Origin of the sequence: Ruminiclostridium cellobioparum DSM 1351 = ATCC 15832 (genome assembly GCF_000621505.1) — a bacterium.
Lineage (GTDB): Bacteria > Bacillota > Clostridia > Acetivibrionales > DSM-1351 > Ruminiclostridium > Ruminiclostridium cellobioparum.
On record NZ_KK211294.1, the window covers coordinates 134,475 to 192,145 of the forward strand.

Annotated in this window: 49 protein-coding genes and 2 tRNA genes (2 of these 51 cut by a window edge); 46 read left to right on the forward strand and 5 right to left on the reverse strand. The window is 42.4% G+C overall.

The features are described from left to right. The 7 genes from T344_RS0125120 to T344_RS0125150 form a co-directional block, all read left to right on the forward strand. Window positions 1-125 carry the 3' portion of an HAD family hydrolase gene (locus tag T344_RS0125120; protein WP_027630993.1) on the forward strand. Its footprint begins 532 nt before the window's first position, so the window shows 125 of its 657 coding nt (coding positions 533-657); the start codon falls outside the window, past its left edge; the stop codon is at window positions 123-125. A gap of 19 nt (window positions 126-144) precedes the next feature. Then, window positions 145-1,113: a KpsF/GutQ family sugar-phosphate isomerase gene (locus tag T344_RS0125125; protein ID WP_027630994.1), complete on the forward strand. Its 969-nt coding sequence runs from the start codon at window positions 145-147 to the stop codon at window positions 1,111-1,113. A gap of 48 nt (window positions 1,114-1,161) precedes the next feature. Further along, the gene (locus T344_RS0125130) at window positions 1,162-2,175 is read left to right on the forward strand and encodes a glycosyltransferase family 2 protein (RefSeq protein WP_027630995.1); all 1,014 of its coding nucleotides are present in this window, start codon (window positions 1,162-1,164) and stop codon (window positions 2,173-2,175) included. A 58-nt stretch (window positions 2,176-2,233) separates the two neighbouring features. Continuing rightward, window positions 2,234-2,935, forward strand: coding sequence for a deoxyribose-phosphate aldolase (gene deoC, locus T344_RS0125135; RefSeq protein WP_207641875.1), 702 nt, complete (start codon window positions 2,234-2,236; stop codon window positions 2,933-2,935). A 71-nt stretch (window positions 2,936-3,006) separates the two neighbouring features. Then, entirely contained in the window at window positions 3,007-4,164 is a 1,158-nt protein-coding gene (locus T344_RS0125140; protein ID WP_027630997.1) for a Gfo/Idh/MocA family protein, read from the forward strand. A gap of 24 nt (window positions 4,165-4,188) precedes the next feature. Further along, entirely contained in the window at window positions 4,189-5,433 is a 1,245-nt protein-coding gene (locus T344_RS0125145; RefSeq protein ID WP_027630998.1) for an MFS transporter, read from the forward strand. A 27-nt stretch (window positions 5,434-5,460) separates the two neighbouring features. Then, window positions 5,461-6,480 (forward strand): Gfo/Idh/MocA family protein, encoded by a 1,020-nt coding sequence (locus T344_RS0125150; RefSeq protein ID WP_027630999.1) that lies wholly within the window; start codon window positions 5,461-5,463, stop codon window positions 6,478-6,480. A 10-nt stretch (window positions 6,481-6,490) separates the two neighbouring features. On the opposite strand, the gene T344_RS0125155 is transcribed toward T344_RS0125150, so the two are convergent. Then, window positions 6,491-8,311 carry a sensor histidine kinase gene (locus tag T344_RS0125155; RefSeq protein ID WP_027631000.1) on the reverse strand — a complete coding sequence of 607 codons (1,821 nt, stop codon included), beginning with the start codon at window positions 8,309-8,311 and terminating at the stop codon, window positions 6,491-6,493. Next, window positions 8,308-9,891, reverse strand: a complete 1,584-nt coding sequence (locus T344_RS0125160; protein WP_027631001.1) for a response regulator — start codon at window positions 9,889-9,891, stop codon at window positions 8,308-8,310. The genes T344_RS0125155 and T344_RS0125160 overlap by 4 nt, the downstream gene beginning before the upstream one ends. A 270-nt stretch (window positions 9,892-10,161) precedes the next feature. Here T344_RS0125160 and T344_RS0125165 point away from each other — a divergent pair, with 270 nt between their 5' ends. The 16 genes from T344_RS0125165 to T344_RS0125240 all read left to right on the forward strand — a co-directional run bounded on the left by T344_RS0125165 (window position 10,162) and on the right by T344_RS0125240 (window position 28,854). Continuing rightward, window positions 10,162-11,085 (forward strand): ABC transporter permease, encoded by a 924-nt coding sequence (locus T344_RS0125165; RefSeq protein WP_051572263.1) that lies wholly within the window; start codon window positions 10,162-10,164, stop codon window positions 11,083-11,085. 49 nt (window positions 11,086-11,134) lie between these two features. Beyond that, on the forward strand, window positions 11,135-12,022 hold the full coding sequence (locus T344_RS0125170; RefSeq protein WP_004630486.1) for a carbohydrate ABC transporter permease: 888 nt from the start codon (window positions 11,135-11,137) through the stop codon (window positions 12,020-12,022). A gap of 135 nt (window positions 12,023-12,157) precedes the next feature. Beyond that, entirely contained in the window at window positions 12,158-13,732 is a 1,575-nt protein-coding gene (locus T344_RS0125175; RefSeq protein ID WP_027631003.1) for an ABC transporter substrate-binding protein, read from the forward strand. Window positions 13,733-14,010: 278 nt separating this feature from the next. Further along, window positions 14,011-14,730, forward strand: a complete 720-nt coding sequence (locus T344_RS0125180) for an urea amidolyase associated protein UAAP1 (protein WP_027631004.1) — start codon at window positions 14,011-14,013, stop codon at window positions 14,728-14,730. Between the two features lie 18 nt (window positions 14,731-14,748). Further along, window positions 14,749-15,399 (forward strand): DUF1989 domain-containing protein, encoded by a 651-nt coding sequence (locus tag T344_RS0125185; RefSeq protein ID WP_027631005.1) that lies wholly within the window; start codon window positions 14,749-14,751, stop codon window positions 15,397-15,399. Between the two features lie 304 nt (window positions 15,400-15,703). Continuing rightward, entirely contained in the window at window positions 15,704-17,344 is a 1,641-nt protein-coding gene (locus tag T344_RS30105) for a PucR family transcriptional regulator (RefSeq protein WP_051572265.1), read from the forward strand. Window positions 17,345-17,386: 42 nt separating this feature from the next. Continuing rightward, the gene (locus T344_RS0125195; protein WP_004630347.1) at window positions 17,387-17,713 is read left to right on the forward strand and encodes a P-II family nitrogen regulator; all 327 of its coding nucleotides are present in this window, start codon (window positions 17,387-17,389) and stop codon (window positions 17,711-17,713) included. 16 nt (window positions 17,714-17,729) lie between these two features. Continuing rightward, window positions 17,730-18,083, forward strand: a complete 354-nt coding sequence (locus T344_RS0125200) for a P-II family nitrogen regulator (RefSeq protein WP_027631006.1) — start codon at window positions 17,730-17,732, stop codon at window positions 18,081-18,083. Between the two features lie 39 nt (window positions 18,084-18,122). Then, the gene (locus T344_RS0125205) at window positions 18,123-19,217 is read left to right on the forward strand and encodes an ABC transporter substrate-binding protein (protein ID WP_027631007.1); all 1,095 of its coding nucleotides are present in this window, start codon (window positions 18,123-18,125) and stop codon (window positions 19,215-19,217) included. A gap of 28 nt (window positions 19,218-19,245) precedes the next feature. Next, a complete protein-coding gene (locus T344_RS0125210; RefSeq protein ID WP_027631008.1) occupies window positions 19,246-20,040 on the forward strand; it encodes an ABC transporter permease in 795 nt (264 codons plus the stop codon). Continuing rightward, the gene (locus T344_RS0125215; protein ID WP_027631009.1) at window positions 20,037-20,885 is read left to right on the forward strand and encodes an ABC transporter ATP-binding protein; all 849 of its coding nucleotides are present in this window, start codon (window positions 20,037-20,039) and stop codon (window positions 20,883-20,885) included. Before T344_RS0125210 ends, T344_RS0125215 begins: the two co-directional genes overlap by 4 nt. Before the next feature lie 29 nt (window positions 20,886-20,914). Continuing rightward, window positions 20,915-24,508: an urea carboxylase gene (uca, locus tag T344_RS0125220; RefSeq protein ID WP_027631010.1), complete on the forward strand. Its 3,594-nt coding sequence runs from the start codon at window positions 20,915-20,917 to the stop codon at window positions 24,506-24,508. A 10-nt stretch (window positions 24,509-24,518) separates the two neighbouring features. Next, on the forward strand, window positions 24,519-26,264 hold the full coding sequence (atzF, locus tag T344_RS0125225) for an allophanate hydrolase (RefSeq protein ID WP_027631011.1): 1,746 nt from the start codon (window positions 24,519-24,521) through the stop codon (window positions 26,262-26,264). A 13-nt stretch (window positions 26,265-26,277) separates the two neighbouring features. Then, on the forward strand, window positions 26,278-26,997 hold the full coding sequence (locus T344_RS0125230; RefSeq protein WP_027631012.1) for an urea amidolyase associated protein UAAP1: 720 nt from the start codon (window positions 26,278-26,280) through the stop codon (window positions 26,995-26,997). A gap of 27 nt (window positions 26,998-27,024) precedes the next feature. Beyond that, window positions 27,025-27,672 carry an urea amidolyase associated protein UAAP2 gene (locus T344_RS0125235; protein WP_027631013.1) on the forward strand — a complete coding sequence of 216 codons (648 nt, stop codon included), beginning with the start codon at window positions 27,025-27,027 and terminating at the stop codon, window positions 27,670-27,672. Window positions 27,673-28,146: 474 nt separating this feature from the next. Next, window positions 28,147-28,854: a single-stranded DNA-binding protein gene (locus T344_RS0125240; RefSeq protein ID WP_027631014.1), complete on the forward strand. Its 708-nt coding sequence runs from the start codon at window positions 28,147-28,149 to the stop codon at window positions 28,852-28,854. Between the two features lie 66 nt (window positions 28,855-28,920). Here the strand turns inward: T344_RS0125240 and T344_RS0125245 are convergent, their stop codons facing one another. Next, window positions 28,921-30,675, reverse strand: a complete 1,755-nt coding sequence (locus T344_RS0125245) for an NAD(P)/FAD-dependent oxidoreductase (RefSeq protein WP_027631015.1) — start codon at window positions 30,673-30,675, stop codon at window positions 28,921-28,923. Window positions 30,676-30,881: 206 nt separating this feature from the next. Here T344_RS0125245 and T344_RS0125250 point away from each other — a divergent pair, with 206 nt between their 5' ends. The 23 genes from T344_RS0125250 (at window position 30,882) to T344_RS0125370 (ending at window position 55,544) form a co-directional block, all read left to right on the forward strand. Further along, window positions 30,882-31,295 (forward strand): NusG domain II-containing protein, encoded by a 414-nt coding sequence (locus T344_RS0125250; protein WP_027631016.1) that lies wholly within the window; start codon window positions 30,882-30,884, stop codon window positions 31,293-31,295. Between the two features lie 2 nt (window positions 31,296-31,297). Beyond that, entirely contained in the window at window positions 31,298-31,828 is a 531-nt protein-coding gene (locus tag T344_RS0125255) for a Gx transporter family protein (protein ID WP_242842143.1), read from the forward strand. Between the two features lie 89 nt (window positions 31,829-31,917). Further along, the gene (gene priA, locus T344_RS0125260) at window positions 31,918-34,389 is read left to right on the forward strand and encodes a primosomal protein N' (RefSeq protein ID WP_027631018.1); all 2,472 of its coding nucleotides are present in this window, start codon (window positions 31,918-31,920) and stop codon (window positions 34,387-34,389) included. A gap of 142 nt (window positions 34,390-34,531) precedes the next feature. Continuing rightward, on the forward strand, window positions 34,532-35,008 hold the full coding sequence (def, locus tag T344_RS0125265; RefSeq protein ID WP_027631019.1) for a peptide deformylase: 477 nt from the start codon (window positions 34,532-34,534) through the stop codon (window positions 35,006-35,008). A 15-nt stretch (window positions 35,009-35,023) separates the two neighbouring features. Next, on the forward strand, window positions 35,024-35,962 hold the full coding sequence (fmt, locus tag T344_RS0125270; RefSeq protein WP_027631020.1) for a methionyl-tRNA formyltransferase: 939 nt from the start codon (window positions 35,024-35,026) through the stop codon (window positions 35,960-35,962). Continuing rightward, window positions 35,943-36,695, forward strand: a complete 753-nt coding sequence (locus tag T344_RS0125275; RefSeq protein ID WP_242842147.1) for a DUF116 domain-containing protein — start codon at window positions 35,943-35,945, stop codon at window positions 36,693-36,695. Before fmt ends, T344_RS0125275 begins: the two co-directional genes overlap by 20 nt. A 62-nt stretch (window positions 36,696-36,757) precedes the next feature. Beyond that, window positions 36,758-37,456, forward strand: coding sequence for a zinc metallopeptidase (locus T344_RS0125280; protein WP_027631022.1), 699 nt, complete (start codon window positions 36,758-36,760; stop codon window positions 37,454-37,456). A gap of 51 nt (window positions 37,457-37,507) precedes the next feature. Next, window positions 37,508-38,860, forward strand: coding sequence for a 16S rRNA (cytosine(967)-C(5))-methyltransferase RsmB (gene rsmB, locus T344_RS0125285; protein WP_027631023.1), 1,353 nt, complete (start codon window positions 37,508-37,510; stop codon window positions 38,858-38,860). Between the two features lie 196 nt (window positions 38,861-39,056). Next, window positions 39,057-40,091, forward strand: a complete 1,035-nt coding sequence (gene rlmN / locus T344_RS0125290) for a dual-specificity RNA methyltransferase RlmN (RefSeq protein ID WP_027631024.1) — start codon at window positions 39,057-39,059, stop codon at window positions 40,089-40,091. 30 nt (window positions 40,092-40,121) lie between these two features. Beyond that, window positions 40,122-40,856: a Stp1/IreP family PP2C-type Ser/Thr phosphatase gene (locus T344_RS0125295; RefSeq protein WP_242842144.1), complete on the forward strand. Its 735-nt coding sequence runs from the start codon at window positions 40,122-40,124 to the stop codon at window positions 40,854-40,856. A gap of 13 nt (window positions 40,857-40,869) precedes the next feature. Continuing rightward, window positions 40,870-42,678, forward strand: coding sequence for a Stk1 family PASTA domain-containing Ser/Thr kinase (pknB, locus tag T344_RS0125300; protein ID WP_027631026.1), 1,809 nt, complete (start codon window positions 40,870-40,872; stop codon window positions 42,676-42,678). Between the two features lie 81 nt (window positions 42,679-42,759). Next, window positions 42,760-43,677, forward strand: coding sequence for a ribosome small subunit-dependent GTPase A (gene rsgA, locus T344_RS0125305; RefSeq protein ID WP_027631027.1), 918 nt, complete (start codon window positions 42,760-42,762; stop codon window positions 43,675-43,677). Next, complete coding sequence (gene rpe / locus T344_RS0125310; protein ID WP_027631028.1) at window positions 43,674-44,342, forward strand: ribulose-phosphate 3-epimerase; 669 nt, start codon at window positions 43,674-43,676, stop codon at window positions 44,340-44,342. The genes rsgA and rpe overlap by 4 nt, the downstream gene beginning before the upstream one ends. Before the next feature lie 53 nt (window positions 44,343-44,395). Beyond that, the gene (locus T344_RS0125315; RefSeq protein ID WP_242842145.1) at window positions 44,396-45,034 is read left to right on the forward strand and encodes a thiamine diphosphokinase; all 639 of its coding nucleotides are present in this window, start codon (window positions 44,396-44,398) and stop codon (window positions 45,032-45,034) included. A gap of 33 nt (window positions 45,035-45,067) precedes the next feature. Further along, window positions 45,068-45,619: a prolyl-tRNA synthetase associated domain-containing protein gene (locus T344_RS0125320; protein WP_027631030.1), complete on the forward strand. Its 552-nt coding sequence runs from the start codon at window positions 45,068-45,070 to the stop codon at window positions 45,617-45,619. Window positions 45,620-45,836: 217 nt separating this feature from the next. Beyond that, window positions 45,837-45,912: transfer RNA gene (locus T344_RS0125325), tRNA-Ala, on the forward strand. A gap of 585 nt (window positions 45,913-46,497) precedes the next feature. Further along, window positions 46,498-47,586 (forward strand): Wadjet anti-phage system protein JetD domain-containing protein, encoded by a 1,089-nt coding sequence (locus T344_RS0125335; protein WP_027631031.1) that lies wholly within the window; start codon window positions 46,498-46,500, stop codon window positions 47,584-47,586. Beyond that, a complete protein-coding gene (locus T344_RS0125340) occupies window positions 47,579-49,192 on the forward strand; it encodes a hypothetical protein (protein ID WP_027631032.1) in 1,614 nt (537 codons plus the stop codon). Before T344_RS0125335 ends, T344_RS0125340 begins: the two co-directional genes overlap by 8 nt. Before the next feature lie 72 nt (window positions 49,193-49,264). Next, window positions 49,265-49,978, forward strand: a complete 714-nt coding sequence (locus T344_RS0125345) for a DUF6063 family protein (RefSeq protein WP_027631033.1) — start codon at window positions 49,265-49,267, stop codon at window positions 49,976-49,978. After that, window positions 49,978-54,366 (forward strand): coiled-coil domain-containing protein, encoded by a 4,389-nt coding sequence (locus T344_RS0125350; protein WP_027631034.1) that lies wholly within the window; start codon window positions 49,978-49,980, stop codon window positions 54,364-54,366. The genes T344_RS0125345 and T344_RS0125350 overlap by 1 nt, the downstream gene beginning before the upstream one ends. Window positions 54,367-54,498: 132 nt before the next feature. Continuing rightward, window positions 54,499-54,783: a type II toxin-antitoxin system Phd/YefM family antitoxin gene (locus T344_RS0125355; RefSeq protein ID WP_027631035.1), complete on the forward strand. Its 285-nt coding sequence runs from the start codon at window positions 54,499-54,501 to the stop codon at window positions 54,781-54,783. Further along, the gene (locus T344_RS0125360; RefSeq protein WP_027631036.1) at window positions 54,767-55,084 is read left to right on the forward strand and encodes a type II toxin-antitoxin system RelE/ParE family toxin; all 318 of its coding nucleotides are present in this window, start codon (window positions 54,767-54,769) and stop codon (window positions 55,082-55,084) included. The genes T344_RS0125355 and T344_RS0125360 overlap by 17 nt, the downstream gene beginning before the upstream one ends. Before the next feature lie 384 nt (window positions 55,085-55,468). Then, window positions 55,469-55,544, forward strand: a tRNA-Ala gene (locus T344_RS0125370). A 200-nt stretch (window positions 55,545-55,744) separates the two neighbouring features. Here the strand turns inward: T344_RS0125370 and T344_RS0125375 are convergent. Together T344_RS0125375 and T344_RS0125380 are read right to left on the reverse strand one after the other, a co-directional pair. Further along, the gene (locus tag T344_RS0125375; protein WP_027631037.1) at window positions 55,745-57,550 is read right to left on the reverse strand and encodes a vWA domain-containing protein; all 1,806 of its coding nucleotides are present in this window, start codon (window positions 57,548-57,550) and stop codon (window positions 55,745-55,747) included. 3 nt (window positions 57,551-57,553) lie between these two features. Beyond that, window positions 57,554-57,671 carry the 3' end of an AAA family ATPase gene (locus tag T344_RS0125380; protein WP_027631038.1) on the reverse strand. 944 nt of this gene lie beyond the right edge of the window, so only the last 118 of its 1,062 coding nucleotides appear in the window; its start codon lies beyond the right edge, outside the window; it ends in the stop codon at window positions 57,554-57,556.

Genomic DNA, 57,671 nt, shown 5'->3' on the forward strand with positions numbered 1-57,671 from the left:
TGGGGTGGGGAGATACCTCGGAGGAGGTTTTAAAACAGCAAAGGCCTGATTTTTTTGTCAGATCCCCGGAGGAATTGTACGAGTGTATCAAAGGAAGAGAGCTTCTATTGAGTGTTAACTATTAAGGGGGGTGTCACATCACATATGGATATAATTAGAGAAGCAAAAAAGGTTTTTGATATTGAAATTGAGACACTGGAAAGTGTGAAGAACAATTTGGGAACGGAATTTGAAAAGGTTGTTCGAAGCATAGCCGATTGTGAAGGAAGAGTTATTTTTATCGGAATGGGAAAATCCGCGCATATAGCAGGTAAGATTTCAGCTACCATGTCAAGTTTGGGCGTTCCGTCATTTTTTCTGAATGCGGGGGAATGTGCCCACGGCGATCTGGGATTGATACAGGAAAAGGATGTAGTTGTGCTGATAAGCAACAGCGGTGAAACTGAAGAAATAATTCAAATAATACCGTCTTTAAAAAAAATCCAGGCTAAAATCATCAGCATAACCGGGAATAGAAAATCAACACTGGAAAGGAATTCCGGTATCACTTTGAAGCTGAACATCATTCAGGAGGCATGTTCCTTAAATCTTGCCCCCACCTCCAGCACCACGGCTGTTCTGGTACTGGGTGATGCTCTTGCGGTTGTACTGTCCCGGTTAATTAACTTTACATCGGACAGGTTTGCCGTGTACCATCCCAAAGGTGCTTTGGGCAAAAGGCTGCTGACATATGTCAGGGACCTGATGTACTCGGGAGCCGAGAATCCCGTCATACATGAAGAGGCGGCAATAAAAGACGTTATAATTCAGATGAACAGGGAACAAATGGGAATTGTCAATGTTGTTGATGAGAATAACAAATTAACAGGGATAATTACAAATAAGGAATTGCTTGACTGTGTGGACAAAAACGGTTTGCATACCGAGCTTAAAGCTTCTGCAATAATGAACCGTTCTCCAAAGGTTGTTAAACCCGACATGAAAGCATCTGAAATAATGGAAATGGTAAATTCAGATTCTGAAATATGGTTTTTGACAGTTATAAATGATTGCTTTGAGCCTATTGGTGTTGTTAAAGTTAAAGATTTTATCAGGATGGGGCTTTCGGCATAAAAAGACAGGATATAAAAACTATAAAACAGAGAGGAGTGGCAACATTAAATGTTAAATGAAACAGCGGCATTCATTATGCCACACTATGCCTCTGACCGGGACCACAGGAATATATTATTCCTGAAAGCTGCCATAGACGGAGTTTTCGGCCAGACCGATGAAAACTGGCATTTGATTATTGTAGATGACGCTTCTGCCAGCATTGCTGCAAAGGATTTTTTAAAAGACCTTTGCCAAAAGCATCCCCGGAGGATAAGTGTAATATTTGAAGATAAAAACAGGGGGCAGGGGGCTTGCAGAAATATTGGAATAGTTTACGCTTATAAAAATAATTTTCCTATAATTCTATTTAATGATGCGGATGATATCTCACATGAAAAAAGGCTGGAAACAGTAAGAAAAATATTTGCGGAGGACGGGGAGGCAGATGTGGTCTATACTACGTTCGAGGTTATTGACGAGCACAATAGGCCTGTGGCAGCTGAAAAAATTGCACCTTCAATACAGGAAATTATTACATCTCACAAAACAAATCCTCCCCAGGGCCATGACTGCTGGATCAGGATAGGAACCGATACGGGATACGTCAATCTGACTTCTGCGACAGCTGTTAGAACCTGCCTTGCATATAAATGTCCGTTCCCTGAAGAAAGAGTGTCTGAGGATGCGGTAACCTGGATGAAATATTCGGCTTTGGGCGGGAAGTTCGTATATACCGGTGAAATCCCATCCCTGTATAGAAATCCACAGAATACTGAAGGTTCTTCATCCCGTACCAGGGAAGGTGGAAGGGAAAAGTTCTTTGAAAAAGTTGTGAAGGTCAATACCGAGGGATTTTTAGAATGTATTGATATGGGCCTGAAAAACGGCAGCCTGCAAAACGAACAAATAAAAGAGCTCATGGTGAAGTTTTACATAAAGCAGGCCAAAACCGTCTATTATGAAAAAATATATGATCTGGCCTATAAGGAGATATCAAAAGCATTAAATCTGTCAATAGACCTGGCTTTTAAAAATTTATCCCAACAAGGTCTTGAGGATGTCCTGGAAAAATGCCTGTAAATACCTGTAAGAGTGACAGGAGGCATTTATATAAATTGTATTCAGGAGGAAGTATATGGTGACTGTAAAGGAAATTGCAAAAATGATCGACCATTCCCTGTTGAGGCCTGAATTGACCGAAGCACAGGTGAGAGAGGGGTGCAGACTGGCAAGGGAGTATGATACCGCTTCAGTTTGCGTAAAGCCCTGTGATGTAAAAATTGCAAAAGAAGAACTTCAAGGCAGCGATGTACTGGTAACCACTGTAATCGGTTTTCCCCACGGCTCAAATAAAACATCCGTCAAAGTGGCCGAAGCTGTGGAGGCCATTGACGAAGGGGCAGCGGAGCTTGACATGGTGCTGAATATCGGAAGGCTGCTTTCAAGGCAGTTTGACTATGTCGAAGCCGATATAAAAGCTGTTGTGGATGCGGCCCACAGCCAGGGTGTGCTTGTAAAGGTGATTCTGGAAAACTGCTATTTAACAGATGAACTGAAGGAAATTGCCTGCAGGATCTGTGAAAAGGTCAATGCGGATTTTGTAAAAACCTCAACAGGCTTTGGCACGGGAGGAGCTACGCTTAAGGACCTTGAACTCATGCGCAGAACATGCAGCGAAAAAGTAAGGGTTAAAGCGGCAGGCGGTGTCAGAACACTGGATGGAGCCCTGGAAGTCAGAAGCAAAGGAGCGGTCAGGTTTGGCGCCACCGCTACCAAAGCTATCATTGATGAGGCTGAACAGAGGGAGCAGTCAGGAACATTACGCGAAGCAGAAATATAAAAAGCTGCTGGTTAATCAGCGGTTAAGGAATAGCAAAAGTATGAAAAAACACAACTTAGGAGGGAAGAACAATGAAGATAGGAATTATCGGATGCGGGTATATTGCAAACTATTATGCAACAACAATGCCAAACCATCCTGAACTGGAGCTGGCGGGAGTAACGGACATAAATGCCGACCGTGCGGGAAAATTCTCGGAATATTATGGTGTAAAGCATTTTAATACTCTGGAGGACCTGCTGGGAGACAGGGAAATATCCATTGTACTAATCTGCACATATCCTCATACCCATTATGAGCTTGCAAAAGCTATTTTACTTGCAAATAAGCATGTTTATACCGAAAAGCCCATGGGAATGAATTTTGAAGAGGCATCGGAATTGGTTGAACTGGCCAAATCCAGAAAGCTGTACATAGCATCCTCACCTAATATTCTTCTGGGAGAATACGCCCAGGGCATTATGAAAGCCCTGAGAGACAACGAAATCGGCCGGCCGCTCCTGGCATATGCCCACCTTGACGACGGTGCGGTACATCACATGCGCTACTGGACCTGGCACAGCAGAACGGGAACCGAGTGGCCCTACAAAAACGAGTTTGCGGTGGGAAGCCTTCTGGAGCATGCGGGTTACTGCATCTCCTTATTAACCGCGTTTTTCGGGCCGGCCAGGGAAGTGCAGGCCTATACCCGCTGCCTGATACCCGACAAACTGTGCAGGAATGTCAATGACACTACCGGCCCTGACTACAGTGAAATAGTTATTGAATTCAGGTCAGGTATGGTGGGACGGATAACCATCGGTACGGTGGCACCCCGCAATCATTCCCTTATGATAGTGGGGGAGGAGGGAGTTCTTTCCACCGACGCTCTATACTGGGATGTACAACAGAAGGTGTATATCCAGAGGAGGAAGGATTTAAGATCCACCGATCAGGGGGATGCCAAAGCATATTTAACGGATAAGGAAGAATATACATTCAAAAGACCTACAGATTTTGAATTCAGGAGCGGTGACGAAGTAAATGTGGATTGGGCCAAGGGTGTGGCAGAGCTGGCCGAAGCAATATCTCAAAAAAGAAGATGCCGTCTGGACATGGATCATGCACTTCATATTATGGAGATTATTGATGCGGTAAATACCGACAGGAGCTTCAGCGGACCCCAAAAAATAAGAACAAGCTTTGAACCGGTACAGCCTGTGGATTGGATAAGGGAAAGTATTGCATGAGCCGTATGGCTGAGAAGGACTGCTATGGAAAAGAATTCATTCATTAAACTCAGGCTTTCGGTATTGATGTTCCTGCAATTTTTCTGCTCGGGTATAATCGGCCCTATTATGAGCTTATACCTTATGAAATACCTGAACTTTTCAGGTGACGGGGCGGGAATTATACTGTCAATGGCCGGAATTACCGCAATCCTGTCCTCCATTATGGGTGTGCTGGTTTCGGGGAAGCTCATGACAGTGAACAGGCTGCTGGGTATTTGCCACCTGCTGGCTGCAGCATTTATTATTATGCTGACCTTTCAAAAGCATTTTGGAAGTGTATTATTTTTGTATCTGATGTATACGCTTTGCTTCGGGTGCACAAACGGGTGTGTATCAGCCATAGTTTTCCAGAATCAAAAGGATGCCGGGAAGAATTATGGCGGCATACAGATGTGGGGTTCCATAGGCTGGATATCGGCAGGCTGGCTGTTTAGTTTTTTCTGGCTGAGAAATCTTGACGGAGCCGAAGCAATGAGCAGGCTGGTGGATTCTCTGAAAATTTCGGGAGGAATATCGCTGTTGCTGTTTGTATACACATTTTTTCTGCCTCAAAAAAAATTGGAGTCATATACGCGAAAGTCCTTACTGCCCAGGGAGGCCATAGCTGTTTTTGAAAAACCCCGGAATCTTTTTCTTGCAGCTGTTATATTCATTACATTTTGTTCATTTCAATACTACCTTTTTTCCATATCACCTTTTCTGCTGCAAAGCCGTTATGATGAAGCGGCTATTATGCCGTTGTCAGGCGTGGCCCAGATATCCGAGGCCATTTCTCTTGGAATATTAGGGTACTTCATCACCCGGAAGGGATATAAAAAGGTATTGTGCTTTGGGCTTGCATGCAATGTGCTGCGGTATGCAGCGTTGCTGGCAAGCACCGCACTCCCCTTTGTTTCAGGGGCATTGGTCTGCCATGGACTGGCTTCGGCTTTCTTCTTTACGGCTGCCTGCATATATCTGGACAGCCAGTGCCGGGACAGTTCTGTACGTGCAAGCGTCCAGCAGATAGTAAGTATATTGGCCTATGGATTTGGTGTATCCTTTGGGAATTTATTTGCGGGCAGGGCCTCAACGCTGTTCGGGACAGAGGCGGCGGGGTTTGTCAATTATACTGCGTTCTGGGGTATCCCTTTGGCCGTTAGTCTGGTTATACTGATTTTATTCCTGTTTTTTTTCAAAGCTCATCCTCAAAAGCAGGGTACCGGAGCAGTGGGCTTTGATATTTGATGAATTTTGTACAAAGGAGGCAGCTTTATGATTGGAATTGGAATTATTGGATGCGGGGCCATCACAATATACCGCCATGCCCCTGAATTTTCAAGCAATCCGCATTCGAAAATTACCGGTTATTATAATCCCGACCGCCAAAAAGCTGAAATACTCGCAGCCAGGTATGGAGGTAAGGTGTACGCCTGCTGTCAGGAAATGCTGGAAGATCCGCTGGTGGATGCCGTTTGTATATGTACACCCAATAAATACCATGCCGCCCTGAGTATTGCTGCTATGGAGGGGGGAAAGCATGTTCTGTGTGAAAAGCCCATTGCAACGACCATAGAAGAAGGAAACAGTATGATTGAAGCTTCGGAACGGACAGGAAAAATACTCATGATTGCCCACGATCTGAAGTTTGAATATGCCCATAAAAAAGCGAAGGAAATCCTTTTAAGCGGTGAAATGGGCAGAATTCTCAGTTTTCGTACAGCCTTCGGCCACGGCGGTCCTGAAAATTGGAGCACTGATAAAAGTATGAATTCCTGGTTTTTCAAAAAAGAAAATACCGGTTCGGGGGTTATGGGAGACCTTGGTATACATAAGACTCATTTAATTGAGTGGCTCATTGATGATACTGTCGAAGAGGTAAAAGCTTTTTCTTCCTCCAGGGATAAGAAGCTGGAAAACGGAGATTTTGTTGAAGCCTATGATAACAGCATATGCCTGCTTCGGACCAAATCCGGAATCATCGGGACTTTGACGGCAAGCTGGACCTATTATGGCGGGTTGGACAAGAGCACGGTGATATATTGTTCCAATGGCACCGTCGAAATCTATAATCATCCCGAAATCCCATTAATCGTAACTAAAAATACAAAGGAAAGAAGCTGCTATAGCTTTGATATACAGAGCAGATCGGGCATAGCAGACTCTTTTATTAACAGTATAATTAATGGCACTCCTCCCGATATACCCGGAGAAGAGGGGCTGAGGGCCCTTAAAGTGGTTATAGCCTGTACCAGGGCATATGAGGAGAATAAAACGGCAGAGGTGGGCGGCTGATTCGGGCCAATCACTGGGTTTGCACCGGAATACCGGCCGGAATGCGGATTATAACCGTCGTACCCTTTCCTGGAACACTATTGTATTCCAGACCATACTGTTCTCCGTAAAACAATTTGATCCGTTCATTTATATTTCTGATACCATATCCATGTGTGCCGTTGGTATTGGACTTATGTGTCAAAATAGTCTTGAGCTTTTCAGGTTTTATACCGATGCCGTTATCCTGGACTTTAAGTGTTATGACACCCTCGGAGACATGACCGGTTATGAGTATGAGCCCGCTCCTGTCGTCCTTCTGCAGGATGCCGTGCAGCACCGAGTTCTCTACAATGGGCTGCAGTATTATTTTAATGGTTGTATATTGATAAACTTCTTCATCAATATGTACCTGGAAGTCAAAAATGTTTTCAAACCGCATGTTTTGTATTTCCATGTACATCTTCACATGCTCGATTTCATTTCTGATGGGAATTATATTGCTGCCCTTGCTCAGGCTCAGCTTGTAAAACCTGGACAGCGTCTGAACCGTGTCCGATATTTCAGGTACATTGTTATTTATGGCCGACCAGTTGATCATGTCCAGCGTATTGTATAAAAAATGGGGATTGATCTGTGCCTGGAGGGCCAGCAGTTCGGCATTCTTTGCCTCCAGTCCGATCCTGTACTGTTCATCTACCAGGAATTTAAGCCTGGCCGACATGCTGTTGAAGTTTTCAATAAGTTCCCCTATTTCATCGTTGCTCTTGGTGGTGATTTCTATATTAAAATCACCTTTTTTCAGGAGCCTTATATTTTTAAGCAAAAGGGAGATGTTTTTTGTAATTGAGGAAGAGATCACATATGCCAGGATATATGCTGCCGTACTGATGAGTAAAAACATCAGCAGCATCTGGTTTTGCAGCTCTTTTCCCACGGCGGTGATTTCACTGAACGGTGTGATGGAAACCAGAGTCCAGTCGGAGTTGGGAAGCTTCTGACAGGCAAGGATCACATGTTCCTTCCCCAAATCCCGGGTCCCGTAATACATTCCGTTTTTACTATAGTTCTCAAGATCACTGCTGTCTAATATCCAGTTGTTGTTGATCTTTTCGGAGGAAGAGGATATTATTTCATTTTTGGAGTTTTGTATATAGGTGACCGAGTTCTTGGTAGAGGATGCTTTCTTCAGTATGTCGCTCAAATTCTTTTCCAGTATATCTATTCTGACGAAGCCTAAAAAATTGAGATAATTGGATTTGTCCAATATGGCACTGACGGCTGACACACGTTTTATTTCCGAGTCGTCGGGTTTTGTTGTGTAGTCCTGCTCGGTTGTTTTCACCCAGATAACCTTTTTATGGTATTTTACAAAATCCTCATACCAGTCTGAATTTTTTGCATCCTGAAAACTCAGAAAGTTTACCTTTTCCGAGGAATACAGGAAATCATCCTTAACATACAGCTTGACATTGAACACCTCATCCTGGTTCTGGAAGGACCTCAGATAGCGGGAAAGGTCCTGCATGTCCAGCATCTGGGAAGGGATGTCAAGCTTGTCCGGTTCCTGGCTGATGGTGCTGTTAATCTTTTTATCCACGAGAAGAACATCTATTGTATTGATTATTTTATCTATTTTATATGATACGAACAGGCCGGATTGTTCAAAGGAATGCTTTGCCGAATAGCTGACCAGTGTCTCTATGGCATTGTATACCCTGAAGTTGGACATTATGGCGAAAACTCCGAAGGGCACAATGATCAAAAGCAGATAGGAGATCAGCAGCTTGTTTTTCAGTTTTATACCCGATAATTTCTTTAGAAAGTGCCGGATTTGAAAAATTTTTTTCATATTCGCATCTCCCTGTATTCGGATGGAGTCATATTTGTATGCTTCTTGAAAATCTTGGTAAAATAATTCTGGTCGGAGTAGCCTACCCTGGCAGCCACGTAGTACAGCTTTACGGTACTGTCCTCCAGAAGTTCCCTGGCTTTCTCCATTCTGAATTCGGTAATATACTGGTTCAATGTCTTTCCGGTTTCCTTTTTAAAAAGCACGCATAGATGGGAATGGCTTATATAAAGCTTATCGGATATGAATTTTATTGACAGCTCGGGATTTCCATAGTTATTCTCAATAATTTCATATATATCCGATATACACCTGCTGACGCCCTCCAGCATGGCAACTTCTGAAAAATAAGCCGCAGTGAAGTTCAAAACAAAGGTTTCAACTTCATCCATTGTTGTAAATTCCGATAGAGTTTCCCAGAGAATACTTTCGGAGCTTGCTGCCGAAAAAACGATTTTTTGCCTGGCAGCGTGATTCAAAAGGGAAAGGAGTATTTTAAAATACAAACTTTTTATATTTGGAATCAAGGCGTTTGCATGGGTTCTGATGGATCTCGACAGATCTTTCAGAAAAGCCAGGGCCCCGTCATTATCCCTGCTGACCAGCAAATTTTTAAATTCCTTCAATATTGAATCATTTATCTCAAAAGTCAGTGAGGGATCGACCTCCGATTTTGAAAATTTTCCATACCCTGCGAAAAACAGCTGCTGGGAGGCAATAACCGCCGTCTGGTAGGACAGGGATATCTTTTCCAATGTTTCCGCAACGCTCCCTATTCCTATGAATACAGGATATTTATCTTTTAATTTATTTATTATTTGTACGGATAAACCATTTAAAATATTTTCACTTAAAAGTCCGGCGTCCTCCAGAATAAACAGGAGCATTGTATTGGTATCCTTAAAGCCGGAGAAGGCATTTAGCCTGTTTTCCAGGAAGAAGTCATGGACCAGGTCCTGGAGATAGGGCTTCCCAAATCCCTTTACCGACAGCGAATTCCAGTCCCTTACGCCAAAGCTGAATATGAGAACGGCAAATCTTGTCCGGGGTGTTACCTGGATACCGGATACACTCAGCCATTTTTCCACCTGCGATATATCCGTATTCTTCTGGATTATTTCCATGGGAAAATTGAACTTAAGGATGTCCAGGCTTTCCTTTATGGTAAGGTCTCTTTTTAAATCCAGAGCCTGTTTTTCCTTTTCCAGGGAACACATGGAGACAGCCTCTGAAATGACTTGAGAAATCTCCTTGAGATTGATGGGTTTTTCGATATAGCTCACGGCTTTAAGGTGCAGGGCCGACTTAAGGTATTCCTTGTCGGAATAGCCGCTCATAAAAATAATCTTACAGCCGGGAAGCACTTCACGCAATTTGGTAGCAAGTTCGATTCCGTCCATTTTAGGCATGCGCACATCGGTCAGCAGAATATCAGGTTTGAGCTCCGAAGCTTTTTCGTAGGCGGCTGCTCCGTCGGCAGCCTGTTCAACAAGGTCCACACCCAAACTTTGCCAATTGAGATTTTTTATAAGGCCGTTCCTTACAAATCCTTCATCATCAGCGATTAGCAGACTGATCATTGAGTACCCTCCATTAGAACATATTTACAAAAATGCATTTGCAGTTTGTCTTTGGCCATATTCAGCAGGTTTACAGGCTATTAGTATAGCATTTTTCTATTTGCTTGAGAAGGAGAGCAGGGGCTGAATTGGATTTTTACAAACAATTTTACTAAAAATAAAACATTTGTCATGTATTACTGGCATCCATTGTCGTGTTAAATTAAATGTATAAAGCGAATAACGAATTATACAATGCATTGATCTTAGACACAACAGGAGGAATTATTAATGAAACTTATTCGTGATGTATTCCAGGATTTCAAAAAAAATAAAGTGATTTTATTTATGCTGATTCCTGCGGTACTGTACTATTTTATATTTATGTATGTTCCCATGGCGGGAATAGTCATAGCCTTTAAGCGCCTGGATTATGCCGCGGGAATATTCGGCAGTGACTGGGTGGGCTTTGATAATTTCAAGTTCTTTTTTATGTCAGGTCAGGCTTTCAACGTTACAAAAAATACATTTTTATATAATTTAGTATTTATTGTTGTCAACACATCATTACAAATAACGGTTTCTATTTTTCTATCGGAAATGAGAAACAAATATGTTAAAAAGACAACACAAACCCTGATGCTGATGCCTTACTTTATTTCCTGGGTAGTAGTAGGAGCTTTTATCTATAATATTTTCAACTATGAATTCGGAGCCCTGAATACTGTTTTGAAGTCACTTGGCCTTGAATCGGTGGACGTTATGGGAACAGTGGGTGCATGGAAGTATATTCTGGTGTTTTTTAATGCATGGAATGGTGTGGGATACGGAAGTATTGTGTATATGGCCGCCATAACCGGAATAGACAAGGAACTGTATGAGGCCTCTGAACTGGACGGCGCGAACATATTCCAGCAGATTTGGAGGATTACCATACCCAGCATCAAGCCCACCATTATCATAATGATCCTCTTAAATGTGGGATCGATTTTCAGGGGCAATTTCTCAATGTTTTATCAGATAATAGGGAATAACGGACTTTTGTTTAACTCTACCGATGTTATAGATACCTTTGTATTCAGATCGCTCATGAAAACTCAGGAGGTCGGAATGGCGTCGGCTGCCGGCTTGTATCAGTCGGTACTGTGTTTTGCCATCATTATGATTACCAATGGGATAATCAAACGTGTGGACAGTGAGTATGCATTGTTTTAAAAGGCTTCGCAGCTCGAACAGAATATCTATTGATTACATGGAGGCTTAAATGAGAATAAAAAGAGGTAAGGAACAACTGGTTTTTAATTTAATAAGTTATACAACTGTTATCATATTCACCCTTTTGTGTGTTATTCCCTTCCTGCTTGTCATATCAGGATCATTTACCGATGAGGGTTCAATACATGTGGACGGCTATAGATTTATTCCCAAGAAATTTTCTCTCAATGCCTATAGAGTGGCTTTCGCCATGCCTACCAACATAATCAGGGCCTACGGAGTAACCGGAACGGTTACTGTCGTAGGAACACTGGTGGGACTGTTTATAATCTGCATGACGGCATATGCGCTCCAGAGGCCCCAGTTCAAATACAGGAATGCCTTTGCACTGTATTTCTATTTCACAACTTTGTTCAGCGGGGGCCTTGTTCCCTGGTATATTCTAATGGTAAGATATCTTCACTTGAAAAATAATTATCTGGCACTGCTTTTTCCGGCTATGCTGACGGTATTTGACATCATTATCATGAGAAGCTTTATGAAGTCCATACCCGAAGCGCTGGCCGAGTCTGCAAAGATAGACGGAGCGGGGGAATTCAGGATATTTGCGCAGATATTCCTGCCTTTGTCCAAGCCCGCCCTTGCCACAGTGGGGCTTTTCATAGCACTGAGATACTGGAATGACTGGTACGCATCCATGCTGTTCATTACACAGAAAGAAAAGTACAGCTTGCAGTTCTATCTTTACAGTATGCTGACCCAAATGGAATTTGCGGCAAATGACGCCAAATCGGCAGGAATAGTTATGGAGCAATACCCTGCCGAATCCTTTAAACTGGCTATGACAATAGTTGCCACAGGTCCTATCCTGCTGTTATATCCCTTTGTGCAGAAATATTTCATTCAGGGTATGACTGTAGGTGCTGTAAAAGGATAAAGCCGGATTTTCCGGTTTATCATAAAACATATGGGTCTTTTCAGGATTATATTTTACCGCCTTGCTAGCGTAGCGTTAAATTTGTATTACTGAATTAACCGGCCCAGTGAAGAAAAATTAATAAGGGGGAATTATATGACTAAATATTTAAAGCAAATCAGTCTGATGCTGGTAATAGTAATGCTGGTTACAGCATTGGCTGGCTGCGGAAGCCCGGCAGCAGGTGACAATACCGCAGCAACCTCAACATCATCGCAAACCTCGGCTTCGGCAGAAAACACAGCTCCTGACATATCAAAGAAAGTGGAACTTAAAATATACTGTGTAGGAGATGCTTCACCGGGTGAAGGCTCAAATATGGTAAGAGATGCCGTTAATCAGGTTATAGAACCTAAAATAAATGCAACTATCAGCACTGAATACCTGCCATGGTCCGACTGGACCAATAAATACCAGCTGGTATTTGCTTCTGGGGAAGAGTTTGATGGCATATATACAGCCAATTGGGCATATTATCAGGCTCAGGCCACCAAAAACGGGTTTAAGGAAATTACAAAAGAGGATTTACAGAAATATGCTCCGGGGCTTTTGACAGATTTGCCTGAAATGGCGTGGGACCAGGCTAAAATCAACGGAAAAATATATATGATCCCAACCACCTTCAATGAATTCCCGACAGTTCACTTTGCAGTCAGAGAGGATTTAAAGAAAAAATATAATGTTCCCGATATTACCGACCTTGATACCTTTGGAGCCTATCTGGATGCAATAGCCAAAAATGAAAAGGGCATGGTGCCGCTTGATATTTCGGTAATGAACAACTACAGCGATCTCCAGCAGATATTTAATACTGAAAATGAATATGCGGTTGTAGGTAATGTTTCCGAGAGAAACTTTGTTTATAAAATAACCGATCCGGGAGCAGCCATAGTAAATGTATACGAAACACCTGAATTCATGGATTTTGCAAAGAAGATGTACCAGTGGAAGCAGGCGGGCTATTGGTCCAAAAATGCCATTTCCAATAAGACTCCAAATGCAACGGCCTTTGAAAACGGAAAATCGGCAGCACTGCTGACAAATGCCCTTCAGGCAACCAATTATTCCGAACAATGGCCGGTACAGCATCCGGGCTGGGAGATCCAGGTATATGATTCATCCCTGGGCAAAAAGCAGATCGGAACTCCGTATATAGGCTCGGGGCTGGGAATACATGCCACTTCACGGAATGTCGACAGGCTGCTGATGTTTGCCGAACTGGCCAGAACAGATAAAGAGTTGAACCAATTGTTATGCTACGGTATAAAGGATACCCATTGGGAACAGGTTGGGGAAGACCAGGTCAGATATATCAGAGGGAACACCAAGGTTGACTATACCGACGGATTGTCATGGTTCTTCAGAAATGAAAAGTTCCAGTTGAATCCCACAGGTGTTTACTCGAACTATGACCCAATCTTTGAAACTGCCAGGAAAAACCAGGTATTCCATACGCTGCAGGCTTTCAATTTTGATGATTCCAAGCTGAAAAACGAAGTTGCGGCAGTTTCAAGTGTAGTTACACAGTACGCCGTACCTATAATTACAGGCTTTATGGACCCTGAAACCGGAATCCCGACCTTGAATGAAAAGATGAAGGCTGCGGGTGCAGACAAGATAATGGCGGCAATCAAAGAACAGGCCGATAAATTTATAGCCGATAACAAATAAAATTATCCGAACAATACAAAATCTTTAAAAGCCTATTGATATAAAGCAATATATGTGCTAGAGTTGATTGTATTAAATTCTTCAATGTTAAAAAGTTTTCTTCAAAATTATATTTGATATTGGACAATGGAGTCTGGGTTAAAAATACCAGGCTCTTTTTTGTTGCCTTTTCTCTGTCTGACCGGGGCTTATGTTACCATATTTGAATTGCTGTTGCTCTGTCAAACAAAATGCATTTTGAGATTTTATTATATCTTAGTGAAAGGATAGTGAACTTTATGAATATTATTTGGAGTAAAACGATTAATCCCGGGGACAGATGGTCAGGAAACATCTGCAAGGGACGACTTGTAAAATTTACAGCATTGGAAGCAGGTGCGAACCTTGCCGTACTTATGTACAATTTCAGAAATCTGTCCGAGCATTATAATATGCCTGATACATTGAAAGCACAGCACACATTCTATCTGAAAAAAGGCTATGCCCTCATGAGCGATTGCGGACGCGCAATGGCCAGTATTGTCGAAGATGAGCTTGGTTGGCACGATTCAATATCCGGCTATACTACCAGAAAAATGACCGATGAGAAATATGGTTTAACAAACTATCAGAAAGACAGCAATAACTATTTTAAGTCAGGTCAGGAGAATTTTATCAATGAATTGACTAAAAACGGAATGAGTAAAAGAGACTTAATGCCTCCGATAAATTTATTTTCCAAGGTAGAAGCAGACCCGGCAGGAAATCTGGTTTACCATGAAAATCACTGCCCGAAGGAAGCTTCGGTTACAATCAGAACTGAAATGGATATCTATCTGGTGCTTTCCAATACTCCAAACCCATTAGATCCGAAAACCTTTTATCCTTCAGTGCCTGTACGTGTTGAAATACTACCTGCCGCACCTGTTGACGGGCTTGATTTCTGTGTTAATTTCATGCCTCAGACACGAAGGGCTTTTGAAAATACCTGGGAATATAATCTGTTATTGGGAATTTAAATTGAGGAGGATTTGGTTATGATAAAGTTTGATAAAGTAGAAAGTATGAAAAGCCTGGATGATATTGTTTATGACGAAATGATACCGGCAGGTGAAGGCTGGATGCATCCTCTCCTTAAGGGACAGGTGCTGAGAATTATTGATCTGGAAGGCAATCAGGGACTCGATTTCCTCTGTTATGATTTACATAACCCTGAAGACCACTATAGTGCGACTCAAACAATTATAAATCAGAAAAAGCTTTACATCAATACAAGTACGGTTCTTTTAACCGAATCGGGAAAACCGCTTCTGAAAATGGTTGCAGATACCTGCACCTGCCATGATACTATGGGAGGTGCCTGCGCAACAGAAAGCAATACGGTCAGATACGGACACCATACGCTTCATATGAAAACCTGCAGGGACAGTTTTATCATGATGATAGCTGAACATGCCGACAAATATTCGAAAGCAGATTTGGTTCCCAATGTCAATTTATTCGCACAGATCCTGGCTCTGCCCGACGGAAGCTTTGAATTCCTGGATGGGATATCGGAACCCGGTTCTTATGTAGAATTTGAAGCAATGAACGATACCATGATACTAATTAGTAACTGTCCACAAATAAATAATCCCTGCAGTGGTTATGCACCAACAACAAACAGGGTGGTTATCTGGGATAAATAAATGCAATAAAGATCTAAATAACGGTACAGGTATATCTCAGGGCTGTTATTTAGATTTTTTACAGAGTTCAATTTGTAGTCGAACTACAATTACCAATAAAAATATTGTTGTTCATTTATAATGAAAACACAATAAAGGTCAGTTATAATAGGTATATCAATTAAAGAAGCAAAGGCGCTTGGTGATTTCAAATCATTAAGCGCCTTTTTGCGTATATGCATATAATTGACTGCTGATACAAGAGCTGTTGAATATAACTGAGCAACGAACCGGATTTTTATACTTTTCGAAATAAGGTGATTGAATGGAGAACAATGTATTATCTGAGTTTTGTTGTATCAATCTGTTTTCAATTGAAGAACTGAAAGGCATTAAGATACTTGCAGGCAGCAAAAACATAACAAATAGGATCACGAGAGTTAATATTGTCGAAGTTCCCGACATTGATAACTGGGTTCATGAAAATGAGTTTTTAATAACAACCTGCTATCCTTATAAGAATAATTTGGATGAGCTGCTGAGGTTAATCCCAAAACTTGCTGAAAAAAAGGTCGCTGCTCTTGGTATAAAACCTAAAAGATTTATTGATACCATACCAAAAGAGGTTATTGATTGTGCTGAAGCACTGAACTTTCCATTGTTCGAGTTACCGCCTCAAACGACTTTTTCAAACGTGGTCAGAGAGGTAATGGAGCAGATCATATATGGAGAAACAAAATATCTCTCAATATTGCAGGAGAGAATTGAAACCGTATCAAAGAAAATCATTCAGGGGAATTCTCTTCAGGAAATTTTACAATTGATAGAGGAAATGATAAATAACCCGGTTTTTATTGTAAGTGACAGTGAATATTTTATAGTGACAGACACCACCGGTGAATTGGTCGAAACCAATAAGAGCCGGCTGAAGTGGGAAAATTTGAAAAGAATTAAGGACGAGAAACCTTCAATAGTTATGATTAATGGAGCAAATGTACGTATAAGGATATTCGAATTGGAGGATTCCCAGGCCCAAACTTTTGCAGTTGCCGTCCCTGAAATAAATTCGACCTGCAGCAGTGTGGATACGCTTACAATACGAAGATTGCTGAATCTGATCAGCCTGAAGCTTAAAACGGACAGTATTTATGTCAGCGTAGAATCAAAATATCTGGATCAGTTCATATATGACTGGATTTTTGGAGGAATACGTACCAGCAGAGATTTTCAAATGAGAACAAGATTATACGGTTATACTCTGCCTGATAATCTTAAATATAGAGTTGCAATTGTAAAGAACAACAATGAACAGGAAAGCTTTTACAACGATAAGAGTTTACTGTCACGCTTCAGAATTTATGAAGCGGCTATTGGAACCAAAACCTGGCTGACTATTTATGAAGGCAAAATTGTTGTGATAATTTCTTATAATCCAAAAGGTGAGCTGAGGGAACCGGAAATATTAAAGAACATCACTGCTACTTTATGCAGAGTTTCAAACAATGAAAAATTTTCGCTATGCATCAGCGATGATGTCTGCAATCCCTTGAACATACCAAAAGCGTTTGAAGAAGCAAAAAATATCTATTCCTCAAGCTGTATAAGCGGATGTTCCGAAGAAATAATCACCTGGGACAAGCTGGGGATATACTCCATACTGACATTATTGAAGCCCGGTACCAATATAAAAAAATTTTTATGCAGGAATATCGGTCCACTGATCAGGCATGACAGGGAACACAACACTCAACTGCTTGAAACACTGGAAACCTATTTCCGGTCGGGTAATAGCATTAAAGACACAGCAGCCAACATGTTCCTGCATTACAATACGATTTTATACAGGCTGGAGAAGATTAAAAAGCTTTTGAATATTAAACTGGAAAAAAATGAGGAGCTTTTGGAATTAAATCTTGCGGTAAAGCTTAATAGCATTCATATATGTAATTTTGAAGAAGAAATTTAACACCTGAAGAAAACATGTGGTTTGAGGAAAGGAGAAAATTTTATGAAAATGGTTAAGGCAATTGTCAGGCCTGAAAAGGCGACAGAAATACTTGATGAATTAAGCAATGCCGGAATTTCTTCGGCTACCAGAATCAGTATTCTTGGCAGAGGAAAGCAGAAGGGCCTCAAAGTAGGTGACGTATATTACGACGAAATCCCAAAAGAGATGATTATGCTGGTAATTTCCGAGGATGAAGTGGAGAAGGTAAAAAGTATTATCCTGGGAATAGCACGTACCGGTAAAAAAGGTTCCTTTGGAGATGGAAAGATATTTATCATTCCTGTAGAAAGCAGTATAACGATCAGCTCCGGTCTTGAAGAAAACTAATGGGGAGGTGATTCAGATGAAGCAAGTCATAACAATAATTCGTCCCAGGATGTACTATAAGACAAAGGATGCGCTTGTTGAGAACGGCTTCTATTCCATGATTGTCAAGGATGTTATCGGTAGAGGTAAAAAACCTGCGGAATTCAGTCTTGCAACAGGCGGAAAGGCAGACGGCAACACAGGTCATCCCTTTGTATCAAAGAAAATGATAGAAATTTTCTGTCAGGATGAGGATCTAAAGCTATTGGTAGAAATAATAAAAAAAGTAAACAAAACCGGAAAGGCCGGGGATGGAAAAATTTTTATAATCAATATCGATGACGGTGTCAGAATCAGAACGGGAGAAAAAGGAAACAATTCTCTGGTCTAACTAAATATCTAACTAATATAACAATGAGGAGTGACATTTATGAAAAAAACAAAAAAGGTGGTTTCATTACTATTGACTATTATTATGTTAACTGGTTTTGTTACCGGCTGCGGCAGCAGTGAAAGTAAGTCAAATACATCCGACTCGGCAGTTTCAGCAACAGGCATGAAAAACCCAACAGCTTCTTCAAAAACATACAAGCTTGGTATTTCAGCATATCCCGCTTTTTATACCTGGTATATACCTCAAGCAGAAAAATTCTTTGAAAAGAATGGCGTAAATGTTGAACTGGTATACTTCCCGGTTTACAGCGACAGCGTACAGGCTTTTAACAGCGGAAAAGTCGACATGATAAGCTTGGCCATACCGGATGCAATAGCACCTTACATCAGCGGTATAGAATACGAGACAGTATTGGTTCTGGACAATTCAAACGGTGCTGACGGTCTTGTCGGCAAAAAAGGCATAAACAGCATCAGTGACCTGAAGGGAAAGTCTGTTGCGACAGAATACGGTACGATAGAGCATTTCTTTTTGCTCCAGGCGTTACAGACGGCGGAAATGACAGAAAAGGATGTAAATTTTGTAAATCTGTCGATTTCTGATTCCGCCCCGGCTTTTATTGCAGGAACAGTTGATGCGGCCTGTTTGTGGGAACCGTCGCTAAGCAAGGCTCAGACCCTTGAAGGAAGTAAGCTTCTGTACAGCTCTGAAAATACTCCGGGTCTTATACCTGATGTATTACTGGTCAGCGGTGATATGGCAAGGAACAGTCCTGACGATATAGAGGCAGTTATCAATTCTTATTTTGATGGAATGGATTTTTACGTAGCAAATGAAAAACAGGCAATAGCAGATATGGCAAAGGGTGCCGAAATCACTGAAGATGAGATGAAGGTGGCAATGAGCGGTTCCAGGCTGTTTACGGTACAGGAATGTATAGATGCAATGGATCAAGAATCGGAATCCTATAGCTACCTGCCATATACAACCAATAGGATTGCAGAGTTTCTTCACAGTGTAAAAATGATAGATTCGGTGCCTGATGATACTAAGAAGATGTTCAACAGTACATATTTGAAAAAAGTACTTGAAAAAAGAGGGTCAAAACCTGTACCTGACACAAAAAAATAATCCGGCCCGGTGAAGGAAGTGAAAAACTATGAATAATTTGTTTAGAATCAGAAAGAGCATTGACCCGAAACTATATTTTAAAATAACCCTATCATCATTTATTATACTGATTATAATATGGCAGGCTTTATGCAGTTTCAAAATTGTGAATGGTATTTTCCTTTCTTCACCGTTTGAGGTATTAAAGTTCCTGGTAAATGATATCACTACCGGCAGCATATGGGAAAATCTTTATATCAGTTGCTACAGAATTTTTATGGGCTTCCTGTATGCTGCCGTAATAGGTGTACCGATAGGTATTCTGGTTGGCTCCTTCAATGTTTTTGAAGCATATATCCAGCCAGTGATGGAGTTTATGAGATACCTGCCGGTTCCGGCTTTTATTCCACTAATTATGATCTGGGTGGGTATTGGTGAAGGTGCCAAAATCGCGGTTATTTTTCTGGGGACCCTGTTCCAGCTTATTCCGATGGTGGCAGATGATGTGAGAAGTGTACCCGAAGATTATATAAACGCGGCATATACACTTGGAGCCAAAAGAATCGGCGTACTGTTCAAGGTTATGATACCAGCCATGCTTCCACGAATGATGGATTCATTAAGAATGATGATGGGATGGGCATGGACTTATCTGGTGGTCGCTGAGCTTGTGGCAGCAAATTCGGGTCTTGGCTATACCATCTTGAAAGCTCAGAGATACCTGAAGACATCTGCTATATTTTCGGGAATCCTGGTAATCGGACTTCTGGGGCTTATCATTGACAGATCTTTTGGTTTGATCAGCAAACGCTTATTTCCATGGGCAGATGGGGGGATAAAATGATGCTTTTCAAAAAGAAACAGGAAACCATTACGGATGATAAAGCCGGAAACAGGCTTGAAGCAAGAGTTTCCAGGAGCAAGATATATGGTAAGGGCGTAACCAGGATATATAAATCCAAGAAACAGGATATTCTTGCCATAGACAATGTGGATTTCGAAATTCTTGATAACGAATTTGTGAGTATCGTTGGTCCTTCGGGCTGTGGAAAATCAACTCTTATAAGAATGATAGGAGGATTGGATGATATCACATCAGGTTCTATCATTCTAAACGACAGAATATTGGACGGGCCCGGAGCAGACAGGGGAATGGTTTTTCAGACCTATACCCTGTTTCCCTGGATGACGGTTGAAGAGAATATCCGGTTTGGCCTGAAAATAAAGAAGATGCCTGTAAAAGAGGCTGACAAAATTGTGGACAAATATCTTGAACTGATCGGGCTGACTCAATTCAGAAAATCCCTGCCAAACCAGCTGTCGGGTGGAATGAAGCAAAGGGTTGCAATTGCAAGGTCTTTGGCAAATAATCCTGAAGTACTTCTTATGGATGAGCCCTTCGGAGCGCTGGATCCTCAGACAAAAGCCAATATGCAGCTTTGTCTGAGACAAATATGGCAGGTGGAAAAGCCTACAATTATATTTATAACCCATGATATAGAAGAAGCCGTATTTTTATCGCAAAGAGTTTATGTAATGAGCTCCAGACCAGGCAGAATTATTGCGGATATACCGGTTTATCTTGATCATAAGCGAACCCTGGATATTAAGGATACGCCGGAATTCATACGCATAAGGAAAAATATCAACACTATGCTACACAGCGGGTTGGATGAAGACGAACTGTAATTCATCACAAATGAAGGAGGAACAGCAGTATGTTCAGGAAAGTTTTAATTGCAAATCGCGGCGCTATTGCGGTACGAATAGAAAAAACCTTGAAGAGGATGAATATAAAATCTGTTGCTGTTTATTCAAAAGCGGATCAGGACAGTCTGCATGCAGACAGAGCGGATGAGGCGATAAATATCGGTGATGGCCCGGTTAAGGAGAACTATTTAAATGCAGATTTATTGATAAAGATAGCAAAAGAGACAAAGGCCGAAGCAATTCACCCCGGTTATGGTTTTTTAAGCGAAAACAGTGATTTTGCCAGAAAATGTGCCGAAAATGGCATAGTATTTATCGGACCAACTCCAGAGCAAATGGAAATTTTCGGCCTCAAGCATTCGGCAAGGGAAATTGCGTTGAAAGCAGGTGTTCCGATGCTGGAGGGGACAGGTCTCCTGAAAGATGTTGAAGAGGCGGCCGCTGTTGGGAAGGAATTGGGTTACCCTGTAATACTCAAGAGTACGGCAGGAGGTGGAGGCATAGGAATGCGTGTCTGCGATGATGAGAAAGCTTTACGGGCTGCCTATGATTCCTGCAGGTATTTAGCAGAAAATAATTTTAAGAATGATGGCTTGTTTTTGGAAAAATATCTTAAAAAAGCCCGTCATATAGAAGTACAGATTTTCGGAAATGAGTACGGAGAAGTGGTTGCTCTTGCAGAAAGGGACTGTTCGGTGCAAAGGAGAAACCAAAAAGTCATAGAAGAATGTCCTGCCCCGGGAATATCGGAGGAAACGAGAAAACTGATGATGGAAGCCGCAAGAAATCTGGCTCTGGAAGTTGGCTACAGAAGTGCGGGCACTGTTGAATTCTTATATGATACCGAAAGCAGCAAATTTTATTTTCTTGAAGTAAATACCAGGTTGCAGGTTGAACACGGAGTAACCGAAGAAGTACTGGGGATCGACCTCGTTGAGTGGATGATAAAAGAAGCGGCAGGCAAACTTAAAAACCTGGCTTCACTTTTTGGTAAACCCTCGGGCCATAGCATTCAGGCAAGGATTTACGCCGAAGATGCCCTGAGAAATTTTGCTCCCAGCGGGGGTAAAATCGACAAAGTATTTTTTTCGGAGCTTTCAAGGGTTGAAACCTGGATACAGGATAATACGGTTGTTTCTCCATTCTATGATCCATTGCTGGCCAAGATCATAGTAGGAGCAGATAACAGAAAAGACGCCATAGAAAAGCTGAACAGCGTTATCAATGAGACAGGGATCTATGGTGTGACCACCGGTCTGGACTATATAAAAGAAGTTATTAACACCGAAACATACTCATCAGGTGATTTATATACACATATGCTTGATCAGTTCACTTATAGGGAACAAAAGCTTGAAGTTCTGGAAGGTGGAATTCAGACAACAGTTCAGGACTATCCTGCCAGATTGGGTTACTGGGATATAGGAGTCCCGCCAAGCGGGCCGATGGACAATTTTGCCTTCCGGATCGGTAACAGGATATTGTGCAATAAGGCTGATGCAAGCGGAATTGAATTTACACTTAAGGGCGGTAAATATAAATTCAGGGATTTTGCAGTCATATGCCTGACCGGTGCAAATATGAATCCAAGGCTGGACGGTAACCCCATTTCAATGTATGAACCGGTAAAGGTTGAAGCAGGTCAGATCCTTGAGCTTGGAGAGGCTGTAAACGGCATGAGGTCATATTTATTGGTAAAAGGAGGGTTCAATGTTCCCAGGATAATGGGAAGTGCAGCAACTTTTACCCTTGGCGGCTTTGGAGGCCACAGCGGAAGAACCTTGCGCACCGGAGATCTGATACATATTAATAAAGCCGGGAATGATAAATGCCATTCTTTTGATAAGAAAACCCTCCCTCAATACGGTGAGGTATGGGAGATCGGAGTAATACCGGGACCACACTGTACCGGGGAATTTTTAAAGCTGGAATATCTTGAACAGCTGACCTCTGCGGAGTGGAAGGTGCACTTCAACAGTGACAGGACAGGTGTAAGGCTGTTGGGCCCAACTCCTTTATGGAAGAGGGAGGATGGCGGAGAGGCAGGCCTTCACCCCTCCAATATCCATGACACAGCCTATGCGGTCGGAACAATCGACCTGACAGGTGACATGCCGATTATTCTCGGGCCGGACGGACCGAGTCTAGGAGGGTTTGTATGTCCTTGCACCATTCCCTCGGCAGAGCTTTGGAAGACCGGGCAGTTAAGACCGGGAAATACTGTAAGATTTAGATTGATTTCATTAGAAACTGCCGAAAGCCTTAGAAACAGTCAGGAGATATTCCTTGAAGGAATTACTGCTGGAAAAAGAAGCAGTCTGCCGGTATTAAAACATGAAAGCGGGCTTGACAATACCTATCCGGTTTTGGTTAACCTGAGGGACAACAGGCAGGATGCCTTGGTTATCAGGTGTGCCGGTGACGAGTATATGCTTGTTGAATATGGTGAAATGGAAATTGAATTAAGACTCAGAATAAGGGTACACGCATTGATGGAGTTGATCAAGGCCGACAGCGGTATACCGCTGATTGATGTAACCCCCGGTATCCGTTCACTGCAGATTCATATAGACTCAAGAAAAATGTCGATCAGGAAACTGGCAGAAAAAGTAGTGGAATTGGACAGCCGCATCAAAAATCCTGACAGCTTTAAAGTGAAATCAAGAATCATAAGGATGCCTCTGTCCTGGAACGATGCCAGTGCACAGCTAGCAGTCGAGAGATATTATCAGAATGTAAGACCAAATGCACCATGGTGTCCAAGTAATATTGAATTTATCAGAAGAATAAACGGATTGGAGAGTACCGAAAAGGTCAGGGAAATACTCTACTCTGCCACATATATAGTTATGGGCCTTGGTGATGTTTACCTGGGGGCGCCGGTATGCATACCTCTTGATCCCAGACAAAGGCTTGTAACTACAAAATACAATCCGGCCAGGACCTGGACTCCTGAAAATGCCGTGGGCATTGGCGGTGCGTACATGGGCATTTACGGTATGGAGGGGCCAGGAGGATACCAGCTGGTGGGAAGAACCATTCAGACATGGAATCCGGTACGGTCAACCAAAAACTTTGAAAAGGGAAAACCATGGCTGCTGAACTTCTTTGACCAGATACGCTTCTATCCGGTAACCTCCGAAGAACTGCTGAAAATCAGAGAAGATTTCCTGAGAGGGCGTTATGAAGTTCAGGTTGAAGAAACGGAATTCGATTATGGAGAGTATTTGAAATATCTCAAATCAATTGAAACCGGGACAAGGGTATTCAAAAAACAGCAGATATCAGCCTTTAATGCAGAAAAGACCATGTGGAAGGAAAATGGTCTTGACGAATTTGTTTCCCCACATGGAGAGACGGAAGCAAAAGTAATAGATATTCCTGAAGGTGCAACGGCGGTAAATTCAAATATGCCGGCCAGCGTGTGGAAGATATTGGTCAAACCCGGTGATAAGGTAGAAAAGGGAGATGTGCTTATTGTTGAAGAGAGCATGAAAATGGAATTTGAACAGGTTACACCCTGCGATGGAGTTGTCTTGAATATTTATGTTAAAGAGACTGAGGAAGTAGTCGGCGGGCAATTACTGGTGACTATTGGATAGGAGGAATTGTATGCAAAAAAAAGATATAAGCAAAAAACTTACAATTTCTTATTTAAAAGATGGCTATAAGAGAGGTGTTTTCAGCCCTGTGGATGTCTGCAGTGAGATTATTAAAAGAGTGGAAAACACGGTAGAAATGAATATTTGGATTAAAAAGCCTTCTATGGATGAAATAAAGCCATATTTAAATAAGCTGAAGAAAATGGATAAAAATCTTGCACCACTGTGGGGAATACCCTTTGCCATTAAAGATAATATCGATCTTGAGGGAATTCCTACCACGGCTGGCTGTGAGGAGTATAAATATACGCCGGGGGAGAGTTCGGACGTAGTGAGGCTGCTGCTTGAGGCGGGCGCTATACCTCTGGGAAAAACAAATCTGGATCAGTTCGCAACAGGGCTTGTGGGGACCAGAAGCCTGTTCGGTGAGACCCACAATTCCCTGAAGGGTGAGCTTATAAGCGGAGGTTCAAGTTCAGGCTCTGCAGTAAGCGTTGCAATGGGACAGGCGGCTTTTTCACTTGGAACCGACACTGCAGGCTCGGGCAGAGTGCCTGCCGCTCTCAATAATCTTGTGGGGCTGAAATCCAGTATGGGCGCATGGTCTACCAGGGGAGTGGTACCTGCCTGTGCTTCATTGGATTGTGTTACTGTATTTACACACAATCTTGAAGATGCCATAGCTGTGGACAGAGTAGTGCGGGTGTTTGACAGCGAAAACCCATGGTCAAGGCCTTCAAAACCCATATACAAAACTATTCCCGAAAAAATTTGTATACCTGCCGGAGACCTTGAGTTTTTCGGTCCATATGAAAAAGGCTACAGAAAAAAGTGGAAGACCGTAATTGATAAAATCAAACTGCTTAACATTCCTGTTGAATTCATTGATTACTCACTTTTTTCCGAAGCTGCCTCAATCCTGTATGATGGCCCATGGATAGCCGAAAGATGGGCATCCTTAGGAAGCTTCATTGAAAAGAACAAGGGTGAGGGTATGGTCAAGGTGACAGAAGCCATACTAAAGAGCGGAGCTAAAAATGACCTCAGGGCTGATTCGGTATTTAAGGCAATGCACAGGTTAGGCCAAATTAAGGTTATGGTAAAAAAATTACTGCATAATGCAGTGCTTGTTCTTCCCACAGTTGGAGGAACCTATACAAGGGAGCAGGTTAATAGGGATCCCATAAAAACAAACAGCAACCTGGGACTATATACAAATCATTGTAATCTTTTGGGTTTAACTGCTCTGGATTTTCAGGCAGGATGGGTTGAAGAAGGTGTTCCCTTTGGTGTGACAAGCTTTGCTCTTGATAATTGTGAGGGCTTTAATTTTGGTATTGCCAGCCTGTATCAGTTGAACGATTCCGAGGAGGAAATCACCAATATAGCTGTTTGTGGTCTACACATGAGAGGTTTCCAGCTTGAGCCCCAATTAACCACCCTAAATGCACATTTTGTAAAAGAAGCAAAAACCGCACCGGTATACAAATTGCTCAAGCTGCCGACAACTCCTTCAAAACCGGGCCTTGTAAAAGTTCCATCCAATGGCGGAAGCATTGATGTGGAATTATGGAGTATACCTACCAAAAATCTTGGTTACTTTCTGAACTGCATAAAAGCACCGTTGGGTCTGGGACTGGTACAACTGGAAGATGGGCAGGAGGTTATAGGCTTTATTTGTGAAGGCTATATGGAAAAATTAAGTGAGGACATAACAAAATACGCAGGCTGGAGAAATGCGGCAGCAATAAATTAATGGAGGTGGCAATATGAAACAGATTTGGAATAAGAAGCTGCTGCCCGGGGAAAAATGGTCGGGCAATATAGGAAGAGGAAAGTATATTCACTTTAAAGCACTTGGGCCTGATGCCAATGTTTCAATGCTTTTGTATAATATGAGGGATACCTCGGAACGTTATAATATGCCCGATACACTGAAGGCACAATATACGGCTCATCTCAAAAAGGGAAATATTCTGATGAGCGATAACGGAAGAGTCCTGGCCAGCATAGTTGAAGACAGCCTTGGCTGGCATGATACCCTGTGCGGTTATACCTCCCGTAGACTCACCGATGAAAGATACGGATCGACAAATTACCAGAACTGCAGAAACGAATGGCTGAAAAGCGGTGAAGAAAACTTTTTGGTTGAGCTGGTTAGAAACGGAATGGGAGCCCGGGATCTTGTACCTTGTGTCAATGTCTTTTCAAAGGTCTATTGTGAGTACGATGGCAGCATGCATTATGAAACAGGTCATTGCAAGGAAGGTTCAACCTTTACTCTCAGGACGGAAATGGATATAATTATTATCCTGTCAAATACACCAAATCCGCTTGATAAGAGAAAAACCTACCCATCCGTATCTGTTATGCTGGAGGTTTATGATGCACCGGCCGCTGATCTGCAGGATGAGTGTGTCAATTTCAGGCCGGAAAACTACCGTGCTTTTCAGAATACCTGGGATTATTATAATCTGATGGGTTTATGAACATGGTACAAAAAGGAGGAGGGAAAAATGAACGGATTTGTAAGAAAAGAAAGCATATTGAAACTTGTAGATGCCATATATGATTATACATTACCGGCCGGAGAGGGCTGGATGCATGAACTGAAGCCCGGACAAATCTTCCGCATAATTGATCTGGAGGGAAATCAGGCAGTTGACACCACCTTTTATGACATGACGAATCCTGAAGATCACTACGGAGCAATTGCAACAATCACCGCCCAGGAGAACATTTATCTGACAACCGGAAGCATATTGAGAGCAGAATCCGGAAAACCTCTGTTTGAGATTGTTGCGGACCTTACCGGCAGACATGATACCATAGGAGGTGCCTGTTCATCCCAAAGCAATACTGTCAGATATGCAAGAGAAAAAATTTATATGCACAACTGCAGGGACAGCTTCATGCTGCAGCTGGCTAAAAAACCTGCAGGACTTGCTAAAAGAGATCTGGCACCCAACATAAACTTTTTTATGAATGTTCCTGTTACAAAAGATGGAGGTTTTAAATTTGACGACGGAATATCAGCACCGGGCAATTATGTGGAGGTGAAAGCCCTGGAACATACCATGGTACTTATTAGCAATTGTCCTCAGCTGAATAATCCCTGTAATGCATATAATCCTACTCCGGTAAGATTATTAATCTGGGATTAATTAATTCTATGTGTTATGTGATATATGATCAATAAAACAGCTTTTCAACTCTTTGGCTGTAAGAAACCCGGAGGAAGCAGCGGGCCACAAAAAACGCAGCGGCATTCAGTATGCCGCTGCGTTTTTTGTTATATAGCAATATAAAATAACTGAATTTTTTGTAGAATAAAAGATTTCCATTTTAATAATTATGTAATATAATATTAAAAGATTGTATTAATTTGGCATAGCTGCGTTCCTTCATTCTAACTAGCAATAGATCTGGACTATACGGCGAATGATAATTGGAGTATGGAGTAATTTGCTTTAAGGAAGTGAGTTTAACTTATTTATCTTGATGTGATTTTCTTAATTAATGTTACAGTTGAAAAAATAAGTTAGAAAAATATTCTAAATCACGAACTAATAGAATACATATTACATTAGATAAATCAAAAGAGAGACACAACAGCAAAAGAGAGGAGTGGAGGGAAAATGGTCGGGAATGTAATAGAAAACAACGTAGTGACCATTTCAGGAAAAGTTGTATCAGAGGTTGAATATAGCCACGAGGTATATGGTGAGGGCTTTTATTCTTTTTATTTAGAGGTACCCAGGCTAAGCGACAGCAGTGATAAAATATCTGTTACATTTTCAGAACGTCTTGTGCCAAAGAACAAACTGCAAATTGGTGTTTCATTGGAAATAGAAGGTCAGTTCAGATCCTATAACAGTTACAAAAGTGATTCAAATAAGCTCGTTCTGACGGTATTTGCCAGAGAAGTGATTTTTACAGATGAGGAAAAACGGATCAAAAATCCAAACCAGATATATTTAAACGGATATATATGCAAAAATCCCATATACAGGATGACTCCGTTTGGAAGAGAAATTACCGATATCCTGGTAGCTGTAAACAGGCCCTACAACAAGTCGGATTATATCCCATGCATAGCCTGGGGGAGAAATGCAAGATATTCCCAGAATCTCGCCATCGGGGACAATATCAAGATTTGGGGAAGAATTCAGAGCAGAGAATACCAAAAGAAACTTGAAAACGGTGAAACTGTTTCCAAGACTGCCTATGAAGTATCCGTTTCAAAAATGGAAATATCCGAAGAGGCTCATAGTGAAGAGATCCATAATGAAGAGGTTCACGATAAGGAAGAAGTGAAAGACATCCAGGAAGAAAATGAGCAGTAGGATTATAAAAATTGAAGAATTGTACATAAAATAACACCTCAGTTGGAACAGCAACTGAGGTGTTTGTTATGAACTCCGTCTGACAAGATATCTCCAGCCTTTCATCAGAAAGGGCATCAGGTGGGCATCCAGTCCGAAAGCTCTTCCGGCTCCTGCCAGCATGGCTATCTCAGCAGGTATCAGCCACCAACTGGTTTCATACAAGCCGGTGGAGAGCAGAAAGTTCACATTTAGGGCCAATGCCGCCAGCGCTGCCAGGAAAGTGAAGGTTCCTGAGAAAAAAGCAAGTCCCAGAGCTATTTCAGCCAATACGATCATTACTTGAAAAAGCAGCGCATTGGGGATTACCAGGCTGTTTGCTATCCAGGCATACCAGCCGGGAGTATGGGAGGAAATTATACTGAACACCTTTTCTCCCGTCTCGGTCACCGAAGCACTGGAGGCTGCGTCAACAGGCAGACCGGCCAGCATGGGCTTTGCCAGCCAGCCCTCATTTATCTTATTGTAGCCTTCCATGAACCAGGTATACCCCAGAAACAGCCGCAGGGGCACCAGCCAGAAGGCAAGTGTCCTGAAGGTGTAGTGATATTCCAGGAAATTGAGCCTGTGCCTTTTGTGCAGCAGTTCATGGCTGAGATATTTGAATACCAGCTCAAAGCCTCCGATTCCAAATAAATAATGAATGTTAACCATATATTTCATGACTATTGAAAGCCATATGGGGAATATTTTACCCATTATCTCGCTGACGGCAAAATTGCTTCCTATTGACACCATTACCCCGTGGAGCTTTGGCTCCAGCCTGGTTTTATCTTTGTCTCTGATGTCTGCCAGAATATTTTTTCCGGCATTTTTTCCGGTCTGCACTGCCGATTCTACAAGAGGGGGAAGTACTTTATCCTCATAGGTAAATGCGCTGACATCGCCTATGGCATAAACATTCTGCAGGGTGGTTCTTGTGTATTCATCGACTACCAGCCTGGAGGTGCGGTTCTTTTCAAGGTCAATGCTGTCGGTCAGCGAAGAGGCTTTGATCCCGGCTGTCCAGATAAGAGTGCGTGTATTGATAACCCTTCCGTCCTTGAGTTCCACCCTGTCAGGCTCCAGCTTTGTTATGGCACTCTCCAGCAAAACGTTGACCTTCAGTTTGTCTGTAAGGTATCTCATGGAGGCGTCTATATTTTTATCCTTAAGTATATTCAGTATTTTAGGCAATGCTTCAATTAAATACAACTGAACCTCATTGCGGTCAATGTGGAACTGGGTGCAGAGCTTTCTAACCCACATGCCCAGCTCTCCGATCATTTCCACCCCTGTAAAGCCTCCGCCGCCCACAACGAAAGTCAGGAGGGCACTTCTCCTGTCTTTGTCCTCCTCCTGGGCGGCTCTTATAAAACAGTCATATATCTGTTCCCTCACTGCGATAGCATCCTTATAGGACCAGAGGGGGAAACAGTTTTCCTTCATTCCCGGAATGCCGTAATAGTTTGGTTCACTGCCAAAGGCCAGCACCAGATAGTCATATTTATATTGCCTGTCTTCAGAGCTTACAGTGTTGTTTTTGAAATCAAAACCAACTATTTCATCCTTTATTATGTGAACATCGGTATAGTGAAAGATGTCCCTTAAGGGGACTGTGACGCCGTCTTCGGCAATCCTGTTTCCCGCCACCTCGTGAAGCTCGGTCAACAGGGTATGGTATGAGTTTTTATCTATTATGGTTATTCTGATATCATCATCTTTCTTTTTTTTCTTTTGCAGGTACAGCGCGGTTTCAATGCCTGCATAGCCCGCACCGGCAATAATGATATTTCTCGACATAAGAGTATCAGCAGCCTTTCTGGAGTGATTTTATTTCAAACTGTCTTTTCCGGTAAAGTTATAAAAATAGCAATTCAAGGGAAAAATTACTCAATGTAATGAACTTATATATAGGATGTATTAATTAGTGGAATTGTATTCAAACAAAATCACAGGTATATGGATTGAACAGGATTATTTCAAAAAAGAAAGCGGTGGATATACCTATGTTGAAAAAGGGAGATGTTATATTAGTTCTGTTGATTGTATTTGGAATATGCCTGTCGGTCATAATCAGCGGCGGGAACAATTCCGACAGCCTGGCAAGCTGGAATAATGCAGGCAATCCCGGTAAGGAGGAGGTTTATGCAATTATAAAGCAGGATGATGAAGTCATAAAAAGCATAAACCTGACAAAGCTGAAAAAAAGAGAAGTAATAAAAGTTTCAGGGCAGTATGATGAATTTATCGTTGCAGATCAGAAAAAAATCTGTTTCATGTCGGCCGACTGTCCCGACAGGCTTTGCGTAAAAACGGGATGGATAGACAAGCCTGGACAAATAGCCGTTTGTCTTCCGAACAGAACTCTGATAAAAATAGTTGGAAATAATGATAAGTCTTTGGACGGTGCAGCAAGATGAAAATGTATCTAAAAGGAAACATCGATATAAAGAAATTAATTTATTTATCCTTGTTGGCGGCCCAGGCTGTTCTGTTGTCGGTTATAGAGACACAGCTGCCTGTTCCTGCCGGAGTTCCGGGGATCAAGCCCGGCCTTGCCGGTATTGTTACAATTGTCAGTCTGGTATTCTTCAGCTTTTCAGATGCTGTATTGATTATTCTTATTAGAAGTGTCATATCCTCATTATTTATGGGAGGCCCCGTAATGTTTATGTTCAGTATTTGCGGAGGGATACTCAGTGCGGCGGTTATGTGGATCATGTTAAAGTATGTCCGTAAATTCTTCAGCTTTACGGGAATCAGCATTGCGGGAGCAGTTGCCCATAATACCGGACAGATAGCAGTTGCATGCTTTATAATGAGTGATCTGTCCGTTGCCGCATACCTGCCTGTGCTTCTGGTTTCAGGAATTCTGACGGGAGGTTTTATGGGCATTTGCGGTACTTTTATGATCAAAGCACTAAAAAAACTTAACCTGATCGAATATATATAAAGGATTTACACTGAGGCTTGTTTAATTTAATATATAAAATGATATAATAAATCACGATTTGACTTGAAAATATTTTCGGAGTGAAAAAAATGACGGTATTGACTGCCTCAGTGGTTTTACTAAACACTACAAGAGCATACGACAAGAAATATACATATATAATACCCGACGGCCTGTCCGGAAGAATATGCACAGGCTGCAGGGTCCTGGTACCCTTCGGAGGCGGCAGCACGGTCAAGGAGGGCTTTGTCCTGGAGATAAAGCCCGTTGATGCCGGTTCCCTCAGAAGCGATAATAAAAATATTGAATATAAACCTATCAAGCAGGTACTTGAACCCTATTCACTTATAAAGGGAGATAACATTGAACTGCTGGAGTGGATGAAACGGCAGTATATCTGTACATATTCGGATGTCATCAAATGCATGCTTCCCCCCGGAATCAACGTAAAAACCGTCAAAACCGTCAAATTGACCGATAAAGAATTCAAGGCCTTTAAAAAACAGGACTTGAACAGGATAGTGGAAAATTTGAACTGTGTCGGTGGTGAGTGTGAGTATGACGAACTGCGGGGGATGTGTGAAATAAAAGGCTTTAAGGGCTGCATCCAAAAATTGTGCGAGTGCGGTGCGGTTACGGTGGAGGAATGCTATCAGCAAAAGGTCAGTGCCAAATCAGTCAAAGGCGTCAGCCTTGCCAGAACCCGTGAAGAAATAATTGAGGCGCTGGAGAATAATGCCGTCAAGAGGATACAGCATATTAGAGTGCTGGAGATATTGCTGGATAATGAACTGGTTTCGGTAGCAGACATACAAAGGTTTGCAGGGGTTACCTCCTCAGTTCTCGACACCCTCAGCAAATACGGGTACATATGTTATAAAACCATAGAGCTTCAAAGAAATCCCATAAAGGACAGGGAATATGAAAAGACAGAACACCTGACTCCCACAGCCGAACAGGCCGCGGCGCTGGAAAAGCTCATGGGACAGCTGGACACCGGCACTTTTAAGGAAAGCCTTATCCATGGAATAACAGGAAGCGGAAAAACGGAGGTTTATCTACAACTGATTTCCCACTGCTTTGATATGGGAAAGAGGGCAATTCTTCTGGTGCCTGAAATCTCCCTGACGCCTCAGATGGTTGAGAGGTTTGTTTCAAGGTTCGGAAAACGGGTTGCGGTGATGCACAGCAGGCTTTCCCTGGGGGAAAGGTTCGACCAGTGGAGACTTATAAATGAAGGAAAGGTAGACGTTGTTGTGGGTGCACGTTCGGCGGTTTTTGCACCTGTAACCCATTTGGGGCTTGTTATTATTGACGAGGAGCATGAGGGCTCCTACAAGTCGGAAGCAATGCCCAGATACAATGCCAAGGAGGTGGCACGGGAGCGGTGCAGCATAAATAATGCCCTGCTGGTATACGGTTCGGCCACACCATCGGTGGATACATATTACAGGGCAAAAAATGGTGATATTGACCTTGTTGAAATGAAAAACAGGCCCAACACCTCCGAGCTTCCAAAGGTCATAATGGTTGACATGCGCCTGGAGCTGGAAAACGGCAACAAGACACCTTTCAGCTACCTGCTCCAGGAGGAATTGAAAAAGAATGCCGCAAACGGCCAGCAAAGCATATTGTTCCTTAACAGAAGAGGCTTTTCGACTTTTGTAATATGCCGTAATTGTGGATATACTATGAAATGTCCAGAGTGTAATATTGCGCTGACCTTTCATGCAAAAAGCGACCGCCTGATCTGCCATTACTGCGGCTTCACAGTAAAGAACCCGGCACAGTGCCCCTCCTGCGGGAGCAAGCATATAAGGCACTTCGGCGTCGGAACCCAGAAGATCGAGGACGAAATAAGGAACAGACTTCCCGAAAGCTCGGTTATAAGAATGGACATTGATACGGTGGGCTATAAGAATGCCCATGAAGAAATATTGAACCGGTTTAAAAATGAAAATATAAACATTATGGTGGGAACCCAGATGATAGCCAAAGGGCATGATTTTCCCAATGTGACACTGGTTGGGGTTCTGGCAGCCGACAGTATGCTGAATACAGGGGATTTCAGAGCCAATGAGAGAACCTTTCAGCTGCTGACCCAGGTTGCGGGCAGGGCCGGAAGGGGAGAAAAAGCCGGAAGGGTTATTGTACAGACCTACAATACTGATGAATACAGTATACTGGCCGCCTGCCGTCAGGACTTCACAGGTTTTTACAATCAGGAGATTCTGATCAGGGAGAGACTGGGGTATCCGCCCTTTAACAATATTGCCGTGATTACCTTCAGCGGCAGGAAAGACAGAAGGGTTTTTGAAACAGCAAAAGATATAGGGCCTGAACTGTCCGAAGACGCATTGCCCGACTTTACGGTACTGGGGCCGTCAAGATGCCCCATTCCGAAGCTGGCGGGAAAATACCGCTGGAGAATTGTAATAAAGGCCGGAGACCGGGAGAAGCTTATTGAACGGTTAACGCTGGTGTCTGACAAGGTATGGAAAAAAATCAAGGATGAGGACATGTCCATGAGCATGGATATAAATCCTTACAATATGCTATAATTATGTAAAACGTTAATTATGTAAAACCCTGGGTATAAAACATAATATATAGTAAGATGACCAAAACTTCGGCAAATAATCGGAGTATATACAGCCTTTAATTTTAATAATAAAATAAATAATAAAATTGGTGGAGGTTATTATGGCATACAGAGAAATCAGAAAAGACGGTGACGAGGTCCTCAGAAAAAAGAGCAGACCGGTTGAAGTAATAGATAAGAAAATAGAAACCTTGCTGGACGATATGGCAGACACCATGTATAAGGCCGACGGAGTCGGGCTTGCAGCTCCCCAGGTCGGCATACTCAAACGTATTGTAGTTATAGACGTAGGCAATGGCCTATTTGAAATGATAAATCCTGAAATTCTTGAACAGAGCGGAGAACAGGATGGAATAGAGGGCTGCCTGAGCGTACCGGGTACCTCCGGTGAAGTAGTGCGTCCCATGCATGTAAAAGTAAGTTATACCGACAGAAACGGTGAACCTGTGATCCTTGAAACCGAAGAACTCTTTGCCAGAGCTATCTGCCATGAGCTGGATCATCTGGACGGAATTTTGTACAAGGACAAGGCTCATAAAATGTTCACCGCTGAAGAAATTGAAAAAATGCAGAAATAAGGGGGGGGGGTTCATTTGAGGATAGTTTTTATGGGTACTCCTGATTTTGCGGTACCAAGTCTTGAAATGCTGGTAAACGAAGGTTATGACGTTGCAGCAGCCGTCACGCAGCCTGACAAGCCAAAAGGCAGGGGCAACAGGATGACGGCACCTCCGGTAAAGGAATTTGCATTAAAACACGGTATAGAGGTTTTACAGCCCGAAAAAATAAAAACCCGGGAATTCATTGAACAGATCAGGGCTCTGAAACCTGACTTGCTCATAACTGCCGCCTACGGAAAGATTCTTTCAAAAGATCTGCTTGACGTACCAGTGCACGGCTGTATAAATGTGCATGGCTCACTTTTACCTGCCTACAGGGGTGCTGCTCCCATTAATTGGGCAGTTATAAACGGAGAGAGCAAAACAGGCATTACAACCATGTTCACCGACGTGGGGCTTGATACCGGAGATATGCTCTTGAAAAAGGAGCTTGTCATCGGACCTGACACCACTGTAGGAGAATTGCATGATAAAATGGCTGTGCTTGGAGCGGAGGTTTTAAAGGAAACCCTGGTTGAGCTCAGGAAAGGTACCCTTGAAAGAATACCTCAGGAAGATAATGCTTCCACATATGCTCCTATGATGAGCAAGGAGCTGGGCTTGATAGACTGGAACAAAACGGCCCGGGAAATACACAACCTGGTCAGGGGAACCGATCCGTGGCCCGGAGCATATACCTTTATTGGGGGCGGAAGAATGAGAGTATGGAAAACCTCTCTTGTGCCGGAAGCCGCAGATAGCAGCCGCAGTAACGGAGAAATCCTTAAAGTGGATGATGAAGGTATTTTGGTAAAATGCTCTGATGAAAATCTATTGATCAGGGAGGTTCAGTTTGACTCTTCAAAAAGGATGAGCGTCCGTGATTACATTAGAGGCCATCAGATTAATACAGGTGAAACCCTTGGAAAATAATATAAAAGTATTTGTAAGAACATCAACAATAATATTTACTGTTTTTATTTCACTGCTGGCAGTTTTCAGTGTCGCTTATGCCCATGCCACCTTAAAGGCCTATAATATTATTTTAATGTCTATTATAGCAGCTATGGGCCTGAGCTTGCTTTTGTTATTACTTGTGAGTCTTGCAATTGTCTCCACCTACAGAAACAAAAAAGCCTGTCCGGTCATGTTAATGCTTACAAAAGCCGGTATGCAGATAATGCTGCCGCTGGCACTTCTATTTGCCAGGGCAAACCAAACGTTAAAAAAGAGTATAAGACTATTTTATATAGAGTTGAATAATATCGTTGTAGAATCTGATAATAAGAAATACAGGCCCGAGGATGTTATGCTGCTTTTGCCCCACTGTCTTCAAAACAGTGAATGCGGCTTGAAGGTGACCAGTAATCCCCAGGTCTGCCGGAGGTGCGGAAAATGTAAAATAGGCCAGCTGCTGGACTATGCTTCGGAAAGGAATATAGGTATATTTATAGCAACGGGTGGAACTGTGGCGCGGAAAATAATCAGGCAAAACAATCCAAAACTCATTATATCGGTTGCCTGCGAAAGGGATCTGATGAGCGGGATATCGGATGTTAAAGTGATTCCGGTCATAGGGATTACCAATAAACAGCCAAATGGTCCATGTTTCAATACCGATGTGGATTTTGCCGCAATTAAGGAGCGGGTGGAGCAGTTGACTTAAAATGGATTATGCAAAATTTTCATTACATTTTGTGGCCACAAATGTGGCTCATGGAGGTTAATATGGGATTTCTCTATATGGATCAATATTATCTGGTTTTGGTTGTTCCGGCACTGATAATATCAATGATAGCATCGTTCCGTGTAAGGACAACCTTTAATAAATACCGTGAAATAGGCAATTCGAAAAATATGACGGGGGCCGAGGTGGCAAGATATCTGCTGCAGTCAAACGGCATATATGATGTTCAGGTTACCAGAGTCAAAGGGGAACTGACAGATCACTATGACCCGCGCAAAAAGGAGCTTCGCCTGTCCGATTCCACGTATTCAAGCGTATCCGTGGCGGCTGTGGGTGTTGCGGCTCATGAAACCGGCCATGCCATACAGCACAGTGTAAAATACGGTCCCCTGGCTTTGAGAAGCTCGTTGGTGCCGGTTGCAAATATAGGCTCCCAGGCCGGCCCTACTCTGGCTATCCTGGGATTGATCCTGAGCTGGTCTGTGCTGATCAATATAGGCCTGCTGCTGTTTGCAGCTGCAATACTTTTCTACCTGATAACCCTGCCGGTGGAGTTCAATGCCAGCAGCAGGGCCATAGAAAGCCTGGACAGACATAATATTTTAATGAAGGATGAACTGCAGTCGGCAAAGAAAGTTTTAAATGCCGCAGCTTTAACGTATGTGGCGTCGGCTCTTGTGGCAATAGCGAACTTTTTGAGACTGCTGCTGCTGGCTGGAAACCGCAGAAACAGGGATTAGGAAAATAAAACGGAAGAACACAGAAGAAGACAGGAGAAAACGGGAGAAAATATGGCAATAGATATTGCAAGAGAGAATGCCCTGAAAATTTTGTATGATATCAGTGAGAATTCGGCATATTCAAATATCTCGGTCAATAAGTTTCTTGAGGCCGGGGAACTGAGGGATATCGACAGGGCCTTTGCAACAGAGCTGGCTTATGGGACGGTCAAGTGGCTTATAGAGATAGATTATATAATCGGTAAATTTTCCAGTGTCAGGCTGAAGAAGCTGTCACCCTGGATCAGAAATATATTAAGGCTGGGAATATACCAGCTGCTTCACACCGACAGGATACCGGCATCGGCGGCCTGCAATACCAGTGTGGAACTGGCCAAGCGATACGGACATCAGGCTTCAAGCCGCTTTGTCAATGGGGTCCTGAGAAATGTAGCGAGAAGCAGGGACAACATGCCATACCCTGAAAAGAAGGATATGATCCGCTATTTGAGTATTGTGTATTCACACCCGGAGGAATTGGTTTCCAGATGGCTGCAGCTGTTTGGAGCCGGATTTACCGAAAGCCTGCTGAAGAGCAATAATGAAGTGCCCGGCTTCAGTGTAAGGGTCAATACGCTTAAAACAAACCGCAGGGCTTTGATGGAAGCACTTAAGGCCGAGGGCTGTGAAGCGCGGGAGGGGAATTACCTGGAGGATGCGGTGATCCTGGAAAATCCGTCCTCCATTGCCAGACTTGAAGCCTTCCGGAATGGATGTTTTACCGTTCAGGATGAAAGCTCGATGCTGTCGTCGGTGGTACTGGAGCCGGCGGAAGGCCAGCTGGCCGTCGATGTGTGCAGTGCTCCAGGCGGCAAGGCAACACACCTTGCTCAGATTATGAACGACAAAGGCACCGTGCTTGCACGGGATATCCATCCCCATAAGCTGAAGCTTGTGGAAAGCAACGCCGCCAGGTTGGGCATACATACAATAAAGACCGAACTGTTTGACGCTGCAAAGTGTGATGAAAGTCTTGCGGGCAGGGCGGACAGGGTTTTGGTGGATGCCCCCTGTACAGGTCTGGGAATAATCAGAAAGAAACCTGATATCAAGTATTCAAAAAATCTTGCCGGTCAAAAGGAAATAATAGAGCTTCAGAGGCAGGTGCTCAAGAATGCCTCAAATTATGTAAAGTCGGGAGGATACCTGGTTTACAGCACCTGTACCATACAGCCCGAGGAAAATCTTGACAATGTTATGGCTTTTCTTTCGGAAAACAAGGACTTCAAGCTTGCGGACTTTGAGGATTTGCTGCCCGAAAAGCTAAAGGCAGGGACGGCAAAGGAAGGGTATATGCAGCTGTATCCAAATGTTAACCAGACAGATGGTTTTTTTATAAGCAAGCTGGTGAAAATCAGTGATTAGCAGGCAGTAATCCCGAGTATCTTAATATAAGAGCCGGAGTTAAAGCTGTTTTGCTTCGATATAATGAAAAAAAGTAAAAAAAGAGATGCATTTTATTGAATAAATGGTATAAAATAGTAGATGTCATTGTTCATAAACAGAAAAGCTTTTAAAAAATCAATTTTAATCAATATTATAGAGAGTATTAGGGAATCATATGAGAAATTTAATGGACATGACTCTGGAGGAACTGGAACAGCTTCTTTCAGAAATGGGTCAGCAGAAATTCAGAGCCAAACAGATATTTAAATGGGTCAACAGCGGCATAAAATCCGTGGATGATATGACAAACCTTTCAAAGCAGCTGCGGCAGGAATTAAGCCGGGTTGCTCAAATAAGCAGGCTCAGGCAGGTAAACAAGCTCCAGTCAAAAATAGATTCTACTGCAAAATACTTGTTTGAACTGGAGGACGGGAATATAATTGAAAGTGTGCTTATGGAATACAAGCATGGTTTTACCGCATGTATATCCTCACAGGCGGGCTGCAGAATGGGCTGCACCTTCTGTGCCTCGACGGGGGCGAATTTTTCAAGAAATCTGACTCCGGGGGAAATGCTGGATCAGGTTATGACAATGCAGGAGGACTCGGGAAAAAGAATAGGGCATATAGTATTAATGGGCATTGGAGAGCCGCTGGACAATTATGATAATGTGGTCAGATTTTTAAGAATTGTAAATCATCCCGACGGTTTGATGATCGGACTGAGAAATATTTCTCTTTCCACCTGCGGGATAGTACCGCGGATACTTCAGCTGGCCCGAGAAAATCTGCCGGTTACCCTGTCTGTTTCACTTCACAGTGCAAGGGATGACAAGCGGTCGGCTATGATGCCTGTAAACAAGGCCTATTCTATTGACAAATTGCTCTCAGCATGTAAGATATATACTGAGAGCACTAAAAGAAGGATAACATTTGAATATGCAATGATTTCGGGAGAAAACGACTCGGAGCAGGATGCAAGAGAACTTGCAGGTTTACTAAAGGGAATGCTGTGTCATGTAAATTTGATTCCTGTAAATACCGTTCAGGGGAACGGTTATAAAAAAAGCTCACGGGTTCAGATAGATAAATTTAAAAACATTATGGAATCAAGAGGAATTGAAACTACTGTTAGGAGAGAGTTGGGCAGCGATATCGATGCTGCCTGCGGTCAGCTGAGAAAGAACAGACTAGACAGTAATGCAGATTAGGCTTTTGGTATTTTGGTGTTTGGTTCAGGAGTGATTTTTTTGAAGTATGGCATTAGAACAGACAGAGGGCTAAAGAGACAATTGAATGAGGACAATTGCAATGTTCTGGTTGGATATCCGGGAATACCGGCCTGTTTCGTCATTGCAGACGGAATGGGCGGGCATAAATGCGGGGAGGTAGCCAGCAAACAGGCTGTGGATTCAGTATGCAATTTATTGCTTAAGGCAGACTGGGAGAAAGAAAATATTTCTGAAATGCTAAGTGATATTATTGTAAAAGTAAATGATGAGATCTATAATTTTTCACTTTTGGATGAAGCTACCCAGGGTATGGGCACGACGCTTATAATTACCGTGCTGAAAAACAGAAAGCTTTATATCGGTCATGTTGGTGACAGCCGTGTATATATTATCAGAGAAAACTCCATTGAAAAGGTGACCTGGGATCATTCCTTTATTGAAGAGCTTGTCAAAAATGGTTCCATCACCAGGGATGAAGCGGTGAATCATCCAAAGAGAAACCTTATAACACGTGCTGTAGGCTATGAACTCGGTTTGCAGGTTGATACATACGAAATAGATTTAAAAGATAATGATATAATTCTCCTTTGCACCGATGGTCTGACAAATATGCTTACAGAGGAAGAAATACTGGATATAATAAAAAATAATGAAGAACCGCAGGATGCTTGTGATACTTTAATTCAAAAAGCAAATAATAACGGTGGGGAAGACAATACAACCGTAATAGTTGGTAAAATATAAGTAGAGGTGAAATATGGAAGGTCAAGTATTAGGAAATAGATACCTGTTACTGGAAAAAATCGGCGGCGGCGGAATGGCAGTCGTATATAAGGCAAAGTGCAATCTGCTGAACAGATTTGTCGCTATTAAAATATTACGTTCTGAATTCACTAATGATGAAGAATTTGTCAAGCGCTTCAAGGTGGAGGCCCAGGCGGTAGCGAGCCTGTCACATCCCAATGTTGTTTCCATTTACGACGTAGGACACCAGGATGATATTCACTATATAGTTATGGAATATGTCGACGGGATGACTTTAAAGGAATTCATCAACAAGCATGGGGCTATTAATTGGCAGGATGCGGTGAAAATAACCATTCAGATCTGCTCTGCCATTGAACATGCGCACAAAAATAATATTGTACATAGGGATATCAAGCCCCATAATATTTTGCTGACAAAAGACGGTATAGCAAAAGTGACCGATTTCGGTATAGCCAGGGCTGTTACTTCTTCAACAATAACCATGGTTGGAAGCACAATAGGTTCGGTGCATTATTTTTCTCCCGAACAGGCCAGGGGAGGATTCATTGATGAAAAGTCCGACCTGTATTCACTTGGAATAGCGCTGTATGAAATGGTAACAGGGAAGGTTCCCTTTGACGGTGATACTCCCGTTTCTGTGGCACTGAAGCATATCCAGGAAGTGCCTGTGGAGCCGCACAAACATGTACCCAGCCTGCCATATGGTGTGAATGAAATAATCATGAAAGCAATTCAAAAGGAACAAAATCTCAGATACCAATCGGCAACTTCAATGATCAATGACCTGAACAGAGTCCTGGTACAGCCCCAGGGCGGCTTTGTGGGCGTGGAAAATTTCAACGGCCAGTCCACCATCCGTATGAAACCTGTTAATTCACCCAGAACTGCAAACGAATCCAGAAATAATGAATATAATAAAAATAACGACGCTAAAAAAGAAAAAAAGAAAAATTATGTTGCATACTGGATTGCTGGTATTACAAGCATACTTGTGATTGCTCTGGCTATTTTCATGGTAATCAGTTTATTCAGTAAAACAATTCAACCCACATACAAGATGGATAACTATGTAGGAAGAGAATACGAAGCAGTTAAAATCGAACTTGAGGAAAAGGGCTTTAAGATAACCCCGACTATGAAAGTAAGTGAGACTGTGGCAAAAGGAATTATCATAGATCAAAGCATTCCCCCCGGAACGGATTATAAAAGCGGAAATTATACTTCCCTGGAGCTGACCGTAAGCAGCGGTCCCAAAATGTCCAAGGTTCCCGAGGTAAAAGACCGGGAATATAGAGAAGCACAGAGCGAAATAGAGGCGAATAACCTCAAATACAAGATTGAAAGGGAATTCAACGAGGATGTTGCAGCCGATTATGTAATAAGAACAGAGCCTGCAGCCGGTGAAGAAGTTGAGGAAGGCACCGAAGTCACCATATATGTGAGCAAGGGTGCAAAAACCCAGAGGATAAAGGTGCCGAATCTAGTTGGAAAAACTGAACTTGAAGCACAAAAGGCACTGGCCGATAATAAACTGCAGCTTGGAAATATAATTCCTGCCGGCGGAAAGGGTATAGTCAACAAACAATTGCCTGAAGCCTATACCGAGGTTGAAGAGGGCGAATCGGTCACCATCTGGCTGACCGTGGAACAGGCTCCGGCTACAGATACATCCCAGGAACCGACTCTTCCGACCGACACGTCGGGAGACGGAACCGAGACAAAAGATCCGGCTGATTCCACACAGTCTGATGTTCAGACAAACAATCAAAATAACAATGGAACCAATGTAACTAACTAGTGCATTAACTAATGAACTGACGAACTAAATAATGACTAGCTAACGGACTAACAGGGATATGGGGAAACAGGAGGTAACTTATTGCCAGCAGGAGTGATTCTAAAAGGAATTGGTGGTTTTTACTACGTAAAGGACGACATTAACGGGGACGTTTATGAATGCAAGCCAAGAGGGGTATTCAGGAAGGATTCCATAATACCGCTCCCCGGTGACCGGGTGGGCTTCAGTGTGCTTGATGACCAGGAGAAATTAGGCAATATTGATGAAATTCAAAAACGTTCGTCGGAATTAATGCGTCCTGCTGTAGCCAATGTTGACCAATTGGTTATAGTTGTGGCGGTTAAGGCACCAAGCCCCGATTTTATGCTGCTGGACAAGTTGCTTATAACAGCTGAAAAGAAAAACTTAAATATCCTCATTTGTATAAACAAGATCGATATTGATGATGGAAATGCAAAGCTTATCAAGGATGCATATTCCCTGGCAGGCTATAATTGTATTGAAATAAGCTCGGTAAGGAATATAGGCTACAGGCAGCTAAAAGAAGAACTGAAGGACCATATGAGTGTATTTGCCGGTCAGTCGGGTGTTGGAAAGTCAACAATTCTCAATCATATTATGGAATCCTGGGTAATGGAAACAGGCAGTGTAAGCCAAAAGATCGAGCGGGGAAAACACACCACAAGGCATGCCGAAATCATGGAGCTTAAATACGGAGGTTATGTTGCCGATACACCGGGCTTCAGCTCCTATGAGATAACCGACGTGCAGTATAATGAACTTCAGAATTATTATCCTGAATTCAGAAAATATTTAAATACCTGCAGGTTTACTTCCTGCAGCCATATTACAGAACCTGACTGTCCCGTACGCGAAGCACTTGAACGCGGTGAAATGGATAATAACCGGTTTCAGAGATATATACAATTATACAAAACACTAAAAGACATACCACAATACAAATCAAAAAAGACAGAAGCCAGGAGAGTGATAAAGTGATAAAGATTGCCCCTTCGATTTTAGCAGCGGATTTTTCCCGCCTTGGTGAGGAAATACAAAAAGCTGATATTAACGGTGCTGATTTAATTCATATTGATGTAATGGATGGACATTTTGTTCCAAATATAACTATAGGACCTGATGTAGTCAAGCATTTGAGGAAAACTACAGACAAGCCCTTTGATGTGCATTTAATGATATCAGATCCCGACAAATACATAGAGAAATTTGCAGAAGCAGGAGCTGACATCATTACGGTACATGCCGAAGCCAGTCTGCACCTCAATAGAACCATCCAGCTGATCAAAAGCTTCGGAAAAAAGGCCGGGGTTGCATTAAATCCTGCAACTTCCCTGTCGGTGCTGGATTATATATTGCCGGAACTGGATATGGTCCTTTTAATGACGGTTAATCCCGGCTTTGGAGGACAGTCCTATATAAAGACAGCAACAAGAAAAATTGAAGAATTGAAGAATTTGGTGCTTAGAAGCACTGTAAATATTGATATTGAAGTAGATGGCGGTATAGACACAAGTACTATCGGGCTGGTAACAAGGGCGGGGGCCAATGTTATAGTGGCAGGTTCGGCCGTGTACCAAAAGCCGGATGTGGGAGAGGCCATCAAACAGTTAAGGCTGAATGCCTTTAACAGAAATCTTGTTTAGTGCTACCGCTGTATTCAGGATATATATTATGTAAAATAAAAATTAATTGGTGAATGATGAAAGCTGTTATTGTATGTAATGGTTCTGTTAAGGACTATAATGTTATAAGACCTTTTTTCGAAAATGCCGGTTATATCATTTCTGTAGACGGAGGTGCAGGGCACCTGCGGAAGCTGGGTATAATACCGGATGTTCTTCTGGGAGACTTTGATTCTGCAAATAAAGAAGATATCGAATACTTTCAGACCCGTGGCATAAAAGCCGAGCAGTTTCCTGTTGAAAAGGATATGACCGATTCGGAGCTGGCAATTGAAAGAGCAGTGGAAAAAGGGGCCGACGAGATAATATTTATTGGAGCCATGGGGAGCAGGGTTGATCACTCCATGGCAAATATTTTTCTGTTAAAAAAACTGCTGGACCAAAATGTCAAGGCCTGTATAGCAGATGAACACAACCGGATATATATGTTTGACAAAACCTTTTCGATGCCGAGGGTAGAGGGATACAAGCTGTCACTCATTCCTGTTACCGAAGAGGTGACAGGGGTAACAACAAAAGGCTTGAAATACCCTTTGAACAATGCCACCATGCATCTGGGAACCTCCTGGGGGGTCAGCAATGAGTTTTATGAGGATATTGCCGGTGTGACCATTGGCAGCGGCACTCTGCTGGTCTGCTTATCCCGGGACTGAATGATGCAAATGTGATTAAGGAAAGCAATCAAAATGTCAAATATAGTAACAGATACAACCATATATACGGGTAAACCCGATTGCACCGGCAGGCTTCAAAAGGAGACAGGCACATATGATCTCCTTGACAAGCTGGGAATCGAATACTTCCGGCTGGATCACAAGGAGACCAATTCCATAGATGATTGCCACGAGGTTGAGAAGCTGCTGGAAATAGAAATCTGCAAAAACCTGTTTCTTTGCAATTCTGCCCGAACCCGATTTTATCTGCTGGTAATGCCGGGGGATAAGAAGTTTGATACTAAGGCTGTTTCAAGGCAGATAGGCTCGACAAGGCTTTCCTTTGCCCCTGCGGAGCATATGGAAAGGTATTTGAACATAACACCTGGTTCTGTCAGCATACTAGGCCTTATGAACGACGTGGAAAAGAAGGTGGGCTTGCTGATAGACAGGGATATTCTGAAATCGGAATATTTTGGCTGCCACCCATGTGTCAATACCAGCAGCCTTAAAATCAAAACAAACGATCTGCTTACGAAGTTTCTGGCGTATACCGGACATTCACCTTCATATGTGGAACTGTAAGCCGGGCAAAAGCATAATTTGATTAAAATTATTTTATTTATTGAATAAACATATTGCATGAGAGCCTGAATCATGGTACTATATTAAAAGTAAAAATGCTTGGGGCATTAGCGCAGTTGGGAGTGAAAGCTATCCCATGTGCAATTCCTCAGAAAAAAGAAACCTGGAAGTTGTAAAAAAACGGAAAACCGCATGAATAAGAGGTTTTCTAATATATGGGGGTGTAGCTCACCTGGGAGAGCGCTTGAATGGCATTCAAGAGGTAAGGGGTTCGATCCCCCTCATCTCCACCAAAAAACCTTTAAACCGCAAGGCTTTCAGCCTTGCGGTTTACTATTATATGAATGAGAAGACGGACACTTGATGAATTTTTGCAGGCGAAGCACTGGCATTTATCTTTTCACTTATTGGTACACTTTTATTTTTATCTTTTCTTTAATAAAGTGTTGATTTCGGTGTCCCTGTTCCGAGACTTGAATATCGAATCTTAGACTGTAGTTAATATAATATTTAGAAAAGACATCCTTGCATATTTACGGGTAATCGCTTCAGCTTATGATTTGATCAAGGAGCTTATTTGCGGAAAGGTCGACAAACAGCTTCTGATTATTTTTGTTTTTATCAATTATTCTTGCTTGCTCAATTGAATTTAAAATTTCTCCTCCTTTTTTTACCTGCTTTTGATAAGAAACCAAAGGGCCAGGATGCAATGGTAAAAAATCACATTAATTTATAGTTTTCTCGGTCATTCTTATGTATAATAAAGAATATACAGTAAAAAGCGACACAAACCGGAGTGCAGCTTATGGCAATACAGATAAGGGAGTTTTCATAGATTGCTGCAAATAAATGAAAAGTGAGTTTAATGAAGGATAGCTATGCTTGAACAGGAAATATTTATAGTTTTGCAAAAAGTAATTAATGATTCAAAGAATAAATTTGTACCCTTGAGGAACTTGTTTTCTGCTGTTGAAAGCATCAATCCCGACATGCCTGTTTTTCTTCAAAGCCCTGAGGGACAAGCCGCCTTTTTAAGCAGTATTAATGCTCTGGTTTATGCTAACAGTATATCTTCAGTCGGAAATAAGACAAATCATAAAGGTCTCCACGACAAATACAAAATAAATAAGCAGAATGAAAAGAAGGATAATCAGCTCATTTCAGAGATTATTAGAAATATAACACTTCCTGCGGTTCTTGACTACTATCTGAAAAACTCCAATGATTATTTGAAGGATAAGGATATAATTGATATAATCTTAAATTACATAAAAAAGAAAGAGGGCAGCGTGGTTACGGTTAATGAACGGGCATATGAGCTCTTTGGAGATGAAAAATTCTTTAAGGGCGACGAAAAGGACAGAAGCCGTGGGGGGGTTGTTTTAAAGAGGCTGGGCCTGAACTATGAACAGCTTGGGTGTATTGAAACTGTGGAGCCATTTTTCAGCTTTCAGAAGAAGGATTTTTATTTAAAACAAGTACGCAATATTTATATAATAGAAAACAAGGATACCTTCTGGTCCTTCAAAAGGAGTGTTATGGATTCGCCTGCTGTAGTTAAGCCCGACATGCTTATTTATGGAGAGGGCAAAAAAATAATCAGCAGCTTTAAATATATTGATGAATATGAGATTAATCCCGGTGAGGACACGATTCACTACTTTGGAGACCTGGATGCCGAGGGAATAAATATCTACTGTGATCTTAAGTCGAAATTTCAGAAATACAATATTATTCCTTTTTACAAAGGCTATGAGGCAGTTCTGGAAACAGGACTGAAAAAGGGCCCGGCTAAAACTCCCAGACAGCAAAGGGTCAGTGATGATAATATCCTGCAATTTGTAAACGGGTTTGATATAAATGTGGCGGTAAAGATACGGAGGCTTATAAACGGCGGTTTATATATACCCCAGGAGGCTTTGTCCTCTGCCGGTATGAAAGAAAGGTTCAGATATAACCATGATTGAAGATAGGGATGATGTACTTGCACGGGAAATTATTCGAGAAAATACTGCTAGAAAAGACCCTGAAATAACTCTTATAGAAGACTTTACAGACGAAATTGACATGAGAATGGATCAGATCAAAATATTTTATCCCATAATGGAGCTCCTCAGAAAGCGTAAAACTGATCAGAGGTATATTGAGCTGATTCCGGAATTGTGCTTTCTGGTGCTTGCATACCTGATTTATGAGGGCAAACTGAAGCACAGAGGGCTTACTTTTGACAATGTTGAAGCATTTGTGTCCAAAGCCTTGAAGAGAATCTATATTTCAGAGCCTGAGCCGGAAATATCCAGGGATCTCGCCTTTGAACTTCTGGACGGGCTTCAGAACGGCGGCCGCAATTTTGTCCAGAACACCTTTAGTTTCAAAGGGCAGGCTTTTAGAGAAAAATACATAAAATTTATTGAAATAAAGCAGACGGAGAACGGAAGCCTTCAGTATTTCATTACTGAACAGGGTGTGGATTTTTATCTCAAAACCAAGGAATTTCCGGAGGAAACGAAAATCACGATCAATCTGCTGCTTTTCCAAAAACAGATGGAAAAGGGGGCTTTCAGCTTTGCCTATGAAACCGTCAGACGGTTAAATATGGAGGTGCAAAAAAAGAAGGACAAAAAGTATACTCTGCTGGAAACCCTGATGTACGGGGAGATGGATTCCGGAGAAGAGTATATGGCTTATCACAGGAGCATCGTGCAGCAATTTCAGGAGGAATCAGAGCTTTTTAATGTGGCCATAAATAATGTTCAGAGTGCTTTCGGAGAATATATTGACAGGATCAATGACGGAAAAGCATCCGACAAGGAGCTACGGTCCTTTACCCTGATTAAAATTATCGAAAAGGAAATCGGCAGAGCCCAAACCCTGCATACTGAGCTTCTTAAGGAAGCTGTCAGCTTTACAAGGGAATATGACAATGTGCTGGGTTTAAGGAGAAAAGCCATATTTACCGAGAAATTCAACTTTCAGAGGGAATTTGAAAGACTGGTTTCCCACAATGAAAATCCTGAGCTGCTGAAATATATTTTTGAGCCCCTGATCAGCCCTAATATTAGAAAAAGCTTTAATTTGTTAAGAATATTAGAGCCCCAGAGTGTAGTAAAAAGCAGGCAGGAGAATAACGCAGCAACTGATGAAGAAAAGGATTCTGACAGGGCTACAGTAGATGATATAACCCGGGTGAGGGTTAAGGATAATTTTATATTTTATGCCGCAAGACTACTTGAAGCTTTGATCGTATATAAGGAGCTGGATTTGAAGCATTTCTGCAGTCTGCTGGTTAAGAAAAATTCGGAAGCCTCTGTTTATAATGGTGACTTCATAAGCTTTGTCATTGAGTTGAACAGGAATAAGGATATTGGCCGGCATGTAAGGACTATCAGCCTATCGGATGTGTTTCCGAAAACTGATGATGACATGAAAACGATTGAGGAGATTTTTACCAGGGCAATGTACAAAGTAAAGGCAGAAGGCAGGATAAACAGGATAACCGTGACCAGTTATCCTGATGAGGATGTTGAACTTTTGCCTGGCCTTAAGATTACAAATATGATATTTAAAGCATGATTAAACAATAAAATAGTCGCCTTAAAATGGGAAAGTTATTTATTTAATCATGCCTAAAGGAGAAAGAGTACCATGATGACAGAAATTCTTGATGACGCACTGGAGATTCTGAAAGCACTTTTGCAGGGGGAAGAGGTTAGCAGAAACAGGAATGTGTTGTTATATGAAAAGTACAGATACAGCACCGATACTGAGGAAATGCTGCACTATGTTGCAGGTAAGCTGGAGCTGAGGATTTACAGCGGAAATGAAAGGCTTTTTATATGCCCCGAGGTTGGAAGCAAGCTTTTCGGCTGGTCCAATCAGGATCTGAGGGACAAAATTCCCTATGTTTCAAATAACAGTGAGCTTTTTACCGGCTACTTTGTTATTATGACTCTGATAACCATGTTTTACCGTGAGGCTTATCCTGACACTCCTGTTGCTTATATAAAGATAAGTGATCTGATTGAGGCAGTGTCAAGGAGGTTTGATACATTGTTGAATGTGGAGGAACTTGAAAAAGCAAGTGAGGAGAGACAATTCGATTTCTGCGAAATATGCAGAGTCTGGCAAAGGCTTCCAGATGCAAGAGAGGGTGTATCGGGAGGGAAAAATGATAAGGTTGCCTTTGTTGAGGTGATTTGCAGGTTTTTAAGTGATGAAAAGCTTGTAATCATTGACTGGAATCAGAGGATTGTCTACCCCACAGAAAAATTTAAGGCAATCATTTGGAATTACTATGAGGACAGGGACAACAGAAAAGATTTGCTGTCCTTTGTCAGGAGCCTGGAGGTGAGCATCTGATGCCCCATATAAAGGAAATACGATTGGTAAATGTACATTTCAATAACGCAACACAGTTTTATGATGATTTCAGAATGAAGCTTGAAGGGAAGAATGCCACCTATGATCTGGAAAATGGCGGTGGAAAGTCTTTATTGCTGCTTATGCTCCTGCAGACGGTACTTCCCAAATCGTATCTTCGGAAAGAAAAGCCTGTAAGCCTGCTGTTTCAGGGAGGAAAGGACAGGACCTCCCATGTGGCTGTTGAATGGATACTTGAAGAGGGCAGCGATTATAAATATTTGTTGACCGGATTCAGTGCCAGAAAAAGAAGAGGTACCGTCAGTGGCGGAGCAGCCGTGGAAGATGATGAAAATGTTACGGCAGGAGATATAGAGCACATTAACTGGTGTGTATTCTACAATGATAAAAAGATAACCGGCATAAAATCTGTGCCCATGTGTTCCGGGGAATCAGGCAAAAAAACATATGCCGGCTTTGATGATATCCGAAAGTTTATCCAGCAGGTAAGGCAAAAGGGATTGCCGGCGGAGGTTTTCGAAGGGATTGACAGGTACCAGAGCTTTATTTCAGGGCAGCAGTTGATTCCTGCCGAATGGAATATTATTAAAGGTATAAATAGCGGAGAAAACAGCATTGAAGCTTATTTCAGGCAGAATCCCACCTCCAGGAAGCTTATTGAAAATCAGTTTGTCAAAATTATTGAAGATGTTGAAGCCTTAAACAAAGGGGAAAAGAACAACGAGGAAAGCCTTCTGCTGGCAGATACGCTCATTGAGATCAGAAAAAGGCTCAGCGAGTATCTGAAGCTTAAAGGTCACATGACTGAGTTTGAAAAAATAAAAGAATATTATACCGAATTCGGCACTAGAAATAACGAGCTGCTGGAAAGTTTCCTGCGTTTTGAGGAATATAAACATCAAGCGGCGGCTGTCAGAAATCTCATAGGACAAAAGCTTCAGCAACTGAAAAGCTCAGAGTCTGAGACTTTGAAAAAGACGGAAGAAAACAAGGCGGGTGTAGCTGAGGGCAATACACTTTTAAAGCTCCTGCAGGCAGGACTTGTTACTTTTGAAATAACAGGGCTAAAGAAGGATCGAGATAGGCTTGAGTCTGAGTACAGTACCCTTCAGGAAGAACACAAGGAACAGAAAGAAAAGTATTTTGGTGTTATGGCACTGGAAGAGTACGGAGAATACAGAAAAGCAAAATCCAGAATGCTTGAAGCTCATAAGAGTCTTTCTTTACTGTTGACAGACAAGGATAAGGCAAATTTGGAATACGGAGAGACCGCAGGTAAGTTGAAGTACCTGTTAAATCAGAATTTAGTCAGATTTCATGCCACAGAAGCCGGCCTGAAAACAACTCTTGATGGTAATGTTATTGAAAGAAAGTTAAAAAATGATGAGCTAATGGAGCTTATTGGAAAAGAAGCAGGACTGGAAGCTGAGATAAAGCCATTAGTAAATATAGATATTGAGTTAAGAGGACTGTTGGATATACTGAACAAATATTTTATAAAAAATGGCGATATGGATGCTCTATTGGAACCCCAAAAGCTGATTGAAGCCACAGAAAAGCATAAATTTGAGCATGAGGAGCAGCAGGCTGCGGTGGTTCAAAGAATAAATGATATTGGTACAAGACTTCAGGTGCTTGATGTAAATATTGAAAAAATAAAAGGAGAGATAAGACTTAGTGAACAGGCCAAAGCTGTTCACGACCAGTGGCTGATGAAGTATCAGGAGGAATTTGAGAGCCTGAGGCAAAGGACCCTGGGCTTCAACAAAAACAGTCTGGAGGAATACAGTGAGGAGCTGGAGGTTCAGATTGAGAGGGAAGCTCTTAAAAAGCTGGAGTATGAGATAGAGATTGGAAGATTGAAGCAAAAAAAGCAGCTGTCTGAAAAACGGGGATATTATGTCCCAAATGAAGAGTTAATTACGTTTTCAGAAGCCCTCAGCACCAAATGTGAATATGTTAAACTCGGTATTGACTGGATTGCCGAATCAGGATCGGTCGAAAAGAAGGAAGCAATTTTGGATGAACTGCCCTTTTTGCCTTTTTCGGTTATAGTTGATGGAAAATCCTTTGAAAGGCTTAAAAATGGCAGAATTAAGACCGAATTCTCCTCTGATTATCCTATTCCTCTGGTAAATCTTGAAACTTTAAGAGGCCTGAAAGATCCGGCTAAGGGGGATATTTTCTATGTGTGCAGCTTTTCGGAACTATTAATCAGCGACAATAAATTTATTCAATACATGCAGGGAATAGAGGACAGACTGGTTGTGCTGGATAAGGAAGCAGAGGTGGCAGACACCCGGATAGTTAGTCTCAGGGAAGACCTGAATACACTCTTGCTTTTTATGAGGGAACATAAAAAGCAAGTGGTTGAGGAAAATATTAAAAAGGCTGAGAGGCTTGCAGGAGATATAGCCGAGAATAATAAAAAGCTGACTTCAGTAGGAAAAGAAAAAACGCAGCTGATTAACGAAAAAACGCAGACTGGAGAAATGCTTTCCCAATTGCTGGTATTGATCAGCAAGGCTGCTGAAAAGCTTGAAAAACTCCGTAACCTGATAAAACATCAGCAGGAGCAGAACCAAATCCGAAAGGAATTAAGTGAAAAGAAGGAGGCTCAGGAGGCTGTACAAAAAGCAAAAGCCCGAATAACAAATGAAATTGCTGCACTGGATGCGAAAACACAACAGCTGCAGGAAGAACTTCAGGGCCTGAGGCTGCAGCTTCATGACCTGGAGATGGAAGGGAAAGCAGTGGAAAGCTTTGCTGAGCTTGCAAATGTTCAGCAGTTGGAGGAGGTGCGTTCTGACTTTAATTCTTTGCAAGCTGCCATGGGTGGGCAGCTCGCTGATGAAAACAGGCTCAGACGGGATATTAAGGATTATCAGGAGCGCCTGTCAAATTCCGGAGATAGAATTAAAAGAGATTATCAAAGGGATCTGGAAGGTATATGGGAGTCAGAACAGAATGGAATTGCTGTTATCATACCAACAAAGGATATTATCCTGAAGGCAAAGAGTGAGAAAGAGAGCATTGAAACCATGCTCAGGAAGCTTCAGAAGGATATTGGGGATTTAACTGCAAGAATATCAAATGCAGAGGGTAAAAAAGGAGAAATTCTCAAAGGTATTTCTGCAAATGAAACAAAGGAGCTGACCGTTTATGATAGTGAAGAGAAATATCAGGACGAAATCAGATTTACCGTCGAACTGATTGAAAGCTACAGTAAGGAAATTATAATTCTTGAGGGTGAACTGAAAAAACTAAATAGTGAAAGTATAAAAATGAGCTCCCAGGCAGATTATTATGATTCCTTTATCAGAAGGACCGGTGTAACTACGGATTCCGCAGCCATTGCCTCAGAACTGAAGGATTTCAGGACATTTGAGGAAGAATATGTACTGCTGGAAAGAGCTATTAATCGTCAGTGTGAAAAATGGAGTGAAAGAATTACGTCCATCCGCCAGGAAACAACGGCCTTTGTAATAACTGAGCCTCTGGAGGAGCTTTCCAAAATCAGCCGTCCGGATACTGCAGCCCAGTGCAGGGAGCGTCAGCAGGCTTTCCGGGAGTATGTAAGCAATATTGACCAGCAGATGCAGAAAATCAGTAGTGACATATTGCAGTTGGAAAGCTACCAGCAGGATTTCACCCGCAGATGCATTCAGAGGGCTGAACTGGTTCTGGGGCATCTGAGGAAGATGGAAACTCTTTCGAAAATAGAGGTTAACGGAAGACGGGTAAATATGATTGAAGTAAAAATGAATGACTTCGAGGATAAAGAAAAGCAATTGCGCATGAAGAACCATATTGAAGGCATTGTCAGAGAAATAAGTGAAGATGGAGCTGTTGACAGAAAGCGTGTGGCATTAAAGCTTTCCACCAAGGAACTGCTTGCCCAGATTGTGGATATGGATAAAGCTGTCGTCAGACTCTATAAAATTGAAAGCATACCCGAAAATTCCCGTTTCTACAGGTGGGAATATGCCGTTGGTTCCGAGGGCCAGAATAATTCACTGTACTTTATTTTTGCGGCCTGCCTCATATCATTTATAAGAATGCTGTCCATAACCAATACTTCTCTGAAAACCAAAAAGGTAATCATTGCGGACAATCCTTTTGGAGCCACATCGGCAGTCTATCTGTGGGAGCCCATGTTTCAGATAATGAAGCAAAACCATATCCAGCTTATTGCTCCGGGACACAGAATTCCCAGAGAGATAACCTCTAGGTTCGGAGTGAGCTATCTCCTGAATCAGGATATTCTCCAGGACGGCAGAATGAGAGTGGTGGTAAAGGATGTGCGGGTTGAAGAAGATGAGGAAGTAATGCAGTATATGAATCCGGAGCAGTTGACGCTGATTTAGTGCTGATGGAATGTCTGCATATACGCTGTCACGATGCTCATTGATTGGGCAGGATAGACAAATAATTTCAATGGTAGTATAATAAGCATATTATAAGCATATAATACTACTATATGAGAGGTGGTTTACATAATGAACATCAAACCTTCTGCAGCAATTAGGAAGAATTACAACGAAATATCTGAGATATGCAAACATTCAGGAGAACCCGTTTTTCTCACTAAAAATGGCGAGGGTGATCTTGTGGTCATGGATATCGAAACCTTTGCAAGAAGGGAGAGCATGCTCAAATTGCGGGAAAACCTTATCGTCGCGGAAGAAGGAAGGTTATACGGGAAGCCCGGTCATACCATTGATGAGGTGTCTGAAATGATGAAAGTCGCTGTCCGTGAGGTGCTGGATGGACAACGAAAATAAAAGCTATCGGGTGATTATTTCCGACGAAGCCACTCAGATGCTGGTATCTCATGCACGGTTTCTGGCACAGGTAAGCGAGTCGGCGGCGTTGCGTCTGATTGAAGTCTTTCAGGAAAAAACTCAATCTTTGGAAGTGTTTCCGGAACGAAACCCGTGGCTGTCTGACCCTCTGATTCCATCAGGGAAATACCGAAAGCTCCTGATAGAAAAGCGATACCTGTTGATTTATAAAATTAGTGGAAGTACTGTTTACATTGATGCGGTTGTGGACACCCGACAGGATTATGGTTGGTTGTTATAAGTAAAATGCACAGGGTATTCTATTTATAACAGAAAATTCACAATATTTTCTATCTTCAGATACATTTTTGCTTGTATTTACATTTTCCTGCGCTAATATTATGGCTTTCTTGTTATGGTTTAATTATGTGGGGGTGCACACCCGACATATCGGGAGCGCGAATAAATGGGAAGGCCCTCGGATGAATGGCATTCATTAAAAATCAAGAAATGCAGTGATTGCAATGCTTTGAAAGATTACAGACAACATAATATGGGGGTGTAGCTCACATGGGAGAGTGTCACACTAGCCTGTCCCCCGAATGACTGGCATTCACGGCAAAATCGCAAAAAGCGGTGATTGTAACATATACAAAGTTCTGGATGAGCGAAAATGGAAATATATGGGGCTATAACTCAGCTGGGAGAGTGCCACAATGGCATTGTGGAAGTCGAGAGTTCGAATCTCTTTAGCTCCACCAAGAAACACAGTAACCGCAAGGCTTTCAGCCTTGCGGTTTACTATTATATGAATGAGAAGGCCGGATACTTGATAGAATTTTGCAGGCGAATGACTGGCATTCAAATCTAACAATTTGTAAGAATAATAACTTGTTCAGCATTTCAATAGCTTCAGCCAAGCGCTTATAAGCAAACAGATCCATGATTAGGACGGTCAAAGCTAACTGAAACGAAAAACCTTTCCCTTCGGTAAAAATGGCAAATTGCTGCCTTTGGGTAATAAAAATGCGTGCTCTCTATGGATTTTTAAAGGCTCGCAGTACCCATCGGTTATAATAAGAAGGGGCCCATCTGTTGGGAAGTCCTCGGCTTTTTCAAGCAAATCTATTCCAGGCTGTAATACAGTCCCTCCACGTCCCTTAACTTTTACACTCTCAGCTATTGCTTCCGGAGCCATATACCCCTGATCATACGCAGCAGCATCACAAAAAACCACCCGGACATAAGGTACATCACGCGAAATGCTGTAGCTGGCAATTGTACCTAATGCCTTTGCCAGCAAGGAGCGGTCCATGGAACCTGAGGTATCCAGAATGACGCCGTAAGTCCGTCCCTCCTCGGAACCTGCCGCGGGAATCCAGCGGGGGCGGGGTATATTTGGAGTAGATGATTGGCGCCTGCTTGGGCGTGCATATGAACGTACTTTTTCCAAGGGGGAGAAGTAATTGTCAAACCACTGTGCAAGCTCAACATCCCAGGGGACGGGAGGCTGGCTTAGAGCACGGATTTCTTCAATAAGTCCGGCGGGAATATACCCGCGTCCTTGTTCCTCATGGTAGGAAAGCCCCTGGCTTAAGGAACGTCTGTAAAAATCATCAAGATTGATTCCATCGCCTGTAGTCCACCAGTCTGAAGGTTCTTTCTCAAGAATATCACCAAGGCCAATACCCCTTAATGTAGCTAACTTCCTGTAGGTACGGATATCAAGGACAATCCGGTCGTAGATAGACTCAGCAGAAAGACCCTTAAGATCAGGATCATACAGTGTACCTATTTTGGGTAGCTCTCCAAGACCCATTTCGACAAGCCATCCGTTGATTACATAATCGCAAGCAATATTCCATAAATATGGCTCCCGGCCCTGACACCGTGCCTGATGTCGCAGACCTACATGCAGGAGCTCATGAGCCATGACAAAGCGGCACTCATATTCATCCAACCCGGCAGCAGGATTTATATAGATTTCTTTCACATATGCATTCACTGCTGCTACAGAAATGTCCATACGTGTACAGACAACAGGGTCCTCAATGAGTGTAAAACCGGCAGCGAGAGCACCTAATAGGGGAAAGCTGCTGATAAACCAGTTCTTAGCCCGGACAACGGCTGTGATACACTCCTTCTCAGCACCAAGAAAAGGCTCCAAGCCCCCGGCAACATTTACTGCACTGGTTACAGCCATGGAAAGACCTTTGGCAAAACAGGAGATCCAGTCCATTTTCCGACCGGCCCAGTCAGTCTTTTCCGCTGCCATAACCATATCACCACAGGTTGGCCCTGCAGTACCAAATCCGCTTAAAGTAGGTGGTATGCCTCTTTCAAGGAAATCCTTAAAAAGCCTCTCTTCAGTAGGTGCGGAAAAATCAACGGCATACTGCAAATCTGTAGGTGCACGACCCAGCTTCATATCAGACAAGAAACGAGCAATAAAGCAGTCACAGGCTGTATTCCATTTGATAAGGTCATCTTTATCTTGAAAATGACCTAAGCCTAAATGGAGCAGGCAATGGGCAATGACATAGGCCCACTCCAACGGCTCTCCGCGTCTTTTCGGATGAACATGGAGATAGCCGTTTCTTGTTATTACTGCCCAACCGTTTTCAGGGCATAAGTTGCCTTCTCTTCGCACATCATGAATATGCGAAAGGAGCGGGGAGAACATTGGATGCTGCTTAATCATGTTATATCCCTGAACATAGTTTTCATAGGCAATATCATGCTGCTGAACATTCTTTTTCTTTCCCATTGTTTACGCTTCTTTCCTTTCTACCAGTCTTGGAAGGTCACGTACAATATCAACCATAAACCATCCGGGCAGGCCTTCATCTTCACCTTGCCTTGATACGACCATCTGGGCTATTTCAAGA

Coding starts and splice junctions, on each gene's coding strand:
- T344_RS0125240 (WP_027631014.1), top strand. CDS start 28,147: ATGGTCGGGAATGTAATAGAAAACAACGTAGTGACCATTTCAGGAAAA.
- T344_RS30105 (WP_051572265.1), top strand. CDS start 15,704: ATGGAGAACAATGTATTATCTGAGTTTTGTTGTATCAATCTGTTTTCA.
- def (WP_027631019.1), top strand. CDS start 34,532: ATGGCATACAGAGAAATCAGAAAAGACGGTGACGAGGTCCTCAGAAAA.
- T344_RS0125335 (WP_027631031.1), top strand. CDS start 46,498: ATGCTTGAACAGGAAATATTTATAGTTTTGCAAAAAGTAATTAATGAT.
- T344_RS0125230 (WP_027631012.1), top strand. CDS start 26,278: ATGAAACAGATTTGGAATAAGAAGCTGCTGCCCGGGGAAAAATGGTCG.
- T344_RS0125175 (WP_027631003.1), top strand. CDS start 12,158: ATGACTAAATATTTAAAGCAAATCAGTCTGATGCTGGTAATAGTAATG.
- T344_RS0125375 (WP_027631037.1), bottom strand. CDS start 57,550: ATGGGAAAGAAAAAGAATGTTCAGCAGCATGATATTGCCTATGAAAAC.
- rlmN (WP_027631024.1), top strand. CDS start 39,057: ATGAGAAATTTAATGGACATGACTCTGGAGGAACTGGAACAGCTTCTT.
- T344_RS0125255 (WP_242842143.1), top strand. CDS start 31,298: ATGTATCTAAAAGGAAACATCGATATAAAGAAATTAATTTATTTATCC.
- T344_RS0125250 (WP_027631016.1), top strand. CDS start 30,882: ATGTTGAAAAAGGGAGATGTTATATTAGTTCTGTTGATTGTATTTGGA.
- T344_RS0125355 (WP_027631035.1), top strand. CDS start 54,499: ATGAACATCAAACCTTCTGCAGCAATTAGGAAGAATTACAACGAAATA.
- pknB (WP_027631026.1), top strand. CDS start 40,870: ATGGAAGGTCAAGTATTAGGAAATAGATACCTGTTACTGGAAAAAATC.
- T344_RS0125210 (WP_027631008.1), top strand. CDS start 19,246: ATGAATAATTTGTTTAGAATCAGAAAGAGCATTGACCCGAAACTATAT.
- T344_RS0125150 (WP_027630999.1), top strand. CDS start 5,461: ATGATTGGAATTGGAATTATTGGATGCGGGGCCATCACAATATACCGC.
- T344_RS0125195 (WP_004630347.1), top strand. CDS start 17,387: ATGAAAATGGTTAAGGCAATTGTCAGGCCTGAAAAGGCGACAGAAATA.
- atzF (WP_027631011.1), top strand. CDS start 24,519: ATGCAAAAAAAAGATATAAGCAAAAAACTTACAATTTCTTATTTAAAA.
- T344_RS0125235 (WP_027631013.1), top strand. CDS start 27,025: ATGAACGGATTTGTAAGAAAAGAAAGCATATTGAAACTTGTAGATGCC.
- T344_RS0125165 (WP_051572263.1), top strand. CDS start 10,162: ATGAAACTTATTCGTGATGTATTCCAGGATTTCAAAAAAAATAAAGTG.
- T344_RS0125350 (WP_027631034.1), top strand. CDS start 49,978: ATGCCCCATATAAAGGAAATACGATTGGTAAATGTACATTTCAATAAC.
- T344_RS0125245 (WP_027631015.1), bottom strand. CDS start 30,675: ATGTCGAGAAATATCATTATTGCCGGTGCGGGCTATGCAGGCATTGAA.
- T344_RS0125345 (WP_027631033.1), top strand. CDS start 49,265: ATGATGACAGAAATTCTTGATGACGCACTGGAGATTCTGAAAGCACTT.
- T344_RS0125155 (WP_027631000.1), bottom strand. CDS start 8,311: ATGAAAAAAATTTTTCAAATCCGGCACTTTCTAAAGAAATTATCGGGT.
- T344_RS0125140 (WP_027630997.1), top strand. CDS start 3,007: ATGAAGATAGGAATTATCGGATGCGGGTATATTGCAAACTATTATGCA.
- rsmB (WP_027631023.1), top strand. CDS start 37,508: ATGGCAATAGATATTGCAAGAGAGAATGCCCTGAAAATTTTGTATGAT.
- T344_RS0125320 (WP_027631030.1), top strand. CDS start 45,068: ATGTCAAATATAGTAACAGATACAACCATATATACGGGTAAACCCGAT.
- T344_RS0125360 (WP_027631036.1), top strand. CDS start 54,767: ATGGACAACGAAAATAAAAGCTATCGGGTGATTATTTCCGACGAAGCC.
- priA (WP_027631018.1), top strand. CDS start 31,918: ATGACGGTATTGACTGCCTCAGTGGTTTTACTAAACACTACAAGAGCA.
- T344_RS0125125 (WP_027630994.1), top strand. CDS start 145: ATGGATATAATTAGAGAAGCAAAAAAGGTTTTTGATATTGAAATTGAG.
- T344_RS0125205 (WP_027631007.1), top strand. CDS start 18,123: ATGAAAAAAACAAAAAAGGTGGTTTCATTACTATTGACTATTATTATG.
- T344_RS0125180 (WP_027631004.1), top strand. CDS start 14,011: ATGAATATTATTTGGAGTAAAACGATTAATCCCGGGGACAGATGGTCA.
- T344_RS0125315 (WP_242842145.1), top strand. CDS start 44,396: ATGATGAAAGCTGTTATTGTATGTAATGGTTCTGTTAAGGACTATAAT.
- T344_RS0125340 (WP_027631032.1), top strand. CDS start 47,579: ATGATTGAAGATAGGGATGATGTACTTGCACGGGAAATTATTCGAGAA.
- T344_RS0125200 (WP_027631006.1), top strand. CDS start 17,730: ATGAAGCAAGTCATAACAATAATTCGTCCCAGGATGTACTATAAGACA.
- T344_RS0125170 (WP_004630486.1), top strand. CDS start 11,135: ATGAGAATAAAAAGAGGTAAGGAACAACTGGTTTTTAATTTAATAAGT.
- T344_RS0125160 (WP_027631001.1), bottom strand. CDS start 9,891: ATGATCAGTCTGCTAATCGCTGATGATGAAGGATTTGTAAGGAACGGC.
- T344_RS0125215 (WP_027631009.1), top strand. CDS start 20,037: ATGATGCTTTTCAAAAAGAAACAGGAAACCATTACGGATGATAAAGCC.
- uca (WP_027631010.1), top strand. CDS start 20,915: ATGTTCAGGAAAGTTTTAATTGCAAATCGCGGCGCTATTGCGGTACGA.
- T344_RS0125130 (WP_027630995.1), top strand. CDS start 1,162: ATGTTAAATGAAACAGCGGCATTCATTATGCCACACTATGCCTCTGAC.
- T344_RS0125280 (WP_027631022.1), top strand. CDS start 36,758: ATGGGATTTCTCTATATGGATCAATATTATCTGGTTTTGGTTGTTCCG.
- T344_RS0125145 (WP_027630998.1), top strand. CDS start 4,189: ATGGAAAAGAATTCATTCATTAAACTCAGGCTTTCGGTATTGATGTTC.
- T344_RS0125185 (WP_027631005.1), top strand. CDS start 14,749: ATGATAAAGTTTGATAAAGTAGAAAGTATGAAAAGCCTGGATGATATT.